This is a genomic window from Staphylococcus sp. 510 (genome assembly GCF_057219715.1).
In genome coordinates this window covers 115,344-157,114 of record NZ_JBXVVK010000007.1, presented here as the reverse complement: position 1 = coordinate 157,114, position 41,771 = coordinate 115,344, and the positions used below count along the sequence as shown (strand labels likewise).

Sequence of the window (41,771 nt, the reverse complement as noted above, 5' to 3'; positions counted from 1 at the left end):
GAAACAATCTTTATTATTATATAACTTCTTTAATTCGAAGTCAATATTTAATTAAGATTACTTTATTAAGTCTAAACGATTTGTTTCCGCTTTGCAATAGTAAGTTTTACACTTTCTTAACGAAATTTTATTAAACTTAACTTGTCGTTTTTGACGACTTTTATATAATATCAATTTAATGTTTTGAAGTCAATAATAAAATTAAAGTTTTTTTATTGATATTTTGGAGTTGAATAACTCACAAGAAAATATTCTAACAGGATTTTTCTAAAATGCAATAGAAAAAGCGTATAAAATTATAGTTAATTTTATACGCTTAATAACTTTTTGTTACTTTTGTGTACTTGCGATTACTTTTTGAGCAATTGTCTGATAGATTTTGCCTAATCTATCTTCAGGTTGATAGATAGACGGAGAAAAATCTGTAGGGTCCCATGTTGGTTGTTCTAATGGTAATTCACCGAACAATTGAGTTTCTAACTCATCTGCTAGTTTCGTTCCGCCACCTTTACCAAACACGTATTCTTTATTGCCAGTTTCTTTACTTTCAAAATAACTCATGTTTTCAATTACACCTAAAATTGAATGGTCTGTATGTTTAGCCATAGCACCTGCTCTCGCAGCAACAAATGCTGCAGTTGGATGAGGTGTAGTGACAATAATTTCTTTACTAGAAGGAAGCATAGAATGAACATCTAGCGCAACATCACCAGTACCTGGAGGTAAATCTAATAATAAGTAATCTAGATCACCCCATTTTACTTCCGTGAAAAAGTTAGTAAGCATTTTACCTAACATTGGTCCTCTCCAAATGACTGGTGCATTTTCTTCAACAAAGAAAGCCATAGAAATAACTTTAACGCCATATCTTTCAACTGGGATAACTTCTTTCCCTTCGATACCAGGTTTTTCATCAATGCCCATCATATCAGGTACACTAAATCCATAAATATCAGCATCTACTAGTCCAACTTTTTTTCCTTCTCTAGCTAAAGCAACTGCTAGATTAACTGCAACTGTTGATTTTCCAACGCCGCCTTTACCTGACGCAATTGCTATAAATTCAACAGAATTATTCTTTGATAATAATCCTTCTATCGTTTTAGGCTTTTCAGTACCTTTACCTCTATACTGTTCAACTGTACCTGCAGGTAACTCTTCGAATCTAATACCTACTGTTTTCGCTCCATTTTCTTTTAGCGTTTTAACTACAGCCATTTGTAAGTCTAGTTGAGGTTGTCCACCTAATTGTGCCATAGCAATTTTAACACTAACATGTTCAATTTCTTCTTTAATAGAAACATCAACTATTCCGTTAGTTTCTTTTAAAGGTACATCAATAATTGGATCTTTTATTTCTCCAACTAATTCTTTGACTTGATTTACCGTTAACAAAGTAAATCCCCCTTATTTATATTGTCTCAACTAAATAACTATACTGTGCTATTACCTAGTCTATCTTTTTTAGTATAAGACTTTTTATGTAATAAAAAAAGAAGTTAGCTTTAAATAAATAGCTAACTTCTATGATTTCATGATTTTTATACTTCTCTAATATTTTTATTCTTATTTCTAGGTTCTTTGATGAATAATGCGAAACTAAATGCAACTACTACGAATAATGTTACTAACGCAAATGATACATCTACACCTGCAGCAACGGTTTGTCGCTGTATCATTTCTTTACTTCCTGATGTTGCTATTGTAGATCCTAACCATTTTGAACCCATACTCATAAATGTAACCATTAAAGCTGTTCCTAAAGATCCAGCCATAACACGTCCAAAGTTCATAATGGCTGTACCATGGGAAATGTTTTTATTTTCTAGTGCGTTAATACCAGCTGTATTAATAGGCATCATTAATAAAGAAACTGCAAACATTCTTATTGCATATATAATAATTAAATACATATAGGATGTGTCTGCTTTTAAGAAACACAATAAAAATGTGCATACGGTTAAAATAGTAAAACCGGAAATGATAAGAGGCCTTGGACCATATTTATCATAAAAACTACCTGTAAACACAGACATTAAGCCATTAATTATCGCACCAGGCATGATGACTAGACCTGATAATAATGCGGACAATGCTAAAGCATTTTGTACATATAATGGAATTAATAATGCAGGTCCAACCATGGACATCATCACTATCATTGAAGTAATCGTACTAAAACAAAAAGTTCTCGTCTTAAACACTTTTAAATTAAGTAATGGATTGGAAATTGTTAATTGACGTCTAACAAATATCAATATGATTATCAAACTTACTATTAATGTAACTATGATAATTGGATTCGCGAAGCCTAAACTACCCGCACTACTGAATGCATATAACATCATACCAAATCCAACTGTTGAATATAATATAGAACGTTTATCGAGCTTAGTTTGCTTAGTTTCGTTATAGCTTGAAATAAATATAAAACCGAAGACAAGTGCAATTAATGCGATACCAACTATAATTATGAATGGTACTCTCCAACTCACATGATCAATAATTAAACCTGTGAACGTAGGTCCGATTGCAGGTGCAAATTGAATTACTAAACCAGCTAATCCCATTGCAAATCCACGTCTTTCCTTAGAAAACAGTGTAAACAATGTAAATTGCATAAGAGGCATTAATACACCTGCACCCATAGCTTGAATAACTCTCGCAGTCATTAAGACACCAAAATTAGGTGCAATGGCAGCTACAATCGATCCAATTAAAAAGGTACCCATTGCAGATAAATATAATGGTCTCGTTTTAACTCGATCCATTAAATATGCTGTTAACGGAATCATAACACCATTAACTAACATAAATCCCGTTATCAACCACTGAGATGTACTTTCATCGATTTTTAATTCTCTCATAATATGCGGTAAAGCTGTATTCAATAATGTTTGATTTAAAATAGCTACAAAAGCACTAATTAGCATTACAGAAACAATTAAATTCCTTCGTCTTTTATTAATTTCTATATTGCTCATGAACATAATCTCCTTTATTCAATAATAGTATTTCATTCAAACAAACTACGAAAAACTATTCAAATTTAGTGCTCATTACTTTTTATTATTTAAATTTGTGCTATCTGGATAGAAAATTTCTTTACAAATATATAAAAATCCTATAATTACCATAATCACCCAAAACTTAATATCTATATATGTGTAATGGACATGTATTATAAAGTAAAACAATATTGTCGTAACAGAGTATCCTATTAAATGATAAGTAACTCCTTGAAAGTATGGGTTTTGTGGCAAGCGTTTTCTAAAGTAATCCATAAGATGTTCTACTGCGAATAAAGTGAAATATCCTAAAACAATATAGCTTCCATAATAGAAAATATTGTCGTAAAAGCTTTTATTATAGCCAAAATAACCTAATTTAAAATATATCAAAATCCTACTTAAGCCATATAAACCAAACCCTAAAAACATTAAAAAAATCGTTCCTGAAATAATAAAAATAGTAAGAACAATAAGTGTAGATATTAAATTATACATCTTATTTCTAAAAAACTTCATTACACTTATCCTCCTCCTATTTTGAATACATAAAGTATTTTACCATTAATCGATGACCTTATAAAATTATAAAAACGCCCACAATTCATGTAGGCGTTCTAAACGATTTGTTAAATTTTATTAGTTAGTCACCGGTTTGTTTTTATAAATGAAACTCCATATCGCCACTAATACAATTGCAATAACAATGGCTAATCCTAATACATTATGCAAGTTGCTACCGAACAACCCTGATTTCATAGCATACATATAGCCCATAACAGTTGATCCAATTGATGACCCTAGGTTTTTAGTCAAAGCGTAAAATGACATCATCTTTTTCATTTGATGTGGTGACGTTTCCTCTTGAACAATGACACTGTCTTTTGTATACACAAACCCAAAACTTAAGCCAGCAAGAATAACGCTAAACGCTATAAGTAAAGGTAGTTTTATACCGAAAATAATAATGATACTTCCAATAATTAGGAACGTAAATGCACCAATATACAATGCTTTTCTAGAAAATTTTGCTTCTAATTTAGCTAGGTTAAAGTTTAATATTATCCATGCCACAGATAATGGAAAAATAACAAATCCACTTTGAAGTGGTGATAAACCTAATTGTTCTTGTAAATATACAGGAATGTATAAATTAAAGCCCATTAAACAAATGGCAATTAATAAATCTGTAATAAATACTAAAGCAATCGATTTGTTAAATTCTACAATTGGTAAAAATGGGTGATCAGTTGTTTTTTCAACTTTATATAAAATAAACCCTACCAATAGTGCAAGTAGTAGTGATAAAACATTCAATACAACCTGACCCTGATTAAGCAAACTAAACATTAATAAACCAATAAATACATAAAATAAACTTAAACCTTTAACATCAAAGTTTGTTTTAGATACGATTTCTTCCTCTGGAAAATGGAATGTAAAAATGACTAATATAATCGCAATAAGTGCAATGGGGATATTAATGAAGAAAAGCCAATGCCAAGTTGCTATTTCAAGAATACCTCCACCTAAAAATGGGCCTATAATACTTGATACGCCCCAAACACTACCTACAATGCCCATAATTTTATATCTTAATGGAATTTCAAAGGCAAGTTTTGGAACAATTTGTGATAACGACATCATCACACCAGCACCAAATCCTTGAATGACTCTAGATATAATGAGCATCGTAAAAGTTTCACTTGTACCTGACATAAAACTACCAATGGCAAATAAAACTAACCCTGTGATAGCGATATATATAATTTTAAATCGCGACATCAGTTCACCAACAATCGGGTTTGCTATAACTAAAGCAATAAAATATGCTGTAAATACTAAAGAAATAAAGCTTCCAGCATTTAAATCTTGACGAATGGTCGGCATTGCTAGTGAAATAATTGACGCTTCAATTGCAGCCATAAACATTATCAAAATTAACGCTAATACCGTTATCATCGATTTTAATCTCATTTAGTTGTCCTCCAACTTAATTTTTCTTACAACTCAATCTATATTATAGACTTTCATTTAATAAAACAATCATTAATTAGTATGACTTTTTCAATTAGTTATATTTTATCTTATTTTTCTACCTGTAAAAAAAGATATCTCTTTTTTAAATGATTTCTAATTAATTAAAAAAGTAACTAGAGACATCATCGTAATATCCCTAGTTACCTTATATTTTCTGTTTAAGACATAAAAAATAGTATGCCTATTAAATGGAAAAATGAAGCTATTAAAATAAATATATGCCAAATCATATGAAAATATGGTCGGTTTTTTTGTGCATAAAACCAAGCACCAATAGTATAAGATAAACCACCTAATACAATAAATAGTATAAATATCCATGATGTTCGTAAAACGATAATAGGTGCAAATATAACACCTACCCACCCCATAACTAAATAAACTATTAGACTTAGCTTATGGTTAACATGAGTGGCAATTGACTTATACAAAATGCCCCACACTGTTGTCCCCCATAATAGAATAAACACAGTCCAACCTAACCAACCACCAACTACATTTAAAAGTATTGGTGTATATGTACCTGATATCGCAACATATATCATACTATGATCTATAATTCGCAATACATATTTTTGTACTGTATGATTCGCCATAGCATGATAGACCGTTGATGATATGAACATTAAAAATAAACTTATGACAAATATTGAAATACTTGTCGACAATAATGTGCCGCCCTTATTAAAACTATGCACTGCAGCGTATGGTAATATAATCATTGTACAAAATGATGCAAAGCTATGTGTGACAGTATTACCAACTTCCTCACCAAATGACAAAGGCATAATATCTTTAAAAGAACTATGATTTGATTCAATATGTTGTTCTGTGTTTGACATGATATGGACCACCTTAGTTTAAATCATTCCCATTCGTTTCAAATCAGCCGTTGCCGTTTCTACGCTGTCTTTTCCTTCTTTATTTTTCAATGGTGAAAACTCTTCTTCTCTTGATACTTGTAACGTAATAAAGCTAGTACCATAACGGAAAATATCAAAATAGAATAACTCGAATTTAAGTGTTGGTCGTTCAACTACTCCAAAGTCTTCATCTAGTTGTTTTAAATTTTTAATTGCTAAATGATAAGGTAATTCTCTATCAACTGCACTCATAATAAATCCTAATTTAAATGCATGGATACCAATGTTTGCGTTATCAAATTGATTTGCAACATTAGGATCAAGTTCTGAATACTCGAGAACTGTATCTTTACTATCTTTATTTACAAGTCTCCCAACACTTTCACCTTTTTTAGGTTTTATTGTCTTAGACGTAATATCTTTATTATTTGAGACTGTAAATCCTGCAAACATTGGGTCTAAAACTTTAACTAATACATTATCGATATTATTTAAAAATATATATTTAACATTATCTTGTTTCATTTTATCAAGATAGCCAGCTTTTTTAAGTGATTTAAAGATACCACCATTACCATTTGGTGTTTCCATAATATGGCCCGCTTCATTCAACACAAGCTGTCCTGATTCACTTAATGCAACGATATTATCTTGTTTAAAGAAATGAATTTTGTCTACATCATAATTAAAATACTGTTGCTGTTCAAAATAAGCTAATGTTGCTTCATGGTTGATATCACTTGTCATGATATACCAATCCATCGTATGTCCTGTTTCTTTCTTTAATTCGAGTAATTGACGTGCTTGTAATTCAAACAAACTCACGCCTTCAATTTCAAATGAGCCTTTCGGACCTGAATAACCTAATCTAGTCCCTTGTCCTCCAGCCATTAATACTACTGCAAACTGTCCATTTCTTATAGCTTCAATACCTTGATTTTTATATTCATCTTTCCTTTGTTCGTCAAGTTCAGACTTAACAGTATATTTAACTTCCGAAACATCTGATGCATCTTCAATCGTTTGTCTATTAACATATAAGTTTTTATACATCTCTTGAATTTCTTCTAAATCTAATGATTCAATTTTATCTTCAAGTGCTTGTTTTTCATTACTACTCATTAATTTTTCATATTCGTATAAATGTTGTTGATTAAATTTCTCTAATTTATTTTTCTCTAACATCAATTTGTCTCCTTATGTAAATTATAATTTCACTCGATTTCAAGTTCGAATTTATGTATCTTGTTTTTAATATTGCGTAAATAGGTATCCCCAATGATGTATGATATCATTTACTTCACTTTGAAAAAACACATAAATGGCTCCAACTGTTAAAGCAGTCGCAAGTGATAAATCTACAAGTCCACCTGTTTTAAAATTCAATGGCGTTTTAATTGTTATTGGCAATGGATACAATAATTTAACCCCTTTGGGTGTTACCATGTCTAGTATAACATGTGAAATCAATCCTATGATAATTGCTACTTCATAATATATAGGTGTATCTATGATATGAAGTAAAATCCCTATGATTCCTATAAATAATAATGAATGGGTAAATGTCCGATGACCAAATAAGAGTCGAATTAAAAAACTAAGTATTTTAAATTTCCTACCTATTTTACTTTGGGTATGACAAATATCAGGTAATAAACTAGAAATGACCGACAATACAATAACTGTCACTGATGAAAATAAATCTGTATGAAAATATTGAGTTGTTAGTGCACCTACTAATAGTCCACAAGATGCATGTGTCTTTCCAGTCATAATTACCTCTCCTTTAATAGCAATATTTTATCATATTCTCCTTATTTATACGAACGTATTTTCGGTATGAGCAATATTAAACTAAATATCAATTAGTATGACTTAATTTTAAAAAGTATCACATTTTATCTTGAAAACGGTTACAAAATGATTTATGATATATATACAAAATTAATTAAAGGATGTGTATTGGATCATGGCAATGACAGTAAAAAAAGATAATAATGAGGTTAGAATCCAATGGAGAGTAGCAGATATCAAAATTCCAACGAATGAAATTAAAAATATCTCTCAAGACCAAGATATTCATGCAGTACCTAACGTTGAAGGTAGAGAAGTTTCTAGAATTGGTTCTACATTTGGTAAAACAAATCGCGTTATTATTGATACAGATGACCATGAATACATTATTTATACTCAAAATGATCAAAAAGTGTATAACGAACTAACAAAATAATCTTTTAATAATAAAGTTTCAATAAACATAAGAGAGACAATGGTATTGCTAAAAAGTGCAATATTCATTGTCTCTTTTTATTTTTAATAGTACTGTTGAAAGACTATAATTTAATTAGAACACAATTACGACTAATACAAATATATAAGGAGTGATTTTTAATGTTTGTTGTTACAAATCGCATTACTGTAAAACAAGGTTTTGCAGAAAAAATGGCGCCAAGATTTACACAAGGCGGGAAGATTGAATCGTTAAAAGGATTTCATAAAATCGAAGTTTGGCAAGTTAATAACGAAGACGATGACACTGAGGATATGTACGTTAATACATGGTGGGAAACAGAAGAGGATTTTAATAACTGGGTAAAAAGTGATGCATTTAAAGAGGCACATCAACGACCTAAAGATTCCAAAAGTGATGAACCATCTCCAGTTATAAGCAACCAAATTGTAAAAGCAAATGTGCTATCTGTTTTAAATCCATAATATTACCCAAAAAGTTAAAATAATAAAAAGCCAAGATGAGCAATTGTTATAGCAACAAATAAGTCATCTTGGCTTTTATATTATAAAAATAGATGTGCGATTAAAGTAATAATAGGTAATGTAATAATTGTTCTGATTAAGAAGATAACGAATAGTTTGCCAATGTTAACTGGTATTTTTGAGCCTAAAATGACGCCGCCTACTTCTGATAAATATATTAATTGTGTAATACTCAATGCACCAATAACAAATCGAGTTAAATCACTATGTGCACTTTCAATTAATATAGATGGTAAGAACATATCTGCAAAGCCAATTAAAATAGTTTGGGATGCATGAGTAGCTTCAGGGATTTGTAATAATTGTAAAAACGGAACGAATGGTTTACCAATCAATTCAAAGATTGGTGTATAGTTTGCAATAATAGTCGCAATCGTACCAATACTCATCACTACAGGTAGTATCACAAACCACATATCTACAACTGTTTTTAATCCAGATTTAAAGAAGTCTTTCACACCTGGTGCTTTAATCCCTACTTCGGTAGCCATATCAAATCCATGACCAATCGCCGTCTTACTTTCAGGAAGTTGCTCTGTTCTTGCATCACTCGATACGTCTTTCGCATATTCATCTGGTATCTTATTCAATGGCCATATTCTTGGCATGATTACTGCCGCGATTAAACATGAAATGATAACACTTAAATAGAATAAGAAAAATTGATCTTGCATTTTAACAGTATCTGCAATAATAATTGCAAAGGTAATTGATACCACACTAAAAGTCGTGGAAATCACCGTTGCTTCCCTTCTTGAATAAAAACCTTCTTCATATTGGCGACTTGTAATTAATACACCAACAGTTCCGTCACCAATAAATGATGCCAAATTATCTACTGTTGAACGGCCAGGCAATGTAAACAATGGTCGCATGACAGGTCTAAATAAAGGTCCTAACAACTCTAATAGACCGTATTCCATAAGTAATGGTAAAAATAAAGCCGCAAATAAAAATACAGCTACTAAAGTTGGTAATAAACTAGAAAACACAAGTCCACCAGTATCTTCTGAATATATCATTTTAGGTCCGACTTTTAGTAACGTCATCCATGCAAAGATAACGGCTAAAACTCTTAATATTATCCAACTCACATTTACATTAAACGCATTATACAATAAGCCCTTTGGATCTAATTTATCTTTTAAAATCGTAGAACAAATGAGTGTTAAAATCGCCGATAATGTTATAATTGTCACAATGATAAATGGCATCGCCCCACCCACAATATCTTTTAACCAATTAGCTAAAAATGCAACAGGTAGTGTCGTTTGCTTTTTACCATCTTGTTCTACTGGTATAGGAATTAAGAATAAAATGATGCCGATAAGTGACATTGTAATAAATTTAATTCGACCTTTAATGATTTCTTGCTTAGTATATCTATTCATCTTCCGTCATCCATTTCTATCTATTTAAAATACAATTATATATACTCAAATTACATTTATATTTCTTTCTAAACGTCATCTCATATATATACATTTTTATGAATAATTAAGTATTTAATACTATACGCGATTTACATTCAAAGTGCAATGGCTATAAGTTAAATAATTTTAGAATTTCATAGCTACTCGCTTAAACATTTTTATGACATATAAAATGCACCAAGAAACACAATATCCTGTGTCTTGATGCATCATATGTCCATTAGCCGTACAACTTATGATTACATTTTTCTTAATAAGAATAAGAAGTAAGGTGCCCCGATAATAGCAATAATGACACCTACTGGGATATCCAATGGGGGATGAATACCTCTTGCTAAACCATCACCAAATGTTAATAATATCGCTCCAATTAAACCGGACATCATTGCGACATGCATTGTTTTATGACCAACTATTTGTCTTGCAATATGAGGTGAAATTAATCCTAAGAAGCTAATACCACCTACGACTGAAATGGAAGCACCGGCTAACATTACTGATAAAATGAGTAATACCATTTTTAATCTTTTAACTCTAGCACCTAATGCGACAGCGACGTTATCTCCTAATCCTAGGATATCTAATTGATGGCTCAACATTAAAATTATCGGAATAGTAATAATGAACCAAGGTAATACAGATAAAAAGTTTGAAATATTATGACCGTATAAACTACCGGTTAACCAAACGAGTGCATTATTAGCATCCATAGGATTACGAATTAACAAGAACTGCACAATCGCCGTACATATTGCTCCAATTGCCAAACCAATTAAAGCTAAATTAGAACCTTTAACATCAAATTTAGAAATTAAAAAAGATAATATTAGGCTAATCATTAACGCCCCGATAAACGAACCGATAGGCAATATAGCTAATGGTGCAGATGGAAATAACATGATGATAATGACAGCAGCTAAACTAGCACCTTTAGAGATGCCTATCACATCTGGAGAGGCAAGTGGATTTCGAACAACACCTTGGATAATTGCCCCAGATATCGCTAAACTGCTACCGATAATCAGTCCTAATAATGTTCTAGGGATTCTATATTCATTTAAAATAAAATTATCATGTGTGAAGATGCCTTTAATCGCCTCGATAGGATTCACGATTACTGAGCCAATACATAAGCTAAAAATGGCACTAATAACTAATAATATTGTAACAATACTATATCTAATCATATGCTTCTTCCTTGTCATACGCGTTTCACCCCTTTAACTGTGATAAATAAGAAGTAAAATGCACCTACGAAAGAAGTCACTATACCAACTGGAGATTCAAAAGGATGTGTGACAAGTCGTGATAAAACATCAGAAAATAATAATAAATCGGCACCAATTATAATAGTAAGTGGAATCATCAAGATATAATTATTTTTGATATAACGTTTAACAATATGAGGTACGATCAAGCCTACAAATCCTATAGGACCTGCGATTGAAACTGATAAACCCGCTAAAATAATGACTAATAATCCTAAGAGCATTCGAACAACTTGAATTTTTTGACCTAATCCTTTAGCAATATCGTCGCCTAGTTCCATTATTGTTAATTGTCGTCCCATAAGCATTGTAACTATCATAGCCACAACTAACCATGGTGTAATAGCAATCACTTCTGGCCACTTAACACCTGACAATGAACCTACTAACCAAAACATCACTGATGAGTTGGAATCCTCATTTAACAATATTACCCCTTGGGTCATACTACTAAAGAATAAATGAACTGCCATACCTGCTAATACTAATTTAACTGGAGTCATTGCCTTTGTTGAACCTGAAAGTGTATAGACCGTTAATCCACCTAAAAATGCACCTATCATTGCTAAAATCATGGAATAGCTTTCAAGTGATGGTATTAGAACCGTTATTAATACAATTACAAAAGAAGCACCAGCATTCACACCAAATATTTGCGGTGAAGCCAATGGATTTCTTGTAATAGATTGCATTAGTAAACCTGCAAGTGCCAGTGCACCACCGATTAATAAACCTGCTAACATGCGTGGCATTCTTGAATTATGTATCAAGAATGACTGCTTCGTATCAGTATGCCCTGTAATATAATGAAAGATATCTTTAAATTCAATATGAGAAGAACCAATCGCTAAATTTAAATAAATACAAATAAAAAGAAAGCACACACTCACAATATATGCGAGTGTAGTGCGTTTTCTTTTTTCTTGTAATATAGCGGATTGACTACTTTGTTCTTTCATAGTCATCGTTTTCCACCTTACTTATCGTCTTTATTGTGATCCTTTTTAGAAATCTCAACTAATTCTTTTGCCATTTCTTCAGAAGAAATTAAACCACGAGCTCTTGCCCATAAGTCACGATCTACAACATCTACACGATTATTTTTTACTGCATCAAGTTTTTTCCAAACTGGATCTTTTTGCATTTTCTTGAATGTTGGTTCGTCCGGACTTGCTTTATCAGTCATAATAAACATACGACCTGGATTAACGTCTGACAATGTTTCTGAATTCATTTCTAAATAAGGTCCTTTTAAGTATTTACTTAATCCTTTTGTAACATCTGGTGATAATGCTTCTTTAAATCCTAATTGTGTTAGGAATTGACCAACATATGATTCACTAGGATGTCCTAAGAAACTTGATTTTGCTGCTACAGCTGGTAATACTTTTTCATCTTTATCAAATTTGATGTCTTTTTTGTATTCAGCAATTTTCTTTTCATGTTCTTTTAGACGCTTTTTACCTTGGTCTTCTTTACCTAATGCCTTAGAAATTGTTTTGAATGCATCGATATTATCATCATAGTTACCATCGAAACTTTTTAGTTCGATTGTTGGTGCAATTTTGTTTAAATCTTTATAAATTCCTTTATGTCTGTTGCTATCAGCAATAATTAAATCTGGTTTTAACTTACTAATCTCTTCTAAATTAGGTTGCTTACGAGCACCTACTGAAGTATAATTTCCGATTTTATCTCTTAATGGTTTAATAATACGTTCTTTTTTATTATCATCTGCAACCCCTACAGGTTTAACATCTAACGCTGCTAATGCATCTACAAACGAGTATTCAAGAACGACCACACGTTTAGGATGTTTAGGAACTTTTGTTGTTCCCTCAGCATGTTTAATTTCAACCCCATCTTTAGATGCTGATTTATTTTTAGAGTCGTCTGACCCGTTATTGCTTACGCTACCGCATGCAGTCACTAAAACTAAAGCTAACATTAAGCCGAGTATGCTCAAAAACTTGATACCTTTCATTTTTCCACTCCTTAACTATGTATATGCTTACATATATAGTTTATTGATAACGATTCTCATTGTCAATATGATTTTTATAAATTTTATAATTAATTTGAGACCTCTGAATACTTTTATCTTATATAATACGTAATGGTTTTATCATTGATTTGAATTTTAATTATTTAAGATATTAAAAAGGAGCACCTAACGTTTTTTCTCAATCTCATATAAGATCGCTGTTGTCGGTGCCCCGCTGTTTAAATATTTGATTTTATATTATGAATTGAACAAAAGGGTTCATTAAAAGAATGTATCATCGTTTCAACTTTCATATCAGTGGCATAAACTTTTTCTAAGTTTTTATTATACATCGAACGAGATAAGGCTTCATAGCTTAATTGAAATTGAATTTTATTACCGATTTGATAATGATCCTGATTGTTTAAATCGATCATTAAATGATCACTAGAGGCGCCAATAATTTGGATATCATTGGCTATAGGATTTATATGAGTTGTATCAGTATCAATGTACCCTATATCAACAATCGCTTGCAAATATGACTGTTTCGTATGGCTATTCATACGTGGTTTTATTTCTAATATTTCCGCTTCCAATACTATCGCATCTTGATACAAATGTGAAACAGGCTTGTCTGTAGTTGTATCGACACCTCTAAATAATGTTTCACCAATTCGTAATTCATTTATTTTACCTAAGTCATTATACATTGTTAACGGTAGCATACTTGAGTTTCCACCAGATACAATTTTCATGCGATAACCTATTTCTCTCTCTATGGCACTCACAAATTTATTAATCATAAAGACGTCATCTTCGATAGGTGTTCCTGATTTAAAACACATAAAATTAAATGACAGACCTATTAATTGAATATGAGATAAATTTAATATGGTTTCTATATATTTAACAACATCGTATGTTAGAACACCTTCTCTACCGTCTTTCCAATCAACCATTAATATTACTTGATGTTTTAAATTTAATTGTTCTGCTATACGATTAAGCTCTAAAATTGTATTTAATTCGGTTTGAATACTGATTTGTGCATTTTTAATCATATTATCTAACTGTGATAATTGTGTTGATCGTAGTATCGTGAATGAACAATCAAAATCAGTTAATTGTCTTATATTCTCTAATCGTGAATCTGCAAAATGAGTGATACCTAAATCAATTAATTTTTGAACAACTTGACGATCACCTGCGATAGATTTAATAACAGGTGTAAATTGTATGTGTTTAGCATCTAAAATTGTTTGAAGTACTTTGGCATTGTATTGTATTTTGGATAAATTTATATTTATATTTGCCATGTACTTACACCTCTTTTTTTATTGGATTTTCCAATTCTGTATTCAAATATTTCTTCACTTTATTTTCCATTCTCATACTTAATAATGCTTTAACTGAAATCTTTTGTCCAAATAAGACACGATGTAAAGCTTCGGCATGATTTTTATTGTCATCAATCGCAGTTTCAATTTCTTGTTGAACTATTTTAAATAATGCCTGTTCATTCACCATGTCATATTGATTAAAATGATGAATTAATTCTGCAAGTTGGTTTTGAACAACGGCATGTTGAAACTTACCTATCACTGCTTCAATTGAATCTGCAATTAAACTTTCATTCGTAATCTCAACATCTGGTAACTTATATTTCAATGTTTGCAAATCAATACGTGAACCACCCAAATCACGGACTAAAAAGTTCATTTGGTAATTAGGGCCAAGATTAACAATAGTATTTTGCATATGTGCTTCTAAGGCAATACCGTAATCTTGAATATACGCTATTAATGGTCTTACTAATGTACTAGTATATTGACGAATAAATCGTTCTATCGATTCTGAAGTGAGCTCGTTATAAGTCCACTTAATATAACTATCAACCACGACATCGTTATCAACTGGATTACGATTCACTAAACTCGCACTTACTATAGTTGAACCTTCTTGAGTTAACACTGGCTTTTCTCTTACGATACATGCTAATTGACGAGCTAAGTCAGGGTCCACATCAACATACTCACCAAATGGCTCCGCAGCCACTTTTAATTCAGGATATATATTCAACATATCTTGCAATGCATAACTTAACTTAGGGCCATCAACCGTTGTTACAGTAGATATCGTACGTACAGCACTTGTTGCTTGTACATTGACTGGCAATTTAATATGAAATGGATGATGCAATAACTCCATCGTTCTAAATGACAATGTGGCTTTAGATTCAACTGTAAATGGGGTTGGTATTAATATTTTGTCGCTAATCCATGTTTTAAAACGTTCCCCAATCACATGGTCATATTGCCAAGGATGAACAAAGATTGCCCGGTAATCATTGATATCTAAATCGAGTGGTTTAAGAAAAGCTTGTAATTTATCTTTTAGTTCTGGAATAACTTGATTAACGATATACTGTTCATCATTTTCCATTGATGTCGTGATGATATGTGATGATGAAACGAGCATAATATGTAATGGAATAATTTTTTCAAATTCTGGTGCATAGCGACGTATTTCCTCTGTCGTTAATGGCAACTTCGTCTTAGTTAAAGGATGTGTAGGATGTCCTTCTAATACTAAACTTTCAGAGTAACTTAAATCATTTGTAGCACCATTATCTTTTATATGTTGTAACCACGTAAAAAAATTAATCGTGTCTGGCAACATTGAAAATGTCATACTTTGATGAATTAATGATGCTCTATTATTAAATTGTTTATATGATTCTACAAAGCTATCCCTACTATGGATAAGCTCATGATATAAACGCTCAGATATTTCAATATCAAAAGCATCATTCAATATGTTAAGTAAACTTTCTAAACTTGTAATTTGAATGCGTTCATCACCACATTGATAGGTGAATGCTCCATCAAATACATATCTTTCTAACATACTTTTTCTTAAAACATAGGCAGTTAGAACTCGTCCATGATATTGTAATTCAATTTTTTCTGTTGTTTTATTTATTTTTGCGTCCTCAGGACATATTTGCTCTTTTAAAATTGCATTTAACATTCTATGTTGAATGTTTTTATCCGCAAGTAACCACTCATTGCGTGTCATTGTGAAATTCCTCCAATTTTATGAACTCGTTGCATTAAGTAAAATATGATCGAAATGGCTACTGTACTTATTCCCATAATTAAAAATGTATTTAATACGCCAAATTTGTCAGCAAAGAAACTCATAATTAAACTTCCTAACGGTATCATGCCTCGGTCCATCATTACAATACTTAATACCTTACCCCTTTCATAATCTTTAACACTATTTTGGAAATATACGCGATTTGTTGTTCTCGCCCATTGGCTAAATAATCCAATTAAAGTAATACAGATAAACATGATTACTAAATTATGAACAATGATACCTAATAAGGCGATGCCAAATAGTAATGAACTAAGATAATACATTTTAACAGCATCGATATAATCGAGAATTTTAGGTAATATCACAGTAGCAATAATGCCTCCAATGGCACAACAAGTCATTGCAATACCAAATATTTCAGATTGTCCTGGGAATACATGATTAGTCAGTACCGGTAATATAGTTGTATATGAAAAGCCGGTTGCCATAATTAATAGTGATGTAAAGAAAATCTTACTGCCTTCTAAATTGCGTTTGAAATAATCCATCACTACTTTTATTGACATCTCTTTTTGATGATCCCCCATATGAGTAGCTTGGATATGTATAGGGAAACATAAAGCTACCGCTATGAGATAACAAATAGCTTGAGCTAAAAATGTCGTTGGTGCATGATAAACTGCTAGAATAACACCTGCTATGGCTGGACCAATAGAACGACAAATATTAATTATAAATGAGTGAAATGATACTGCTTGTGTTGTTGTGATTTTATTAGATAAATCTGGTAAGATCGCTTGTCTCACAGGTGTTTCAACAGCACTTAACATTCCTCGTAATGTCGCATATATTAATACAATATATACTGGAATCTGATTAAATGAGTATGTCATCACACATAGTATTGCCGTCACTAAGAATGATGAAGTTATTGTAATACGCAGTAAATTTCCTTTATCATATTTATCAGCTATAGAGCCTGCCCATACACTTAGTAACAAAATGGGTACGAGCCGGCAAAAATTAACTAAACCTAAATAAACTGCGTTATGATATGTAGTAAGTACAAACCAGTTTAACCCGATTTGCCCAATCCAATTCCCTAAAAACAGAAGAAATGAACTGGAAAAGAAAAATTTAGCCATAAATTTCACCTGTCTTTTTAATTGATAATAATAATCATTATCATTAATATGGATTATACAAATCTTATTAATTTTTGTAAAATATTTTTTTAGAGGTGAATTATGAATTCAATTAAAATTGCAAAAGACAATAAATTTAATTTGACCAAAGATGAGCAAGATGCTTATCAATTTTTAAGTCAATCCCATCCAGAATGGTCTCAATACTTTATTGAAAATGTAAATATCGGTCGCGATAAAGTGACACAAAGATTAGTCACATCCATACATAGAGAAAATTTGGTAAATGGCAATGATCATAGCAGAATATTAAAAAGTAAAGATATTGAAGGTTTATCAAGCCATCGACCTGAAGTTTTAGAAATAGAATTTAAAGCATCTCACAAAAAGTTATATGCACCTATAAGTGGTAAACATGCATTTAATCGTGTAGATGTTGAAGGTCCTTTTTATTATCAATCCATAAATGATTCAATATTTTATCGAGTAGAACATCCGAATGATATTTTAGAATGGGTTTTAATTGAAGCACCGGAGTTAGACAACGAGGCGAGCGATCAATTTAAAGATGATTTAACTAACAGCGCTGCAAATATGATTTTTGCTATTAGCTATCAAGCCTATAGTATGAAAGATGAGTCACGACCTTTGTTTGATATTATTAAAAATCATGACGATAGCTATTTACGTTCAGAACAATCTGTTATTGAAGGTCATCCCCTACATCCAGGAGCAAAGTTAAGAAAAGGTATGAATTCTAGTGAGACATTTAAATATTCTCCTGAATTTGCGCAACCCATTAATTTGAAAATTATTTTGATACATCATCAATTTAGTAGAGTTCAATCATTAGCTAAATCTTATAATGACATGATGAACCAACTTTTCCCTAAAATGTATCAACAACTTCAGGATGAAGTAAAAGAATATCATGATATCAGTCTAGATGATTATCATGTGATGATTGTGCATCCTTGGCAATATGATGAAGTGCTTGCTCGTGATTATAGTAAAGAACTTGATCAACATTTGATCATAAAGACACATTGTACTTTACCGTATTATGCTGGGTTATCATTTAGAACATTGATGCCAAAAGCACCTAATGAAGATCCTCATATTAAATTATCAACTAATGTGCATATTACAGGAGAGATTAGAACATTATCGGAACAAACCACACATAACGGTCCATTAGTGACCCACATTTTAAATCAAATATTAGTTAATGACATGACATTCAAACCATATGCATCATCGGTCATTGATGAATTAGCTGGTATCCATTTTTATAATGGAAACGACCAAGACCCGATACAAACAGAGCGTAGTGAACAATTAGGTACTTTGTTTAGAACCAATATTAACATTCATCTTAAGGAAAAAGGGTTAACATCAATGATTCCATCAAGTCTAGTTGCCCAATATCCATATCACCCTGAGCCGCCAATTGTGTCATTAATTAAGTTATACCAAAATCACAATGACTTCACTTCATACGATGAAGCTGCCCAAGCTTGGATGAAAGATTATAGTCATGCCCTATTAGGCTTAGTAGTGCCTCTATTAACTAAGTATGGCATTGCACTTGAAGCACATCTACAGAACGCAATAGCACATTTTAACGAAGATGGTTCATTAAATCATTTATATGTAAGAGATTTTGAAGGATTACGAATCGATCAAGCTAGATTAAATAGCATGGGTTATGCTACAAATCAATTTCACGAGAAATCTCGTATTTTGACAGAATCTAAAGACTCTGTTTTCAATAAAGCATTTTATTCAACTGTCCAAAATCATTTAGGTGAATTAATATTAAACGTTGTACAATCTGCTAATCAAGATGATTTAGAAGATTTAATTTGGAACGATATAGCGAACATCATACACCAAATTTTAGATACAATTACCGATGTTTCTAATGAAAGAATCTCTGAAATTCAAAATGTAATATTTGCTAAATCAATTGATTATAAGTGCGTGACTACCATGCGCTTAGAAGATGAAGCGCATGAATACACATATATTAAAGTAAACAACCCCTTACATTCTTAATACATGATAATAAGACATAAAAAATCCGTGAGATACGCTTTAAAGTATCTCACGGTTTCTTAATTATAAAACTAAATAACTAAATGGACAGATTATTGTAAACCTTGTCTTTCGTTATTGTTGTTGTTTTGGTTGTTTTCTTTTTCATGTTTTTGTTGCCATTCTTTTTTAGTCATAACATCATCAACTTGCATGTTAACTTCTACAACTTCTAAACCAGTGATATATTTCACTTGTTCTTTAACTAAGTCAGTTACTTTACGGAAGATTTTTGGTGCAGATTCACCATATTCTAAAATAACTTTTAAGTCGATTGCAGCTTGTTTTTCTCCAACTTCAACAGAAACACCTGTAGTTACATTGTTACCGCTTGAGAAAGCATTAGTAAAGCTATCAGTGAAGCCGCCTTTCATATCTAAGATACCTTTAACTTCGCGAGCTGCGATACCAGCAATTTTTTCAACAACTTCATCAGAGAAAGTTAATTTGTTTTCAAATTGAGGTTGTTGATTTTCTTGTTGTTGCTGTTGTTTTTGTTGTTCTTGTCTTTCTTTTTCTTTAACACCTGTTTGGTTATCATACGCTTGTTTTGCTTTATTGTTATCTACTGCCATTTTGCATTCTCCTTTTTAAATAAAATTGTTATTCTTTAATCTTTTTAAAACTTTCAATGAACATCTTAGAAATTAAAGTTAAATTAACTCCATCTATTTAGAAAATTCAAAAAGTCTTGTGTACGGTCTTTAATATACCCAATTCCAATTCCTATTAAACATAAAACAATAATTAAAATGGTTTTCCAGAAACCTAAAGTTAGGAATAATATAGCTATAAGTAAAAATGCTAAAAATCCGATGATTCTCCATTTGAAAGTTTTCAATATGTTAATAAGTTGTTGCGTAGAGTCTTGTCCATTTTGGTTATTATTATTAGCCATGATATCCCTCCCTTACAACACTCTTGGACCAGAAGTTTTCTGATCTTTGACGTTTACTTCTAATTTTCTTACTGGCATTTCAGTAAAGTGTTCAACATTTTGTTTAATATCAGCACGAATACTTTCTGTTAATGATGTTGCTTGAACATTGTTTGGAACAAAGTAATCTGCCTTAATATCAATAAATGATTTTTTCTTCTTGTTGTACATTTTAGTAACAACGTTAGGTTGTCTAACTTGATCATATTTAGCGATCGTGTCATAAACTGTTTTCTCAACGGCTTTTCTTGATACATAGACATGACCATCGTCAAATTCTTTGTACAATCCAGGTTTTCTATACGTAGGTTTAAATATGCTTAGTACTAATATTAAACCAATTAATATTAGCAATCCTGCTAGGCCAATCAATAGTGGTTGGAACCAATTGAATTGTAAGAAGTAATCTTGGTATTGAGAAATACGACTATCTTTAATATACATAAACAATAGGAAACCAACGATGACTACAATAAGTAGGCCAAGGATAAAGTTTTTAAGTCTTTTCACCTCGTATGACACCTCCTCAATTAGTATTATATTTTTTTAGTATCACACAAAATGAGTACCCTATTATAAATAAATCAAAACCAATAATTTAAAATTTAATAATCAGTTTTTATATTTAATTAAGTACTACTTATATGGTTTATTCCCATTTAATTGCAATCGAAAACATTTATTTAAAAAAATCTAAAAACTTTTTTTATCTTTCGAACTTTTATATTCTAATACATCGGAATCTCTATCTTTGACTAATATTTTATTACTTGGTCGTGGTTTTTCTTCACCTAGTGATTTAAATAATGACCATATCATTAAAATAATGACAATTGAAAACGGCAACGCTGCTATAATAAGTAAGTTCTGTATTGCTTGTGTTCCACCTGTATAAATCATGATAATGGCAAATAAAGCCATAATGATTCCCCAACTGACCTTTACAATTGAAGATGGATTAATATCGCCTTGTGAACTGAGCATTCCTAATACGTAAGTCGCTGAATCTGCAGATGTAACAAAGAAAATCATAATTACGATTAACGTAATAATACTTAAAATAAATCCAAGTGGATAATGTTCTAGTGTGGCAAATGTAGCAGTTTCAGTTGCTTCTTTTGCAATGTTAGCAATTTTATTGTCTTGCAAATACATTGCAGATGCACCGAAAACTGCAAAGAATATAAAGCAAACTAATGCCGGGACAAACAATACGCCCAAAATAAATTCTTTAATAGTACGACCTCTTGAAACACGTGCAATAAATATTCCTACAAATGGTGCCCAGGATACCCACCATGCCCAATAAAAGATCGTCCAATTTTGTAACCATTGGAATTTTTGCTGACTTGATGGGATTCTTAAACTCATACTAAAGAAATGGGCTATATAATTACCTAATCCGTTCGTAAACGTATTTAAAATATAAAGTGTTGGACCCACAATAAATAAACCAACTAATACAATAAACGCTAACGCCATATTAATGTTACTTAGTGTTTTAATACCTTTATCGATACCTGACCAGGCAGACCAAGTAAATAAAACTGTTGCAATCACAATTAAGACCACTTGTGTACCAAAATTATTTGGTAGATGAAATAGAAAATGAAGTCCTTCATTAATTTGTAAAGCACCAAAACCTAATGTCGCAGCTACGCCTGTTACAGTAGCGATCACCGCTAATACGTCAATGGCACCTCCTATAGGACCTTTCATGGCCTTTTCTCCAAATATTGGGACTAGAGTTGCACTTACTAAACCTGGATAGCCTTTATGAAAGCTAAAATAAGCAAAGACTAGTGCAACAATGCCATATACTGCCCATGCATGAATACCCCAATGGAAAAATGAAAATTGCATGGCATCGTTGATTGCAGTTTGTGTACCTGCTTTATGCAAAGGTGTTAGTTTAAAAGCATGACTAATAGGTTCAGCTGTTGTCCAAAATACTAAACCAATTCCCATACCAGCACTGAATAACATTGCAAACCATGATGGTAATGAGAACTCTGGATCTTCACCTTCTTTACCTAAAGTAATTGATGCATACCTAGAAAATAGTAAATACACACATACTATTAAGATTAGTAGCACTAATAATAGGTAATACCATGAAAAGTTAACCGCTATAAATGAAGTAATATTTTTAGTAACGGTTTCTAATTGTTTTGGTAATATTGCACCATAAATAACGAATAGCGTACAAATGGATAATGCAACCCAAAATACGATGCTAATAGATTTATCCTTCATATGTAAAACACTCCCCTTTTTTATATCTTTCATATACCCTAGCTACTTACTCCCAATCATATTTTATTTATTTTCAATTTGTATCAATTAATATTTTAATAATTTGTTAAATTTAGATTGATCTATAGATAAATTAAAAAACCTGAGACACGATGTCTCAGGTTTTAATCATATATACCTATTTTGTTGCTTAATAATTCCAGTTAATTCGACGTTTAATATCTATTCATTTCGTCCTAATTAAATTGCTTCTTACTCTATGATTCAATTTTTCGAAATAACTTCCCATAAATAATTAAATGTTGATTACTAACTTACCTATCATTGTATGACTTTCTAATATTTGGTGTGCCTTATAAAGATTGTCTACTGTTAAACCTTCAATCACCTTAGTAGTTGTAGGTTGATAGACACCCTGCTCTATTTTTATTGCAATATCTTTTAAGTAATCATGATGCTTAATCATATCTCTAGTTTGATGAACAGGTCTCGCAAACATAAACTCATGAGAAAATGAAATACTTTTTGACTTAAGTAGATTTAAATCTTGTTTTTCATTAAAAGCTACAATTGTCGCAATATGTCCTCTTGGTCTTATTAAATCAATCATCGTTTCATAATACATATCCGTATTAAAAGTACAGAATATATAATCCACTTCTTCAATGCCTTGTTGAGATATTTGCTGTTTTAAATCTTTTTTATGATTGATTACAATGTCTGCCCCCATGTCGTAACACCATTTCTTTGTTTCATCTCTAGACGCAGTTGTAATGACTTGTAAACCATAGTGATGTGCAATTTGTGTTGCAATACTACCTACACCACCAGCACCATTAATAATTAATATAGATTTACCTTCATTGTCTTTTGAACGTTCTGAAATATTGAAGCAATCAAACAAAGTTTCTGATGCGGTAATTCCAGTTAATGGTAAACTCGCTGCTTGTTCATCTGAAACATTTTCAGGTGCATGAGCGACTAACTGTTCATCTATTAATTGATATTCAGCATTTGAACCATGTTGGATAGGTGAACCTGAATAAAACACTCTATCTCCTTCTTTAAACATAGACACATTCTTTCCAATTGATTCAACTATACCAACAGCATCAAATCCTAAAATTCTTGGTGAATGAGATACTGGCAATTGCCTTTGTTTAGTGTCTACGGGATTTACACTAATACTATTTACTTTCACTAAAATTTCAGTGTCCCTAGGTTGTGGTAGGTCTATGTCATATGCTTTAAAGTGGTTCCCTTCACCTAAGTTAAATGGTTGTTCAAATCCTAATGCTTTCATGCTGCAATCACCTCAAATTGGTTTAAATTAAACGATCTACCTCGTTATTAATATATACTTTTTTATTCAGGGTCTGCTACTTTAATCACTTGCTTCCCAAAATTGTCACCTGTAAAAAGATTTCTAAATGCTTCTGGTACTTTGTCAAACCCTTTAGCCACAGTTGTTTGCGTTTTTATTTTATCTTCACGAACCCATTCTGCTAATGCTTCACTCGCATTTTTAAAATCATTTGCAAATTCGGCTACCAAGAAACCTCTCATCATAGCTTGTTTTTTAACTAACGTGCCTTGTATTCTTGGACCAATGTCGTCTTCAGGGTGATTATATGAAGAAATAGCACCACACACAGGCACACGTGCAAAGCGATTAAGATGTTTAAATACTTCATCTGCAATAGCTCCACCAACATTTTCATAATATACATCCACGCCATCTGGTAATGCTTGTGCTAAATTCTCAGCGAAATACTCATCTTTGTAATCAATACCGGCATCAAAACCTAATGTATCAGTTAAATAATTGACTTTATCAGGTCCACCAGCGATGCCTACCACACGACATCCTTTGATCTTAGCAATTTGACCTACCACAGAACCTACGGCACCTGAAGCTGCTGAAACAACAACTGTTTCACCTTCTTGTGGACGTCCAATATCTATTAAACCATGATAAGCTGTTTGGCCTGGCATACCTAGTACACTTAAATACAATTCAAGTGGTACTTCTGTAGATGGCACAACATTAACTTTGTCACTAGTAACTGTATTATATTTTTTCCAAGGTAGCATACCTGTAACGATATCGCCTTCTTGGAAACCATCCGCTTCTGAAGTAGTTACTTGAGCAACGATATGACTTATAATTGGTTGTCCTACTTCAAATGGTTGAACATAGGAGTCACCTTGTGACATTCTACCTCGCATATACGGATCAACTGAAATATACAATGTTTTTAATTGTATCTCACCACTCTGTGGATCTTTAGTTTCTATTTCTTCGTATTTAAATGTATCGTCCTGTGGCATACCATCAGGATATTTATTAAAAATAATTTGTTCATTATTCATCGAATCATCCTTTTTCAATTTATTAATACTACCATAATACCTCAATTCAAGATGTCGCAATCATTTCGTCTGAACTGTATAATATGAATCAATAAATGAAATCAAAATTGGAGATGCATTCAATTATGAAACTAAGTATTTTAGATTACGTGCCTATTTTTGAAAATAGAAATGCTTCTGATGCACTGAATCATAGTATCGAATTAGCACAACTTGCAGAACAGTTGGGATATGAAAGATATTGGGTAGCAGAACATCACCAAGTTTTATCAGTAGCATCAAGTGCACCAGAGATGATTATGATGTCTCTGTTAGAACAAACGAATCATATACGTATTGGAAGCGGTGGTATCATGATGCCACACTATAGTCCATATAAAGTAGCAGAACAGTTTAAAATTATGGAAGCACGACATCCAAAACGTGTAGATTTGGCTTTAGGTCGCTCTAAAAGCTATCCAAATGTTTTTGCAGCATTGAACGAAAATAAAAATCAACCACTACAATTTGAAACTCAATTAAATGACTTACAAAAATATTTTACTGATGAAGTTACTAAACCACATCGATTTCAAACTTTAATTGCAACCCCACAAATAGATAGTTATCCTGATATGTTTATACTCGGAATGAGTGAACGAAGTGCGAAACTTGCAGGTAGAATAGGCTTACCTTTTGTAATAGCGCAAATGGGACAAGAACCACAGCAACTTCAAGCGGCTATTGAAACATATAAATCTACTATATATCAACACTATGGGGAACAAGTAAAACCATATGTTATATTAGCAACCTTTGTCATTACCGCAGAAAATCAAGACAAAACTAATCAATTACTAAATGCCTTTCATTTATGGTTAATACGGATTTTTTATGCTAATCAACCTAAATCTTATCCTTCAATTGATACAGCTAAAAATCGACAATGGTCTGATAGAGAACTTAAGAAGATGTCATCCAACGCAAACCGTGTGATTAGTGGGTCACCTTATCAAGTAAATGCTCAGTTGAAACAACTAAAAAATGATTATAATGTTGACGAAATAATGATTTTGCCACATGTATATGGAGAAGCGAATCGAAAAAGGCTATTAGAATTAGTAATGGAATACTGTGAATCATAAGAAACTATACAAATAAAGGTACAATATCCAACTAAGTTACATTATCGTTTCTTTCAATCTATAAATGAAAAGAAATACTCGATTTGAACGTATGGAAATTGTACCTTTTAATTATTTAGACCAAAGAAATTCTATTATTTCATTGGCTACTTGTTTATTTTCATGTAATTGGCTATGTTGTGCTGACTTTCCAATATATTTAGATTCTTTATAACTACTCACCGAATCTCCTATTAAATATTTTAAAGATTGAGATGAAGCATTTGAAACACGCCCATCAGAATGTGTTCCATCTTTTAAGTCTCCAAATATATTTAATACTTTAATATCTTTATTTTTATAACTATCTTTAAGAGATAATAATGCTTTGTAATTATCAGTCATTTTACTTGGCTTACCATTATGATCAACCGTAATTTCATTTACCTTTTCATTTAAATTTAAAACGCCATTGAATGTCCCAGCAATATTAACTTCTTTATTTAATTGAGGTACGTCTTTATCTGTACCATACATTTTCATAAAGTATGCAAATGATAAATTCCCCATTGAGTGACCTACAAAATTATACTTTTCAATCTTATATTTTGATTTAAGGTTTGCTAATACATTTTTAATATTTTTAGCGTTTTGTTCTGTGTCACCATTTTTATTATCTTCCATCTCTACCTTGATTATAGGATTGACAGCATTGTCTTTTAGATTCCCTTTAAAATTGACATTTCCATTTTTAGATACCCTAGCTGTGATGACATTATTAGTTACACCTTGCTTTACAGCTTGATTTACCATATATTTTTCTGAGTTTGCACTCCCACCATAACCATGCACAAATATTGTACCAGTATATGATTGTTTAAAATGTTGTGTATCTACTTTCGTTGCATGTTGTTGACGTACAACTATCGCTAATGCGACTATAATCAATGCGATGATTAAAATACTAATCATTAGTAGCCATTTTGACTTCATCAAATTACCTCTTTTTCATATATTTCATTCAGTATATAGTATTTTTTCAAATCACGCACATAAAAAACAAGGTGCATCAAGATGACACACCTTGTAAAAAATACTTTATTTGATTTCTCTTGTTTCAGCTAATTGTTTGTACCAATAAGCACTTTTCTTTGGATAACGTTCTTGTGTATCAAAATCTACATAGAATAATCCATATCGTTTTTCATAACCATTTGACCATGAGAACACATCCATTAATGACCATAAGAAATAACCCTTAACATTAGCACCATCTGCAATTGCATCTGATATAACATTTAAATGTTGTTTAATATAATCAATACGTGCATCATCATGAACTGTTTTTTCAGATTCTATAAATTCATCTTTATAACCTAAACCATTTTCAGTGATATAGATTTTATGATAATTAGGATAGTCTTTGACAACACGCATAATTTGGTCATATAAACCTTGTGGGTAAATCATCCAATCCCAATCTGTTCTTGGAACATCGACATCAAACTCTCTTTGTCCGACACCTTTTAATTGATATTTTGATCCGCCTTTATCACCAGTTGAGTTATGCGTAATTAGACATTCTCCATCGTAAGCTTTCATCCAATCACTCATATAGTAGTTAATACCTAGGAAGTCATTTAAATCTTTAGCTGCATCTAAAATTTGGTAATCTTCATCTGTGATATCTAACTTGCCACCATTCACAGAAAGTATATGTTGAACACCTTCCATTGTTTCTCTTGAATATTTACCTAAATATGTTGCATCTAAAATAAATTTATTATGAATGATATCTTCTAATTCTGCTGCTTTAACATCTTCTGGATTATTAGGATCTAAAGGATATTTAGTAGGTAATGCATGTACAACGCCAATTTCACCGTTATATCCACCATCTTTAAATAGCTTTACTGCTTTGGCATGTGCCACCATCATATTGTGATGAGATTGAAATACTTTTCCAAAGTCATATGTTATACCTGGAGGAAACTTACCAACTAAGTATTGACCATCACCAATAGGACCAATTTCATTAAATGTTGTCCAGTATTTTACTTCAGGGAATTCTTTAAAACAGAATTCTGCATAATCTACAAAATAGTCAATCGTTTTACGATTTAAAAAGTCACCATCTTTATGAAGTACTTCAGGTGTATCGAAGTGATGTAACGTTACAAATGGTTCTACATGGCGTTTATGACATTCGGCAAATAGTTTATGGTATTATTCAACGCCTTTAGGATTTACGTCACCATATCCATTTGGAAAAATTCTAGACCAGGCGATAGATATACGAATACCATTCACACCAAACTTTTCACTTAATTCTAAATCTACTGGATAACGATGATGAAAATCACTTGCAGGTTCTGCAGTATACCAGTAATTTTCTTCTAAATAAGTATCCCATGCGACACGTCCTTTACCATCCGTTTGAGTTGCTCCTTCAGCTTGATATGCGGCAGTCGCTCCACCAAAAATAAAATCTTCAGGTAATTTTTTAGTCATTATGAAAAACGCTCCTATCTAATCTTCAAATTGTTTTTGTACAAATGCTAGTGCTGCTTGTCCATCACGCGTTAAATTAATATACTCAACACCTTGAGTTTTAACTAACTTGATACCTAATTTGTCAGTGTCTTGTTTGATATCTTCATAGTTTGAAGCCACTTGAGGGGCTAAAATAATCAACTGATAATCTTTCATAATATCCATATGTGCACCGTAGCCACCAGCTGCAGCTTTGACAGGAACATTAAATTCTTCAGCTGCTTTATTTAATGCATTGGCTAATAATCCACTTGTTCCTCCACCTGCACATAGAACTAATACATTTGTTTGTTGTTTAATGTTGTTTGCTAAGTCTGTTGTAGCTTCAGTACCTTTGTTTGAATGTGATGCTAAAATAGCATCTGCTTTTTTAGTATCAAAGTTAGCTGCAACTTTATCTTGTAACTCACTATTACTTTCCTTAATGCCGGCTTCTTCTTCTAGAATTTCATTATCATAAACTTTTAAGAACGGATAATAGATAATGATATCAACGACGATTAATACTACTGCAAGCACGAATGATAACAGTGCAAATTGCGTACCCATGACAATACCTAATGGTGCAGGTGTAGTCCATGGTAAGTTAACTGAGAAACTATTCATTCCTAAAACATCAACGAAGAATTTAAAGATCCATACGTTTACAATTGGTGTTAATACAAAAGGTATAAAGAATACTGGGTTTAAAACTAATGGCGCACCAAACAAGATCGGCTCATTTACACCAAAGAATGTTGGTACAACAGATGCTCTACCAATAGCTCTGTTACGTTTAGATTTAGCTACCCACATAAACATAAATGGAACAACTAATGTAGCACCTGTACCACCCATTGTTACGATAAACATTTGTGTACCAGATGTAATTACATTATTAGCATGTTCGCCTGCTTGAATTAACTTAAAGTTAGCTTCAATATTTGCATATGTAATAGCAGCAATTGCAGGTTCTACGATAGAAGGACCGTGGATACCTACAAACCAGAATAATGCAAAGGCACCAAAGATAATTGTGATTCCAATCCAACCATTAGCTGCTGTAAATAACGGTTCAAATACTTTAAGTACCGCTTCTGCTACATTCGTTTTAATAGTTGCTCTAATTGTTAAATCAATACCATATAATATTAAAATAACTGCTGAAAATGGAAAAATATCTTTGAATACTTGTGAAATATTCGGTGGTACTTCTTTAGGCATTTTGATAGTAATGTCACGTTTAATAAAGAAGTTATAAACAATCACAGTGATAAATGCTGAAATAAAGGCTGTTAATAATCCTTTAGTTCCTAAAAACGCATTTAAAAATCCACCTTCTTTAGCAGGATCGGCTGCTAAGAATAAGAAACCACAGATTGACGCAAGCATAGTTGAAATAAAGTTGATTTGGTTTGTACTTTCTAGCTTACGGTTATACGAATCTGTAAGTGATTTAGCTGTCGTACCAGCTACAAGTAATGCTACAAGTCCCATTGTATAGTTATATGGTTTCATCAAGATGCCTTCCATCTCTTTATCCCATTTGAATCCAAATACATTAGGTACAAAAGCGATTAGTAAGAATAAACTTGAGAATAAGATGACAGGCATTGCTGAAATAAACCCATCACGAATAGCTCTTAAATAAATGTTTCTTGATAACTTTTCAAAAAATGGTTTACCCTTCTCAATCTGGGCAATTAACTTTTTCATCAAGGTCTTCACCCTCTTTTATATAATTCTATTAAATGTGACATGACATCTTTTAATAAAATCGTAGTCATTAAATGGTCTTGACCATGCATCATTGTCACACTATATGCGATATCTTCTCCTTGAGCTTCTTTAGCTAAAAGACTAGTTTGTGCTTTATGCGCATCTGCAATAAGGCTTTTGCCTTCTTCAATTAAAGCTTCAGCTTTGTCGAAATCTTTATTTTGTGCGGCTGTTAATGCTTCTAAAAACTTAGAACGTGCATCTCCCGCAAATGCCACAATTTCAAATCCAATTAATTGTACTTCTTCTCTATTCATGAGCGCTATACTCCCCTCAAATCAATGTCATTTATTTCCAAGATGTTGCTGTTTTAGTAAGTACTTTGTTAAGATCATCGATATTTTTAAATCCAGTTGTACGTAACCACTCACGAGCTGCTGCTTCACCTTGTTCAATATATACTTGAACAGCACCTGCCCATGTAGCACGTCCACAAAGTACACCATTAAATTTGGCACCTGCTTCATGTGCAAATTTTAATGTTTCTTGGAATAATTCGGCAGATACACCAGCACTTAAATAAATGTATGGTAAATTTGTTGCAGCCTCTTGATCTCTGAAATGTTGTGCCGCTTCTTCTTTAGTATAAACAACCTCTCCATCTGCAAAGCCTTCAACATATTTCATATTTACAGGTACCTCTACTTTTAATACATCAACGTTGAAACGAGGTTCAGAGAATAATTTCATAGCTTCATTCACTTTTCTAGGTTTCACTTTTGCAAATTCAACACTACCGTTATCTGCAATATTGTCATCATATGATAGAACTTCTAAGAAGAATGGAATATCTTCTGCAACACATTCTGAACCGATTCTTTCGATATAAGCTTGCTTTTGAATATTGATTTGTTCTTCATCATCAACGTCATAATATAATAAGAATTTAACTGCGTCTGCGTCTTGTTCTTTTAGTCGTTTTGCTGACCATTCAACTAAACAATCTGGTAAGCGGCCTTTAGCATTTACGTCGTAACCAGTTTTTTCATAAGCTAATAATAAACCACACTTTTTATTTCTTGCTTCTGTTGCAGGTAAGCCATATTCTGGGTCAAGTAAGATAGATGAAGCATATTGAGTTAATTCTTCTGCTACTAAAACTTTTAATTGTTCAATTTGTTCAACTGTCGGCTCACCAGTTTGATATTTAGCCATCATACGTTTTAAAGCACCACGTTGGTCAAATGCAAGTGCTGAAATAACACCTTGTTCATTACTTAATTGTGAAATTGCTGCCGTTTTATTTTGAGTTTTTACCATTATTTACACCTCTAATAATTCAATTTGATGATACAAATCATCATAATTATTTAAATTGACATATCCAGTACGTGATTCTTGAGCATTCAACATACCTAATGTATTCGCCTTTTTAAGTAGTTGCTCATCACTCTCACGATTTAACAATGCAGAAGCGATACCAGCTACTGTAGAGTCACCTGAACCAACTGGGTTTAATACTTCGATAGATGGAATATTAACTTTATAGAATTGATTATGATGCTTAGCAAACATACCTTTAGCACCTAATGACACAATAACCCATTCAATATCATTGAAAATGGGATTGTTAAGTGCTTTCTTAAGTCCTTCTATACTTTCATCCACTGGTTGATTTAAAAGTTGATATAGTTCATCTATATTAGGTTTTATGACTGTTGGTTTGAATGACGAGTGTATAGATGTCATTAATGTGTCACCAGAACTATCTAGTATGACTGGTAATTGATGTTCATGACATTTCTCAATAATCTTTGAATAATAATCCTGATTTAATCCTTTTGGTAAGCTACCTGATATGGCTACAACATCTATTTTTTTAATTAATGTATCAACGTGTTTTAAAAAATTAGCCCCTTCTTCTTTACTAATCGTAGGACCTTGTTCTAAAATTTCTGTTTGCTTTCCTTGATGTAGTACTGCAATACAATTTCTCGTTGGCTCATTAATTTTGAAAAATGAATGTTTAATTTGTGAATCGTCTAATTGATTTTCAATAAAATCTCCTAATGGACCACCTAGTAATCCACTAGCAGTAACTGGCTCACCTACTTGACTTAATACACGTGTCACATTAAGACCTTTACCACCTGCTGTTTTATCAATATTTGATACTCGATTAACTGTATCGAGATGAAAAGCTTCAATTGCATATGAAATATCTACTGATGGATTTAATGTTAGTGTTAATATCATATGCGTCATCCTTTAATCGTGATATTCGCCTTTGTCCCATTTTTCTAAAAATTCATCGAAGAAATGAGGATCAGCTTGATCTGCATTATGCGTTTCTAAATGTTTAATTTTTGCAATTAACTTTTCATTTTTTTCTGTTGGTTTATATTTAGCATCGATAAATGCTTCGATAATATCGCACATTAAAAGTTCACCAATGATTTTCCCACCAAAACCAATGACATTTGCATTGAGTTCTTCTTTAGCGTATAGTGCTGATGTCATATCACGTACAAGTGCTGCTCTAACGCCTGGGACTTTATTTACTGCATTGTTTATCCCTACACCTGTTCCGCAAATACAAATACCTAAATCTGCATTTCCACTAGTGACTTGTTCTCCTACTTTTTTTCCGAAGATTGGATAATGTGTTCTTGTAAAATCATAAGTCCCAACGTCAATGACTTCATGACCTTTTGATTTTAAGAATTGTGAAACTTCCATTTTTGTATCAGTTACTATATGATCGCAACCTAAAGCTATCTTCATTTTTTATCCTCCTTTAATTAGCACATTTTATTAAGCATATCTACACGTATTTGATGACGTCCGCCATCATAGTGACCATTAACGAATCCTTTAACTACATTTTTAGCTAAAGTATCCCCTACAATTTCTGAACCCATAGTGATCATTTTTGAATTGTTGTGACCTCTTGTCATATAAGCAGATCTTTCATCCGATACTTCTGCAGCAATCATGCCTTTAATTTTTGTAGCAGTCATAAAGCTACCTACACCAAAAGCATCGATTGCAATTCCTAAATTGTCATCGTTCTTTTGTACTTCTTTCGCTATGGCAAGTGTAGAATCAACGAAATCTAATTCTTTACCTTCTGTTACGTCTAAAACATCGAAATTCTTTTCAACTAGGTATGTTTTAATTAAATCTTTTAAACGTTTACCATCAACATCTGATCCAATAATGATTGTCATAAAAAATCTCCTTTTTGATTTATTAATTAAAAGCGACTTTCAAAAATTAGAGAAAAGGCTTTCAAATCTTCATGTTTAAATTATAAACGTAATCAAACATTAATTCAACATAATATGTTGCTATTTTGTTTGAATTCATAGTTTATTAAAACATTTATAATTAAATTGTGTGATTATCACACATTAATGTTTGGGAAATTGATTAAAACTGTTGAATTTATGAACAAAATAAAAACCTTGAATCGATTGATTCAAGGTTTTTGTTAATTTTAATATTATTCTACGACTTCAATATATGATTTTATTTGATCTAACTTTTCATTATCCGTTACATCCATAACGACTGCTGTCAAGTCATCTAAATGACAAAAAGATGTGAAATCTTCTTTTCCAACTTTCGAATGGTCGATGAGCAAATACTTCTCAATAGAATGTTCTAATGCAAGTTGTTGTGTATATGCTTCATCCATTGAAGAAGTCATGACAACACCATTTTTAACACCATTGCTACTAAAGAACATTTTACTAAAACGTAGTTTTTCAAGTATCGTATTGGCCATTTCACCTACAAATGCTTCGGTCAAATGTCTCATTTCCCCGCCTAATAAGTAGACACGGAAATTAGTGGTTTGTTTTTCTAATAGTATTTTGTATACAGGTAAACAATTCGTAATGACTGTAAGTGAATGATGATTAATCTCTTCTGCTAAAATTTCTACAGTAGTTCCAGGTCCTAAAAATAAAGTATCACCATCTTCAATTAATGAAATTGCTTTTTTAGCTATATACCTTTTTTCTTCCATTTGATGTGTGTGTTTTTCTTTATGTGACATCTCTTTATACTGAAAAGTAGAGTTACTTCGTGCACCACCATGTATTTTCGTCAATATACCTTGGTTTTCAAGTTCTACTAGATCTCTTCTTACAGTCATATCGGAAACATTTAATCCATCTACTATTTCATTGGTTCTCACAGTTCCTTTTTTATTTACTAATTTAGCAATCGCATCTAAACGGTCGTGCTTATTCACTTTATTTTGCCTCCTTAATTAGGCTCTACAATATATTATTGATTGTAATATAATGATATTTAAACATAAATATTACTCACTATGTCTCTACTAATGTTTAACATGCTAGTTTTATGTAAATTCCATCTTATATTGACCCTTTATTAAATTACAGGCGTCTTCAATATCAATAGCTTTATTATTATAATATCATTGTAAAGTGTTTTTGTGATTGAGATAAAGTTAAAGTATAGATAAATTTTTATGAAAATGGGGTGTCTTTTTGAAGAATAAAATTGAATCTTTAAAAAATATACTAAATCAATCTAGTAACATTGTATTTTTTACAGGTGCAGGTGTTTCGGTAGCAAGCGGTGTACCTGACTTTCGCTCTATGGGAGGATTATTTGATGAAATATCTAAAGAAGGTTATTCTCCAGAATATTTATTAAGTCGCGATTATTTACAAGATGATCCAGAAGGTTTTATTAATTTTTGTCATAAAAGATTAATGTACATAGATAAGGCTCCAAATACTGTTCATCAATGGATCGCCCAATTAGAAGATGAGGAAAAATCTTTAGGTGTCATTACACAGAATATCGATGGATTCCATTCGGATGCAGGTAGCAAGCACGTAGATGAGTTGCATGGGTCACTTAACACCTTTTATTGCAATCAATGTCATCAACAATATTCTAAAAAAGACGTCATTGAAAGACAATTAAAGCAATGCGATATCTGCGGCGCAACTATTCGACCTGACATCGTATTATACGGGGAAATGTTGGATCAAAATGTTATAATGCGTGCAATACAGAAAATTGAAAATGCAGACACATTAGTTGTACTAGGCTCTTCTTTAGTGGTGCAACCTGCTGCTGGTCTCATATCCAATTTCAAAGGTGACAATTTAATTATTATCAATAAAGATAATACCCCTTATGACTCTTATGCTTCTTTAGTCATTAATGATGACATGATAGATGTTGTTTCAGAATTAAATAAATAACACAAAAAAAGCACTTCTCGATATTTCGAGAAGTGCTTGATTTACTCTAAACTCATTATGATAAATGATAGTTAATTGCTTGAGAAATATATTCTGTAATATATGGATTTTTGTATCGTTTAAAATAATTATTAAACCTTTCATCATTTTGATATGTATCTGCTATTAAACAAAGCATTTGATTATCAAAAATTCCAATTTGGTTCATAAAATCTTTCCACTCATATACGACATCATACGCATTTCTAGCATTCACTTTATGTAAAGACAGATTATTAAATTTTTGAAAGATTTCTTCAAACTTTTTCATTTTTTCTTCATTAAATAGAGTTTCACCATTAGATATAATGAATTCTTTATAAGTATCTGTATGTCCATATTTTAATTTTGCTTCTTCTCGATATTGCTCTAAAGGTATACTATTTAATTCTTCAATTTCAGTAATTGGAACATCTTTAATATACTTTTCAACTGCACTCTTTGTATTTTCTAAACTTTCTATTTTTCTCTTTAAAATTTCTTTCTGATTTTGTAATATTAATTTCAATTCACTATCATTTTTATTGATAAATTTACTTATATCTTTAATACTCATATCCATGTTTTTTAATAACATTATTTTTTGTAACTTTACTAAATCTTTCTGAGAATATATACGATGATTGCTTTCATTCTTTTTAACTTTTAGTAATGCAATTTCATCATAATAATGTAGTGTTCTTTTGGTTACCCCTGTTATTTTCATAATGTCTTTTAAACTATATTGGTATTCCAAAATGCTTCCACCTCATTTAAAATTTCATTTGCTGACATTATTGTTGCTTTTTCAATACTAGATTTTGTTTTTTCTAAATAATATTTTATTAAGTAATACCCACATGTATAACCAGCAGCGTATGGTATCCCCTTAGATTTGCCACCATATGATTTTGAAATTTCATCACCATATAAATAAGGGATTGATTCAAAAATATTATTAATAGTTAAATTATTCTTTATAAGATTTTTGATTAATTTTTGGTTCTTATTCCAGTCTGTTGATGTTACCCATGGACCTATATAATCTGTACCATATAATGATTCCACAAAATTTTCTGCTAAACCTTCAGCTACAATTAATTCTGCTAATGAACCACCATCCCAATCAACATATTGATATCTAATATTATGATTAATTTCATGAGCAATTGCACTTTTAACTCTACTTAATGTATAATTATTAGGTACTAACGATAAAATAATGTACCCTGGTATGCCCCCATCCCCAACATAATTTTGATTCAAGAACATAGTGGGTTTATTTTCATCACCTAATAAAGCTGTAAATATATATTCTTTTATTTTAGGTTGAACATCAGACATTTCAAATCGATTTATTGCACGCTTTATTGAATGTTCACAATCATTCCAAAAATGGTTATCCATTTCTTTTATCTTGTCTATGTCATTTAATTTAATCTCACTAGGAATAATATGCGATTGTCCTAAATATGAAAATATATCAAAATTATTACTGCTCTCTTTATCAAAAGGTATCTGCTGTATTTGAAACTTCATTTCAAACTCTCTAAGTACTTTCTCTTTAAAATATTTGTTTCGTTTATCTTTTTCCATACTAACAAGTTGTCTGTATACTTCATCAGATCTAATTAATTTTATATTGTACATATGATTTTTACCTCCTTACAACTAACATAAGGGATAACGTAACGTTACTTTCAAGAAATATTTATAATTAATATTAACTTTAAATAACACAAAAAAGCACTTCTCGATGTTTCGAGAAGTGCTTTTTGCTCTATTAAGTGTAAACCAATTGGTTTGCGAACAAGTTCGCAACAATCTTGGCAATATTAACGTTTTGAGAATTGAGGTGAACGACGAGCTTTTTTAAGACCTGGTTTTTTACGTTCTTTCATACGTGGGTCACGTGTTAATAATCCAGCGCGTTTTAAAGAACCTCTGTATTCAGGATCTGCTTCTAATAATGCACGAGCGATTCCGTGACGGATAGCTTGTGCTTGTCCTGTGAATCCACCACCGTGAACGTTAACTAAAACGTCATAGTTACCTTTAGTTTCAGTAACATCGAATGGTTGGTTTAAGTCTAAGATTAATGATTCAAATGGTAAGTAGTCACGTACGTCACGGTTGTTAACTTTGATGTTACCTTCACCTGGTACTAAACGTACACGTGCTACTGAGTTTTTACGACGGCCTGTGCCTTTATATTCAACTTGTGCCAATGTAATTTCCTCCTTCTAATTAACCACGTAACTCGTAGTTTTCTGGTTGTTGTGCAGCGTGTGGATGTTCAGCGCCACCATATACAAATAATTTTTTACCTTGTTTTTCGCCTAAACGACTACTTGGTAGCATACCTTTAATTGAAGTTTCAAGTAAACGTTCTGGGTTAGTTCTTCTTAATTCACCAGCAGAAATTGATTTTAAACCACCTGGGTGATTTGAGTGACGGTAATACATTTTGTCTTGTTCTTTATTACCAGTGAATTGAATTTTTGAAGCGTTGATAATGATTACATAATCACCTGTATCAACGTGTGGTGTATAAGTTACTTTATTTTTACCGCGTAAGATAGATGCTACTTCTGATGATAAACGACCTAATGTTTGGCCTTCAGCATCGATAACATACCATTTGCGCTCAATGTTTGATTCATTTGCCATAAATGTTTGACGCATAATAATTGTCCTCCTAAAAATAAATGCTTCGTTTTAGACTCTAGACAAACTTGATTAACAATCGTTACTTCCGTAATGTCTATATTCTATTTGGTTTGATTTAAAAATTGTTACGATTTAAAGCGTAGATTTCATTTATTTTGTTAACTGTTGTTCTATTTTGCTTATATATCTTGTAACACAATAAGATTCCGGGGCTTATCGTGGGGTGGATATAAAACAATACCGTTAATAATCTTATAATTTCATAGGCCTTTTGTCAATGCAATTCAATCATTTTGTAATGATTTTTTATAATGTATTTTAATTTGGTCTCCAAAGTCTTTAATTAGTGCTTTATCTGATAAATACACTTTTTCTAAATATAGCCCTTCGGATGGTGCTGTAAAAGGTATTTTATTCCTATTTTTCTCTTCTAGTAATTGGGGGATTTCTTCTGGACTTCTTTTACCTTTTCCTACTTCTATTAAAAAGGCAACTAGTACACGAACCATATTATATAAAAAGCCTGATCCGGTAACGATATAATCAAAGCCTTCATCAGTTTTAACTATTTCACTTTGGTATAAGGTCCTCACCTTACTCTCTACTTCTGTTTTTTGTGAACAGAATCCAGTAAAGTCGTGGGTACCTATAAATAGTTTTGCAGCTTCATTCATCTGATTTAAATCTAATGAATCTGCTATATACGTTTTCAATCCACTTTGAAATGGATCGCGATGCTTAGCTTGATAAACTTTATATCGATACCGTTTTCCTACACAATCATATCTACAATGAAAATCTTCATCGACTTGTTTAACAGATTTAACATATATATCATCTGGTAAGGCACTATTCATTGCATATTGCCATTTGCTATTTTCAATTTGTAATTCTGTATCAAAATGAAAATATTGTTGGTACGCGTGTACACCTCTATCAGTACGACTAGAAGGATGTATACTTATGTGCCGTTTATGCATTCTTTTTAGTATTTTTTCAAATTGTTGTTGTACAGTTCTACCTTGTTGTTGAATTTGAAATCCTAAAAATTGGTTACCTTGATATTCAATTTCTACTAAAATACGCAATCATTTACACTCCCATAAATTTAATTAACAATAATACACCCAATATAGGAATTAATAGTAACAATATCAATGTATCTCTCAGACACCACTGAAGGAGTCTGTAGCTCGTTCTTTCTGCATGTGCATCATAACCCCTTACTTCCATAGCAATCGCTAATTCCTCTGCTCTTTGAAAGGCAGAAATAAACAATGGAATCATCAATGGAATAAATGCTTTAATTCTTGTTATGACGCCTCCAGAACTTATTTCTGAGCCTCTAGACTTTTGCGCTAAAATAATTTTGTCTAATTCATCCATAAGTGTTGGTATAAATCTTAACGCGATAGACATCATCATACTTAATTGATGTACAGGTAGCTTCAACCATTTTAAAGGTGTTAATAATTTTTCAAACGCATCTGTCAAATCAATAGGACTTGTTGAAAGCGTCATTACAGTCGCTATCATAACAATAAAGATTAAACGTAAAGAAATATAAACGCCTTCTAAAATCCCCTTACTTTCAATAGATATAAAGTGCCAATGTAAAAGGATTGCTCCACCTTTTGTAAAAAATACGTGCATTAAAAATGTAAATATTAAAAAGACAAATATTGGTGTTAATCCTTTAATTAAAAACATAAAATTAATTTTAGCCATTCTCACAATTAATAAAATCAATATAAACAACCATGCATACGTACCAAAGGAATGGCATAAAAAGATAAAAATAATAAAAACGAACACAAATATTAGTTTTGATCTTGGATCTAAATGGTGTATAAATGAATTGCTAGGAAGATATCGTCCAATTATTAATTTATTTTTCATTTTGCCACTCCCTGTACAACTCAGCGAATTCTTCCTCTGTTAAAGCAGTGGATGGTAATTTTGTCTGATATTTTGTTTCAAAGTCTTTTTGTAAACAAACAACATCCGGTAAGGTGATATGCCATTGGTTAAGTATGTCAGGTTGACTAAAAAGCGTTCTAGGATTTTCAATTGCCTGTACCTCACCTTTTTGCATTACAATGATTTCTTCAGCGTATTTAGCAATATCATTCATATCATGAGTCACTAGTATAATTGTCTTATGCTGCTCTAATTGTAATTTTTTTAGTAAAGTCATAACTTGATGTCTACTTTTAGGGTCTAAACCTGCTGTTGGCTCATCGACAACGATAATATCTGGATCCATAGCTAAAATAGAAACTAATGCTAATTTTCTCATTTGGCCACCCGACATTTGAAACGGTGATAGAGACATGACATTTCGTGAAAAACCAAGTTCTAATAACATATCAAAAGCATTATTTTTCACTTCTTGTACATTCATGTTGAAATTTTTCGGTCCAAATTCAATTTCCTTTTCTACAGTATCTTCAAAAAGCTGTGATTCTGGAAACTGGAATACCATACCTACATGTTTACGTATGGGTCTTAAAAACTTATCTTTTGTTTTACTGTCTATATGCTTTTCATTAAAATCTATTGAACCACTTGTAGGTGTTAGAAGCGCATTTATATGTTGAATCAATGTTGATTTGCCACTACCAGTTTGTCCCACAATGGCATAATAATGGCCTTGTTTAAATCTAAGTGAAATATTATTTAAAGCCTTGAACTCATATGGTGTTTTAGGTTGGTAAATATAACTCACATTATTCATATTTAAACTCATAATTGATTAACCAACCCTTCATATGTGACAAATGATGAACTTTCAAACAATAATTGATTCATTTTCATAGAAAAAGGTAGTTCAAGCCCTATTTTCATGAGTTGATCAACATCATTATAGATTTCACTTGGTTTACCTTGTTTATAAATTCTTCCGTGATTCATAACAATAATATTATCTGCGTTCATCGTTTCAGATAAATCATGGGTAATAGAAATGATAGTAATTTGTTGTTCCTTTTGAAGTTCTTTTACTAATTGTAATAATGATGATTTAGCTACAGGATCTAACATTGATGTAGCTTCATCTAAAATGATAACTGACGGATTTAATGCTAAAACACTAGCAATAGCTACTCTTTGTTTTTGACCTCCTGATAATGAATGTGGTTCATATTCTGCTAAATCTAACATATCAACTTGTTTAAGTGAAGTTGTTACT

General features: G+C 31.7%; 41 protein-coding genes and 1 pseudogene (1 of these 42 only partly in view). 5 read left to right on the top strand and 37 right to left on the bottom strand.

Features of this window, described 5'->3' with window-relative positions; translation table 11 throughout:
- Positions 1-330 precede the first annotated feature (330 nt).
- From AC2D8K_RS07370 to AC2D8K_RS07340, 7 genes are all read right to left on the bottom strand, one after another.
- Positions 331-1,395: a P-loop NTPase gene (locus tag AC2D8K_RS07370; RefSeq protein WP_002450464.1), complete on the bottom strand. Its 1,065-nt coding sequence runs from the start codon at positions 1,393-1,395 to the stop codon at positions 331-333.
- Positions 1,396-1,541: 146 nt separating this feature from the next.
- Positions 1,542-2,984, bottom strand: a complete 1,443-nt coding sequence (locus AC2D8K_RS07365) for an MDR family MFS transporter (RefSeq protein WP_002450465.1) — start codon at positions 2,982-2,984, stop codon at positions 1,542-1,544.
- Between the two features lie 75 nt (positions 2,985-3,059).
- Complete coding sequence (locus AC2D8K_RS07360) at positions 3,060-3,527, bottom strand: SepA family multidrug efflux transporter (protein WP_002450466.1); 468 nt, start codon at positions 3,525-3,527, stop codon at positions 3,060-3,062.
- 120 nt (positions 3,528-3,647) lie between these two features.
- Positions 3,648-4,985 carry a multidrug efflux MFS transporter SdrM gene (gene sdrM, locus AC2D8K_RS07355; RefSeq protein ID WP_484698347.1) on the bottom strand — a complete coding sequence of 446 codons (1,338 nt, stop codon included), beginning with the start codon at positions 4,983-4,985 and terminating at the stop codon, positions 3,648-3,650.
- A gap of 221 nt (positions 4,986-5,206) precedes the next feature.
- Entirely contained in the window at positions 5,207-5,890 is a 684-nt protein-coding gene (gene trhA, locus AC2D8K_RS07350) for a PAQR family membrane homeostasis protein TrhA (protein WP_002450468.1), read from the bottom strand.
- An 18-nt stretch (positions 5,891-5,908) separates the two neighbouring features.
- Positions 5,909-7,096, bottom strand: coding sequence for a UTP--glucose-1-phosphate uridylyltransferase (locus AC2D8K_RS07345; protein ID WP_002450469.1), 1,188 nt, complete (start codon positions 7,094-7,096; stop codon positions 5,909-5,911).
- Between the two features lie 66 nt (positions 7,097-7,162).
- The gene (locus AC2D8K_RS07340; protein WP_002450470.1) at positions 7,163-7,684 is read right to left on the bottom strand and encodes a metal-dependent hydrolase; all 522 of its coding nucleotides are present in this window, start codon (positions 7,682-7,684) and stop codon (positions 7,163-7,165) included.
- A gap of 196 nt (positions 7,685-7,880) precedes the next feature.
- Here AC2D8K_RS07340 and AC2D8K_RS07335 point away from each other — a divergent pair, with 196 nt between their 5' ends.
- Together AC2D8K_RS07335 and AC2D8K_RS07330 are read left to right on the top strand one after the other, a co-directional pair.
- The gene (locus tag AC2D8K_RS07335; protein WP_002450471.1) at positions 7,881-8,141 is read left to right on the top strand and encodes a SunI/YnzG family protein; all 261 of its coding nucleotides are present in this window, start codon (positions 7,881-7,883) and stop codon (positions 8,139-8,141) included.
- Positions 8,142-8,302: 161 nt separating this feature from the next.
- On the top strand, positions 8,303-8,626 hold the full coding sequence (locus tag AC2D8K_RS07330; RefSeq protein WP_002450472.1) for a heme oxygenase: 324 nt from the start codon (positions 8,303-8,305) through the stop codon (positions 8,624-8,626).
- An 80-nt stretch (positions 8,627-8,706) separates the two neighbouring features.
- Here AC2D8K_RS07330 and AC2D8K_RS07325 read toward each other — a convergent pair whose 3' ends face one another.
- The 7 genes from AC2D8K_RS07325 to AC2D8K_RS07295 form a co-directional block, all read right to left on the bottom strand.
- Positions 8,707-10,077, bottom strand: coding sequence for a YjiH family protein (locus AC2D8K_RS07325; protein ID WP_002450473.1), 1,371 nt, complete (start codon positions 10,075-10,077; stop codon positions 8,707-8,709).
- Between the two features lie 281 nt (positions 10,078-10,358).
- The gene (locus AC2D8K_RS07320) at positions 10,359-11,324 is read right to left on the bottom strand and encodes a FecCD family ABC transporter permease (RefSeq protein ID WP_037551895.1); all 966 of its coding nucleotides are present in this window, start codon (positions 11,322-11,324) and stop codon (positions 10,359-10,361) included.
- Complete coding sequence (locus AC2D8K_RS07315; protein ID WP_484698342.1) at positions 11,321-12,352, bottom strand: FecCD family ABC transporter permease; 1,032 nt, start codon at positions 12,350-12,352, stop codon at positions 11,321-11,323. The genes AC2D8K_RS07320 and AC2D8K_RS07315 overlap by 4 nt, the downstream gene beginning before the upstream one ends.
- Positions 12,353-12,363: 11 nt before the next feature.
- The gene (locus tag AC2D8K_RS07310) at positions 12,364-13,371 is read right to left on the bottom strand and encodes an ABC transporter substrate-binding protein (RefSeq protein WP_484698341.1); all 1,008 of its coding nucleotides are present in this window, start codon (positions 13,369-13,371) and stop codon (positions 12,364-12,366) included.
- 239 nt (positions 13,372-13,610) lie between these two features.
- Positions 13,611-14,690, bottom strand: a complete 1,080-nt coding sequence (locus AC2D8K_RS07305) for an alanine/ornithine racemase family PLP-dependent enzyme (protein WP_002450477.1) — start codon at positions 14,688-14,690, stop codon at positions 13,611-13,613.
- A 4-nt stretch (positions 14,691-14,694) separates the two neighbouring features.
- The gene (locus tag AC2D8K_RS07300) at positions 14,695-16,452 is read right to left on the bottom strand and encodes an IucA/IucC family protein (RefSeq protein ID WP_002450478.1); all 1,758 of its coding nucleotides are present in this window, start codon (positions 16,450-16,452) and stop codon (positions 14,695-14,697) included.
- A complete protein-coding gene (locus tag AC2D8K_RS07295; protein ID WP_002450479.1) occupies positions 16,449-17,624 on the bottom strand; it encodes an MFS transporter in 1,176 nt (391 codons plus the stop codon). Before AC2D8K_RS07295 ends, AC2D8K_RS07300 begins: the two co-directional genes overlap by 4 nt.
- A 102-nt stretch (positions 17,625-17,726) precedes the next feature.
- Here AC2D8K_RS07295 and AC2D8K_RS07290 point away from each other — a divergent pair, with 102 nt between their 5' ends.
- Positions 17,727-19,682 carry an IucA/IucC family protein gene (locus AC2D8K_RS07290; RefSeq protein ID WP_002450480.1) on the top strand — a complete coding sequence of 652 codons (1,956 nt, stop codon included), beginning with the start codon at positions 17,727-17,729 and terminating at the stop codon, positions 19,680-19,682.
- A 92-nt stretch (positions 19,683-19,774) separates the two neighbouring features.
- Here the strand turns inward: AC2D8K_RS07290 and AC2D8K_RS07285 are convergent, their stop codons facing one another.
- The 6 genes from AC2D8K_RS07285 to AC2D8K_RS07260 all read right to left on the bottom strand — a co-directional run bounded on the left by AC2D8K_RS07285 (position 19,775) and on the right by AC2D8K_RS07260 (position 25,287).
- The gene (locus AC2D8K_RS07285; RefSeq protein ID WP_002450481.1) at positions 19,775-20,296 is read right to left on the bottom strand and encodes an Asp23/Gls24 family envelope stress response protein; all 522 of its coding nucleotides are present in this window, start codon (positions 20,294-20,296) and stop codon (positions 19,775-19,777) included.
- An 83-nt stretch (positions 20,297-20,379) separates the two neighbouring features.
- Positions 20,380-20,619, bottom strand: a complete 240-nt coding sequence (locus AC2D8K_RS07280) for a DUF2273 domain-containing protein (RefSeq protein ID WP_002450482.1) — start codon at positions 20,617-20,619, stop codon at positions 20,380-20,382.
- A 12-nt stretch (positions 20,620-20,631) separates the two neighbouring features.
- Positions 20,632-21,168, bottom strand: a complete 537-nt coding sequence (gene amaP / locus AC2D8K_RS07275; protein WP_002450483.1) for an alkaline shock response membrane anchor protein AmaP — start codon at positions 21,166-21,168, stop codon at positions 20,632-20,634.
- A gap of 183 nt (positions 21,169-21,351) precedes the next feature.
- Positions 21,352-22,914 carry a BCCT family transporter gene (locus AC2D8K_RS07270; RefSeq protein WP_145505378.1) on the bottom strand — a complete coding sequence of 521 codons (1,563 nt, stop codon included), beginning with the start codon at positions 22,912-22,914 and terminating at the stop codon, positions 21,352-21,354.
- A gap of 295 nt (positions 22,915-23,209) precedes the next feature.
- Entirely contained in the window at positions 23,210-24,217 is a 1,008-nt protein-coding gene (locus tag AC2D8K_RS07265; RefSeq protein WP_002450485.1) for a zinc-binding alcohol dehydrogenase family protein, read from the bottom strand.
- Between the two features lie 62 nt (positions 24,218-24,279).
- On the bottom strand, positions 24,280-25,287 hold the full coding sequence (locus AC2D8K_RS07260) for an NADP-dependent oxidoreductase (RefSeq protein WP_002450486.1): 1,008 nt from the start codon (positions 25,285-25,287) through the stop codon (positions 24,280-24,282).
- A 125-nt stretch (positions 25,288-25,412) separates the two neighbouring features.
- Between AC2D8K_RS07260 and AC2D8K_RS07255 the strand changes: the two genes are divergently transcribed.
- The gene (locus tag AC2D8K_RS07255) at positions 25,413-26,411 is read left to right on the top strand and encodes an LLM class flavin-dependent oxidoreductase (protein ID WP_002450487.1); all 999 of its coding nucleotides are present in this window, start codon (positions 25,413-25,415) and stop codon (positions 26,409-26,411) included.
- Between the two features lie 111 nt (positions 26,412-26,522).
- Here the strand turns inward: AC2D8K_RS07255 and AC2D8K_RS07250 are convergent, their stop codons facing one another.
- From AC2D8K_RS07250 to AC2D8K_RS07210, 9 genes and pseudogenes are all read right to left on the bottom strand, one after another.
- Positions 26,523-27,383 (bottom strand): alpha/beta hydrolase, encoded by an 861-nt coding sequence (locus AC2D8K_RS07250; RefSeq protein ID WP_002450488.1) that lies wholly within the window; start codon positions 27,381-27,383, stop codon positions 26,523-26,525.
- Between the two features lie 105 nt (positions 27,384-27,488).
- Positions 27,489-28,901 (bottom strand): annotated as a pseudogene (gene lacG, locus AC2D8K_RS07245) (6-phospho-beta-galactosidase).
- 18 nt (positions 28,902-28,919) lie between these two features.
- Complete coding sequence (locus AC2D8K_RS07240; protein ID WP_100066966.1) at positions 28,920-30,641, bottom strand: lactose-specific PTS transporter subunit EIIC; 1,722 nt, start codon at positions 30,639-30,641, stop codon at positions 28,920-28,922.
- A 5-nt stretch (positions 30,642-30,646) separates the two neighbouring features.
- The gene (locus AC2D8K_RS07235; RefSeq protein WP_002450492.1) at positions 30,647-30,958 is read right to left on the bottom strand and encodes a PTS lactose/cellobiose transporter subunit IIA; all 312 of its coding nucleotides are present in this window, start codon (positions 30,956-30,958) and stop codon (positions 30,647-30,649) included.
- A gap of 31 nt (positions 30,959-30,989) precedes the next feature.
- Positions 30,990-31,961, bottom strand: a complete 972-nt coding sequence (gene lacD / locus AC2D8K_RS07230) for a tagatose-bisphosphate aldolase (RefSeq protein WP_484698337.1) — start codon at positions 31,959-31,961, stop codon at positions 30,990-30,992.
- 3 nt (positions 31,962-31,964) lie between these two features.
- Positions 31,965-32,897, bottom strand: a complete 933-nt coding sequence (gene lacC / locus AC2D8K_RS07225; protein WP_002450494.1) for a tagatose-6-phosphate kinase — start codon at positions 32,895-32,897, stop codon at positions 31,965-31,967.
- Between the two features lie 12 nt (positions 32,898-32,909).
- A complete protein-coding gene (gene lacB / locus AC2D8K_RS07220; RefSeq protein WP_002450495.1) occupies positions 32,910-33,425 on the bottom strand; it encodes a galactose-6-phosphate isomerase subunit LacB in 516 nt (171 codons plus the stop codon).
- A 17-nt stretch (positions 33,426-33,442) separates the two neighbouring features.
- Positions 33,443-33,871, bottom strand: coding sequence for a galactose-6-phosphate isomerase subunit LacA (gene lacA / locus AC2D8K_RS07215; RefSeq protein WP_002450496.1), 429 nt, complete (start codon positions 33,869-33,871; stop codon positions 33,443-33,445).
- Between the two features lie 275 nt (positions 33,872-34,146).
- Complete coding sequence (locus AC2D8K_RS07210) at positions 34,147-34,902, bottom strand: DeoR/GlpR family DNA-binding transcription regulator (protein WP_002450497.1); 756 nt, start codon at positions 34,900-34,902, stop codon at positions 34,147-34,149.
- Between the two features lie 262 nt (positions 34,903-35,164).
- Between AC2D8K_RS07210 and AC2D8K_RS07205 the strand changes: the two genes are divergently transcribed.
- On the top strand, positions 35,165-35,893 hold the full coding sequence (locus AC2D8K_RS07205; protein WP_002450498.1) for an NAD-dependent protein deacylase: 729 nt from the start codon (positions 35,165-35,167) through the stop codon (positions 35,891-35,893).
- Between the two features lie 55 nt (positions 35,894-35,948).
- Here the strand turns inward: AC2D8K_RS07205 and AC2D8K_RS07200 are convergent, their stop codons facing one another.
- The 8 genes from AC2D8K_RS07200 to AC2D8K_RS07165 all read right to left on the bottom strand — a co-directional run.
- Positions 35,949-36,668: a MerR family transcriptional regulator gene (locus tag AC2D8K_RS07200; RefSeq protein ID WP_002450499.1), complete on the bottom strand. Its 720-nt coding sequence runs from the start codon at positions 36,666-36,668 to the stop codon at positions 35,949-35,951.
- On the bottom strand, positions 36,647-37,561 hold the full coding sequence (locus AC2D8K_RS07195) for a DUF2268 domain-containing putative Zn-dependent protease (RefSeq protein WP_002450500.1): 915 nt from the start codon (positions 37,559-37,561) through the stop codon (positions 36,647-36,649). The genes AC2D8K_RS07200 and AC2D8K_RS07195 overlap by 22 nt, the downstream gene beginning before the upstream one ends.
- A gap of 185 nt (positions 37,562-37,746) precedes the next feature.
- Positions 37,747-38,139 (bottom strand): 30S ribosomal protein S9, encoded by a 393-nt coding sequence (rpsI, locus tag AC2D8K_RS07190; RefSeq protein ID WP_002450501.1) that lies wholly within the window; start codon positions 38,137-38,139, stop codon positions 37,747-37,749.
- Positions 38,140-38,158: 19 nt separating this feature from the next.
- On the bottom strand, positions 38,159-38,596 hold the full coding sequence (gene rplM, locus AC2D8K_RS07185) for a 50S ribosomal protein L13 (RefSeq protein ID WP_002450502.1): 438 nt from the start codon (positions 38,594-38,596) through the stop codon (positions 38,159-38,161).
- 269 nt (positions 38,597-38,865) lie between these two features.
- Entirely contained in the window at positions 38,866-39,669 is an 804-nt protein-coding gene (gene truA, locus AC2D8K_RS07180; RefSeq protein ID WP_002450503.1) for a tRNA pseudouridine(38-40) synthase TruA, read from the bottom strand.
- 4 nt (positions 39,670-39,673) lie between these two features.
- Positions 39,674-40,480, bottom strand: a complete 807-nt coding sequence (locus tag AC2D8K_RS07175) for an energy-coupling factor transporter transmembrane component T family protein (protein ID WP_484698333.1) — start codon at positions 40,478-40,480, stop codon at positions 39,674-39,676.
- Entirely contained in the window at positions 40,470-41,330 is an 861-nt protein-coding gene (locus AC2D8K_RS07170) for an energy-coupling factor transporter ATPase (RefSeq protein ID WP_002450505.1), read from the bottom strand. Before AC2D8K_RS07170 ends, AC2D8K_RS07175 begins: the two co-directional genes overlap by 11 nt.
- Positions 41,327-41,771: the 3' portion of an energy-coupling factor transporter ATPase gene (locus AC2D8K_RS07165; protein ID WP_002450506.1), read on the bottom strand. The gene runs 365 nt beyond the window's last position; 445 of the gene's 810 nt are visible here — the last part of the coding sequence; the start codon falls outside the window, past its right edge; its stop codon occupies positions 41,327-41,329. The genes AC2D8K_RS07170 and AC2D8K_RS07165 overlap by 4 nt, the downstream gene beginning before the upstream one ends.

What these genes read in the sequence shown, in the direction of transcription:
- AC2D8K_RS07365 (WP_002450465.1), bottom strand. Translation starts at nt 2,984, where the DNA reads ATGAGCAATATAGAAATTAATAAAAGACGAAGGAATTTAATTGTTTCT.
- AC2D8K_RS07360 (WP_002450466.1), bottom strand. Translation starts at nt 3,527, where the DNA reads ATGAAGTTTTTTAGAAATAAGATGTATAATTTAATATCTACACTTATT.
- sdrM (WP_484698347.1), bottom strand. Translation starts at nt 4,985, where the DNA reads ATGAGATTAAAATCGATGATAACGGTATTAGCGTTAATTTTGATAATG.
- trhA (WP_002450468.1), bottom strand. Translation starts at nt 5,890, where the DNA reads ATGTCAAACACAGAACAACATATTGAATCAAATCATAGTTCTTTTAAA.
- AC2D8K_RS07345 (WP_002450469.1), bottom strand. Translation starts at nt 7,096, where the DNA reads ATGTTAGAGAAAAATAAATTAGAGAAATTTAATCAACAACATTTATAC.
- AC2D8K_RS07340 (WP_002450470.1), bottom strand. Translation starts at nt 7,684, where the DNA reads ATGACTGGAAAGACACATGCATCTTGTGGACTATTAGTAGGTGCACTA.
- AC2D8K_RS07335 (WP_002450471.1), top strand. Translation starts at nt 7,881, where the DNA reads ATGGCAATGACAGTAAAAAAAGATAATAATGAGGTTAGAATCCAATGG.
- AC2D8K_RS07330 (WP_002450472.1), top strand. Translation starts at nt 8,303, where the DNA reads ATGTTTGTTGTTACAAATCGCATTACTGTAAAACAAGGTTTTGCAGAA.
- AC2D8K_RS07325 (WP_002450473.1), bottom strand. Translation starts at nt 10,077, where the DNA reads ATGAATAGATATACTAAGCAAGAAATCATTAAAGGTCGAATTAAATTT.
- AC2D8K_RS07320 (WP_037551895.1), bottom strand. Translation starts at nt 11,324, where the DNA reads ATGACAAGGAAGAAGCATATGATTAGATATAGTATTGTTACAATATTA.
- AC2D8K_RS07315 (WP_484698342.1), bottom strand. Translation starts at nt 12,352, where the DNA reads ATGACTATGAAAGAACAAAGTAGTCAATCCGCTATATTACAAGAAAAA.
- AC2D8K_RS07310 (WP_484698341.1), bottom strand. Translation starts at nt 13,371, where the DNA reads ATGAAAGGTATCAAGTTTTTGAGCATACTCGGCTTAATGTTAGCTTTA.
- AC2D8K_RS07305 (WP_002450477.1), bottom strand. Translation starts at nt 14,690, where the DNA reads ATGGCAAATATAAATATAAATTTATCCAAAATACAATACAATGCCAAA.
- AC2D8K_RS07300 (WP_002450478.1), bottom strand. Translation starts at nt 16,452, where the DNA reads ATGACACGCAATGAGTGGTTACTTGCGGATAAAAACATTCAACATAGA.
- AC2D8K_RS07295 (WP_002450479.1), bottom strand. Translation starts at nt 17,624, where the DNA reads ATGGCTAAATTTTTCTTTTCCAGTTCATTTCTTCTGTTTTTAGGGAAT.
- AC2D8K_RS07290 (WP_002450480.1), top strand. Translation starts at nt 17,727, where the DNA reads ATGAATTCAATTAAAATTGCAAAAGACAATAAATTTAATTTGACCAAA.
- AC2D8K_RS07285 (WP_002450481.1), bottom strand. Translation starts at nt 20,296, where the DNA reads ATGGCAGTAGATAACAATAAAGCAAAACAAGCGTATGATAACCAAACA.
- AC2D8K_RS07280 (WP_002450482.1), bottom strand. Translation starts at nt 20,619, where the DNA reads ATGGCTAATAATAATAACCAAAATGGACAAGACTCTACGCAACAACTT.
- AC2D8K_RS07270 (WP_145505378.1), bottom strand. Translation starts at nt 22,914, where the DNA reads ATGAAGGATAAATCTATTAGCATCGTATTTTGGGTTGCATTATCCATT.
- AC2D8K_RS07265 (WP_002450485.1), bottom strand. Translation starts at nt 24,217, where the DNA reads ATGAAAGCATTAGGATTTGAACAACCATTTAACTTAGGTGAAGGGAAC.
- AC2D8K_RS07260 (WP_002450486.1), bottom strand. Translation starts at nt 25,287, where the DNA reads ATGAATAATGAACAAATTATTTTTAATAAATATCCTGATGGTATGCCA.
- AC2D8K_RS07255 (WP_002450487.1), top strand. Translation starts at nt 25,413, where the DNA reads ATGAAACTAAGTATTTTAGATTACGTGCCTATTTTTGAAAATAGAAAT.
- AC2D8K_RS07250 (WP_002450488.1), bottom strand. Translation starts at nt 27,383, where the DNA reads ATGAAGTCAAAATGGCTACTAATGATTAGTATTTTAATCATCGCATTG.
- AC2D8K_RS07235 (WP_002450492.1), bottom strand. Translation starts at nt 30,958, where the DNA reads ATGAATAGAGAAGAAGTACAATTAATTGGATTTGAAATTGTGGCATTT.
- lacD (WP_484698337.1), bottom strand. Translation starts at nt 31,961, where the DNA reads ATGGTAAAAACTCAAAATAAAACGGCAGCAATTTCACAATTAAGTAAT.
- lacC (WP_002450494.1), bottom strand. Translation starts at nt 32,897, where the DNA reads ATGATATTAACACTAACATTAAATCCATCAGTAGATATTTCATATGCA.
- lacB (WP_002450495.1), bottom strand. Translation starts at nt 33,425, where the DNA reads ATGAAGATAGCTTTAGGTTGCGATCATATAGTAACTGATACAAAAATG.
- lacA (WP_002450496.1), bottom strand. Translation starts at nt 33,871, where the DNA reads ATGACAATCATTATTGGATCAGATGTTGATGGTAAACGTTTAAAAGAT.
- AC2D8K_RS07195 (WP_002450500.1), bottom strand. Translation starts at nt 37,561, where the DNA reads ATGTACAATATAAAATTAATTAGATCTGATGAAGTATACAGACAACTT.
- rplM (WP_002450502.1), bottom strand. Translation starts at nt 38,596, where the DNA reads ATGCGTCAAACATTTATGGCAAATGAATCAAACATTGAGCGCAAATGG.
- AC2D8K_RS07175 (WP_484698333.1), bottom strand. Translation starts at nt 40,480, where the DNA reads ATGAAAAATAAATTAATAATTGGACGATATCTTCCTAGCAATTCATTT.
- AC2D8K_RS07170 (WP_002450505.1), bottom strand. Translation starts at nt 41,330, where the DNA reads ATGAGTTTAAATATGAATAATGTGAGTTATATTTACCAACCTAAAACA.